The 41,477-nt window shown below is 49.4% G+C and carries 60 protein-coding genes and 1 pseudogene; 43 read left to right on the forward strand and 18 right to left on the reverse strand.

What is annotated here, in order from left to right; genetic code table 11:
• The 4 genes and pseudogenes from tuf to bfr all read left to right on the forward strand — a co-directional run.
• Positions 1-130 (forward strand): annotated as a pseudogene (tuf, locus tag ACJHXB_RS22610) (elongation factor Tu); the annotation flags it as partial.
• A 291-nt stretch (positions 131-421) separates the two neighbouring features.
• Complete coding sequence (gene chiA / locus ACJHXB_RS22615; RefSeq protein WP_000773171.1) at positions 422-3,124, forward strand: bifunctional chitinase/lysozyme; 2,703 nt, start codon at positions 422-424, stop codon at positions 3,122-3,124.
• A gap of 168 nt (positions 3,125-3,292) precedes the next feature.
• Positions 3,293-3,487: a bacterioferritin-associated ferredoxin gene (bfd, locus tag ACJHXB_RS22620; RefSeq protein ID WP_000289085.1), complete on the forward strand. Its 195-nt coding sequence runs from the start codon at positions 3,293-3,295 to the stop codon at positions 3,485-3,487.
• Between the two features lie 71 nt (positions 3,488-3,558).
• Positions 3,559-4,035: a bacterioferritin gene (gene bfr, locus ACJHXB_RS22625; protein WP_000675504.1), complete on the forward strand. Its 477-nt coding sequence runs from the start codon at positions 3,559-3,561 to the stop codon at positions 4,033-4,035.
• A 28-nt stretch (positions 4,036-4,063) separates the two neighbouring features.
• Here bfr and gspO read toward each other — a convergent pair whose 3' ends face one another.
• From gspO to gspC, 12 genes are read right to left on the reverse strand one after another with little or no spacing between them, the layout of a single operon-like run.
• Positions 4,064-4,741 carry a prepilin peptidase GspO gene (gene gspO, locus ACJHXB_RS22630; RefSeq protein WP_001241107.1) on the reverse strand — a complete coding sequence of 226 codons (678 nt, stop codon included), beginning with the start codon at positions 4,739-4,741 and terminating at the stop codon, positions 4,064-4,066.
• Positions 4,741-5,202 (reverse strand): type II secretion system protein GspM, encoded by a 462-nt coding sequence (gene gspM / locus ACJHXB_RS22635; RefSeq protein WP_001389811.1) that lies wholly within the window; start codon positions 5,200-5,202, stop codon positions 4,741-4,743. Before gspM ends, gspO begins: the two co-directional genes overlap by 1 nt.
• Positions 5,199-6,362 (reverse strand): type II secretion system protein GspL, encoded by a 1,164-nt coding sequence (gspL, locus tag ACJHXB_RS22640; protein WP_001115232.1) that lies wholly within the window; start codon positions 6,360-6,362, stop codon positions 5,199-5,201. Before gspL ends, gspM begins: the two co-directional genes overlap by 4 nt.
• A 14-nt stretch (positions 6,363-6,376) precedes the next feature.
• Positions 6,377-7,360, reverse strand: a complete 984-nt coding sequence (gene gspK, locus ACJHXB_RS22645) for a type II secretion system minor pseudopilin GspK (protein ID WP_001058526.1) — start codon at positions 7,358-7,360, stop codon at positions 6,377-6,379.
• Positions 7,353-7,940 (reverse strand): type II secretion system minor pseudopilin GspJ, encoded by a 588-nt coding sequence (gene gspJ, locus ACJHXB_RS22650; protein WP_000610627.1) that lies wholly within the window; start codon positions 7,938-7,940, stop codon positions 7,353-7,355. Before gspJ ends, gspK begins: the two co-directional genes overlap by 8 nt.
• The gene (gene gspI, locus ACJHXB_RS22655; protein ID WP_001041753.1) at positions 7,933-8,310 is read right to left on the reverse strand and encodes a type II secretion system minor pseudopilin GspI; all 378 of its coding nucleotides are present in this window, start codon (positions 8,308-8,310) and stop codon (positions 7,933-7,935) included. Before gspI ends, gspJ begins: the two co-directional genes overlap by 8 nt.
• On the reverse strand, positions 8,307-8,816 hold the full coding sequence (gspH, locus tag ACJHXB_RS22660; RefSeq protein ID WP_001076042.1) for a type II secretion system minor pseudopilin GspH: 510 nt from the start codon (positions 8,814-8,816) through the stop codon (positions 8,307-8,309). The genes gspI and gspH overlap by 4 nt, the downstream gene beginning before the upstream one ends.
• Positions 8,817-8,823: 7 nt before the next feature.
• Complete coding sequence (gene gspG, locus ACJHXB_RS22665; protein WP_001202877.1) at positions 8,824-9,261, reverse strand: type II secretion system major pseudopilin GspG; 438 nt, start codon at positions 9,259-9,261, stop codon at positions 8,824-8,826.
• 9 nt (positions 9,262-9,270) lie between these two features.
• Entirely contained in the window at positions 9,271-10,467 is a 1,197-nt protein-coding gene (gspF, locus tag ACJHXB_RS22670) for a type II secretion system inner membrane protein GspF (protein ID WP_001109559.1), read from the reverse strand.
• Positions 10,464-11,945, reverse strand: a complete 1,482-nt coding sequence (gene gspE, locus ACJHXB_RS22675; RefSeq protein ID WP_001219899.1) for a type II secretion system ATPase GspE — start codon at positions 11,943-11,945, stop codon at positions 10,464-10,466. The genes gspF and gspE overlap by 4 nt, the downstream gene beginning before the upstream one ends.
• Before the next feature lie 9 nt (positions 11,946-11,954).
• Complete coding sequence (gene gspD, locus ACJHXB_RS22680; protein ID WP_001604902.1) at positions 11,955-13,907, reverse strand: type II secretion system secretin GspD; 1,953 nt, start codon at positions 13,905-13,907, stop codon at positions 11,955-11,957.
• Positions 13,891-14,706: a type II secretion system protein GspC gene (gene gspC / locus ACJHXB_RS22685; RefSeq protein ID WP_001469472.1), complete on the reverse strand. Its 816-nt coding sequence runs from the start codon at positions 14,704-14,706 to the stop codon at positions 13,891-13,893. Before gspC ends, gspD begins: the two co-directional genes overlap by 17 nt.
• A 179-nt stretch (positions 14,707-14,885) precedes the next feature.
• Here gspC and gspA point away from each other — a divergent pair, with 179 nt between their 5' ends.
• The 33 genes from gspA to arfA all read left to right on the forward strand — a co-directional run bounded on the left by gspA (position 14,886) and on the right by arfA (position 31,853).
• Positions 14,886-16,355 (forward strand): type II secretion system protein GspA, encoded by a 1,470-nt coding sequence (gene gspA / locus ACJHXB_RS22690; RefSeq protein ID WP_000107582.1) that lies wholly within the window; start codon positions 14,886-14,888, stop codon positions 16,353-16,355.
• Position 16,356: 1 nt separating this feature from the next.
• Complete coding sequence (gene gspB, locus ACJHXB_RS22695; protein WP_000461440.1) at positions 16,357-16,776, forward strand: putative general secretion pathway protein GspB; 420 nt, start codon at positions 16,357-16,359, stop codon at positions 16,774-16,776.
• Positions 16,777-17,013: 237 nt separating this feature from the next.
• Positions 17,014-17,325, forward strand: coding sequence for a 30S ribosomal protein S10 (gene rpsJ, locus ACJHXB_RS22700; protein ID WP_001181004.1), 312 nt, complete (start codon positions 17,014-17,016; stop codon positions 17,323-17,325).
• Between the two features lie 32 nt (positions 17,326-17,357).
• Positions 17,358-17,987, forward strand: a complete 630-nt coding sequence (rplC, locus tag ACJHXB_RS22705; protein WP_000579833.1) for a 50S ribosomal protein L3 — start codon at positions 17,358-17,360, stop codon at positions 17,985-17,987.
• A gap of 10 nt (positions 17,988-17,997) precedes the next feature.
• Complete coding sequence (rplD, locus tag ACJHXB_RS22710; protein WP_000424395.1) at positions 17,998-18,603, forward strand: 50S ribosomal protein L4; 606 nt, start codon at positions 17,998-18,000, stop codon at positions 18,601-18,603.
• Entirely contained in the window at positions 18,600-18,902 is a 303-nt protein-coding gene (gene rplW / locus ACJHXB_RS22715; RefSeq protein WP_000617544.1) for a 50S ribosomal protein L23, read from the forward strand. The genes rplD and rplW overlap by 4 nt, the downstream gene beginning before the upstream one ends.
• A 17-nt stretch (positions 18,903-18,919) precedes the next feature.
• Positions 18,920-19,741 carry a 50S ribosomal protein L2 gene (rplB, locus tag ACJHXB_RS22720; protein ID WP_000301864.1) on the forward strand — a complete coding sequence of 274 codons (822 nt, stop codon included), beginning with the start codon at positions 18,920-18,922 and terminating at the stop codon, positions 19,739-19,741.
• A gap of 16 nt (positions 19,742-19,757) precedes the next feature.
• Positions 19,758-20,036: a 30S ribosomal protein S19 gene (gene rpsS, locus ACJHXB_RS22725; protein ID WP_001138117.1), complete on the forward strand. Its 279-nt coding sequence runs from the start codon at positions 19,758-19,760 to the stop codon at positions 20,034-20,036.
• Positions 20,037-20,050: 14 nt separating this feature from the next.
• Positions 20,051-20,383: a 50S ribosomal protein L22 gene (gene rplV, locus ACJHXB_RS22730; protein WP_000447529.1), complete on the forward strand. Its 333-nt coding sequence runs from the start codon at positions 20,051-20,053 to the stop codon at positions 20,381-20,383.
• 17 nt (positions 20,384-20,400) lie between these two features.
• Positions 20,401-21,102 (forward strand): 30S ribosomal protein S3, encoded by a 702-nt coding sequence (gene rpsC, locus ACJHXB_RS22735; RefSeq protein ID WP_000529945.1) that lies wholly within the window; start codon positions 20,401-20,403, stop codon positions 21,100-21,102.
• A 12-nt stretch (positions 21,103-21,114) separates the two neighbouring features.
• Positions 21,115-21,525: a 50S ribosomal protein L16 gene (gene rplP, locus ACJHXB_RS22740; protein WP_000941212.1), complete on the forward strand. Its 411-nt coding sequence runs from the start codon at positions 21,115-21,117 to the stop codon at positions 21,523-21,525.
• On the forward strand, positions 21,525-21,716 hold the full coding sequence (gene rpmC / locus ACJHXB_RS22745; RefSeq protein WP_000644741.1) for a 50S ribosomal protein L29: 192 nt from the start codon (positions 21,525-21,527) through the stop codon (positions 21,714-21,716). Before rplP ends, rpmC begins: the two co-directional genes overlap by 1 nt.
• Positions 21,716-21,970 carry a 30S ribosomal protein S17 gene (gene rpsQ / locus ACJHXB_RS22750; RefSeq protein WP_000130100.1) on the forward strand — a complete coding sequence of 85 codons (255 nt, stop codon included), beginning with the start codon at positions 21,716-21,718 and terminating at the stop codon, positions 21,968-21,970. Before rpmC ends, rpsQ begins: the two co-directional genes overlap by 1 nt.
• A 164-nt stretch (positions 21,971-22,134) precedes the next feature.
• Complete coding sequence (gene rplN / locus ACJHXB_RS22755; RefSeq protein ID WP_000613955.1) at positions 22,135-22,506, forward strand: 50S ribosomal protein L14; 372 nt, start codon at positions 22,135-22,137, stop codon at positions 22,504-22,506.
• Positions 22,507-22,516: 10 nt separating this feature from the next.
• Complete coding sequence (rplX, locus tag ACJHXB_RS22760) at positions 22,517-22,831, forward strand: 50S ribosomal protein L24 (RefSeq protein ID WP_000729185.1); 315 nt, start codon at positions 22,517-22,519, stop codon at positions 22,829-22,831.
• A 14-nt stretch (positions 22,832-22,845) separates the two neighbouring features.
• Positions 22,846-23,385, forward strand: coding sequence for a 50S ribosomal protein L5 (gene rplE, locus ACJHXB_RS22765; RefSeq protein ID WP_001096200.1), 540 nt, complete (start codon positions 22,846-22,848; stop codon positions 23,383-23,385).
• A 14-nt stretch (positions 23,386-23,399) separates the two neighbouring features.
• On the forward strand, positions 23,400-23,705 hold the full coding sequence (gene rpsN, locus ACJHXB_RS22770; protein ID WP_001118930.1) for a 30S ribosomal protein S14: 306 nt from the start codon (positions 23,400-23,402) through the stop codon (positions 23,703-23,705).
• Positions 23,706-23,738: 33 nt separating this feature from the next.
• On the forward strand, positions 23,739-24,131 hold the full coding sequence (gene rpsH, locus ACJHXB_RS22775) for a 30S ribosomal protein S8 (RefSeq protein WP_000062611.1): 393 nt from the start codon (positions 23,739-23,741) through the stop codon (positions 24,129-24,131).
• 12 nt (positions 24,132-24,143) lie between these two features.
• Positions 24,144-24,677, forward strand: coding sequence for a 50S ribosomal protein L6 (gene rplF / locus ACJHXB_RS22780; RefSeq protein ID WP_000091945.1), 534 nt, complete (start codon positions 24,144-24,146; stop codon positions 24,675-24,677).
• A gap of 9 nt (positions 24,678-24,686) precedes the next feature.
• A complete protein-coding gene (gene rplR / locus ACJHXB_RS22785) occupies positions 24,687-25,040 on the forward strand; it encodes a 50S ribosomal protein L18 (protein WP_000358960.1) in 354 nt (117 codons plus the stop codon).
• 14 nt (positions 25,041-25,054) lie between these two features.
• Positions 25,055-25,558, forward strand: a complete 504-nt coding sequence (gene rpsE, locus ACJHXB_RS22790; protein WP_000940121.1) for a 30S ribosomal protein S5 — start codon at positions 25,055-25,057, stop codon at positions 25,556-25,558.
• 3 nt (positions 25,559-25,561) lie between these two features.
• Positions 25,562-25,741, forward strand: a complete 180-nt coding sequence (gene rpmD / locus ACJHXB_RS22795; RefSeq protein WP_001140433.1) for a 50S ribosomal protein L30 — start codon at positions 25,562-25,564, stop codon at positions 25,739-25,741.
• Positions 25,742-25,744: 3 nt separating this feature from the next.
• Positions 25,745-26,179, forward strand: coding sequence for a 50S ribosomal protein L15 (gene rplO, locus ACJHXB_RS22800; RefSeq protein ID WP_001238917.1), 435 nt, complete (start codon positions 25,745-25,747; stop codon positions 26,177-26,179).
• Positions 26,180-26,186: 7 nt separating this feature from the next.
• Positions 26,187-27,518 carry a preprotein translocase subunit SecY gene (gene secY / locus ACJHXB_RS22805; protein WP_001118861.1) on the forward strand — a complete coding sequence of 444 codons (1,332 nt, stop codon included), beginning with the start codon at positions 26,187-26,189 and terminating at the stop codon, positions 27,516-27,518.
• Positions 27,519-27,549: 31 nt separating this feature from the next.
• Positions 27,550-27,666: a 50S ribosomal protein L36 gene (gene rpmJ, locus ACJHXB_RS22810; protein ID WP_000868187.1), complete on the forward strand. Its 117-nt coding sequence runs from the start codon at positions 27,550-27,552 to the stop codon at positions 27,664-27,666.
• Between the two features lie 146 nt (positions 27,667-27,812).
• A complete protein-coding gene (gene rpsM, locus ACJHXB_RS22815) occupies positions 27,813-28,169 on the forward strand; it encodes a 30S ribosomal protein S13 (protein WP_000090775.1) in 357 nt (118 codons plus the stop codon).
• A gap of 16 nt (positions 28,170-28,185) precedes the next feature.
• On the forward strand, positions 28,186-28,575 hold the full coding sequence (rpsK, locus tag ACJHXB_RS22820; RefSeq protein ID WP_001029684.1) for a 30S ribosomal protein S11: 390 nt from the start codon (positions 28,186-28,188) through the stop codon (positions 28,573-28,575).
• Positions 28,576-28,608: 33 nt separating this feature from the next.
• A complete protein-coding gene (rpsD, locus tag ACJHXB_RS22825) occupies positions 28,609-29,229 on the forward strand; it encodes a 30S ribosomal protein S4 (RefSeq protein ID WP_000135224.1) in 621 nt (206 codons plus the stop codon).
• A gap of 25 nt (positions 29,230-29,254) precedes the next feature.
• A complete protein-coding gene (locus ACJHXB_RS22830) occupies positions 29,255-30,244 on the forward strand; it encodes a DNA-directed RNA polymerase subunit alpha (RefSeq protein WP_001162094.1) in 990 nt (329 codons plus the stop codon).
• Between the two features lie 40 nt (positions 30,245-30,284).
• Positions 30,285-30,668, forward strand: coding sequence for a 50S ribosomal protein L17 (gene rplQ / locus ACJHXB_RS22835; RefSeq protein ID WP_001216368.1), 384 nt, complete (start codon positions 30,285-30,287; stop codon positions 30,666-30,668).
• Between the two features lie 106 nt (positions 30,669-30,774).
• A complete protein-coding gene (locus ACJHXB_RS22840) occupies positions 30,775-31,143 on the forward strand; it encodes a DUF1992 domain-containing protein (RefSeq protein WP_000266533.1) in 369 nt (122 codons plus the stop codon).
• Positions 31,144-31,153: 10 nt separating this feature from the next.
• Complete coding sequence (gene zntR / locus ACJHXB_RS22845) at positions 31,154-31,579, forward strand: Zn(2+)-responsive transcriptional regulator (protein WP_000285607.1); 426 nt, start codon at positions 31,154-31,156, stop codon at positions 31,577-31,579.
• Between the two features lie 55 nt (positions 31,580-31,634).
• Entirely contained in the window at positions 31,635-31,853 is a 219-nt protein-coding gene (gene arfA, locus ACJHXB_RS22850; RefSeq protein ID WP_000092699.1) for an alternative ribosome-rescue factor ArfA, read from the forward strand.
• On the opposite strand, the gene mscL is transcribed toward arfA, so the two are convergent.
• From mscL to def, 5 genes are all read right to left on the reverse strand, one after another.
• A complete protein-coding gene (mscL, locus tag ACJHXB_RS22855) occupies positions 31,850-32,260 on the reverse strand; it encodes a large-conductance mechanosensitive channel protein MscL (protein WP_000022442.1) in 411 nt (136 codons plus the stop codon). The two genes, arfA and mscL, sit on opposite strands and share 4 nt — an antisense overlap.
• 129 nt (positions 32,261-32,389) lie before the next feature.
• Positions 32,390-33,766, reverse strand: a complete 1,377-nt coding sequence (trkA, locus tag ACJHXB_RS22860) for a Trk system potassium transporter TrkA (protein WP_000691382.1) — start codon at positions 33,764-33,766, stop codon at positions 32,390-32,392.
• Between the two features lie 21 nt (positions 33,767-33,787).
• Entirely contained in the window at positions 33,788-35,077 is a 1,290-nt protein-coding gene (gene rsmB / locus ACJHXB_RS22865) for a 16S rRNA (cytosine(967)-C(5))-methyltransferase RsmB (RefSeq protein ID WP_001469469.1), read from the reverse strand.
• Between the two features lie 45 nt (positions 35,078-35,122).
• Complete coding sequence (gene fmt, locus ACJHXB_RS22870) at positions 35,123-36,070, reverse strand: methionyl-tRNA formyltransferase (protein WP_000004443.1); 948 nt, start codon at positions 36,068-36,070, stop codon at positions 35,123-35,125.
• A 14-nt stretch (positions 36,071-36,084) separates the two neighbouring features.
• A complete protein-coding gene (gene def / locus ACJHXB_RS22875) occupies positions 36,085-36,594 on the reverse strand; it encodes a peptide deformylase (protein WP_000114984.1) in 510 nt (169 codons plus the stop codon).
• Positions 36,595-36,723: 129 nt separating this feature from the next.
• Here def and dprA point away from each other — a divergent pair, with 129 nt between their 5' ends.
• Genes dprA through ACJHXB_RS22905 form a run of 6 tightly spaced genes read left to right on the forward strand, consistent with a single transcriptional unit; the run spans position 36,724 to position 40,518 of the window.
• A complete protein-coding gene (gene dprA, locus ACJHXB_RS22880) occupies positions 36,724-37,848 on the forward strand; it encodes a DNA-protecting protein DprA (RefSeq protein ID WP_000228562.1) in 1,125 nt (374 codons plus the stop codon).
• Positions 37,820-38,293 carry a DUF494 family protein Smg gene (gene smg, locus ACJHXB_RS22885; RefSeq protein ID WP_000460672.1) on the forward strand — a complete coding sequence of 158 codons (474 nt, stop codon included), beginning with the start codon at positions 37,820-37,822 and terminating at the stop codon, positions 38,291-38,293. Before dprA ends, smg begins: the two co-directional genes overlap by 29 nt.
• A gap of 28 nt (positions 38,294-38,321) precedes the next feature.
• Positions 38,322-38,864, forward strand: coding sequence for a type I DNA topoisomerase (locus ACJHXB_RS22890; RefSeq protein WP_001129723.1), 543 nt, complete (start codon positions 38,322-38,324; stop codon positions 38,862-38,864).
• Positions 38,865-38,868: 4 nt separating this feature from the next.
• Positions 38,869-39,441, forward strand: a complete 573-nt coding sequence (gene tsaC / locus ACJHXB_RS22895; protein ID WP_001366671.1) for an L-threonylcarbamoyladenylate synthase type 1 TsaC — start codon at positions 38,869-38,871, stop codon at positions 39,439-39,441.
• A 4-nt stretch (positions 39,442-39,445) separates the two neighbouring features.
• Positions 39,446-40,264 (forward strand): shikimate dehydrogenase, encoded by an 819-nt coding sequence (aroE, locus tag ACJHXB_RS22900; RefSeq protein WP_000451231.1) that lies wholly within the window; start codon positions 39,446-39,448, stop codon positions 40,262-40,264.
• Positions 40,261-40,518 carry a DUF1488 domain-containing protein gene (locus ACJHXB_RS22905; RefSeq protein ID WP_001070567.1) on the forward strand — a complete coding sequence of 86 codons (258 nt, stop codon included), beginning with the start codon at positions 40,261-40,263 and terminating at the stop codon, positions 40,516-40,518. The genes aroE and ACJHXB_RS22905 overlap by 4 nt, the downstream gene beginning before the upstream one ends.
• On the opposite strand, the gene ACJHXB_RS22910 is transcribed toward ACJHXB_RS22905, so the two are convergent.
• Positions 40,494-41,048, reverse strand: coding sequence for a gamma carbonic anhydrase family protein (locus ACJHXB_RS22910; protein ID WP_001286216.1), 555 nt, complete (start codon positions 41,046-41,048; stop codon positions 40,494-40,496). The genes ACJHXB_RS22905 and ACJHXB_RS22910 overlap by 25 nt on opposite strands.
• Positions 41,049-41,477 lie beyond the last annotated feature (429 nt).

Below are 41,477 nucleotides of genomic sequence, written 5' to 3' on the forward strand. Positions count from 1 at the left end.
GCCGGGCGACAACATCAAAATGGTTGTTACCCTGATCCACCCGATCGCGATGGACGACGGTCTGCGTTTCGCAATCCGTGAAGGCGGCCGTACCGTTGGCGCGGGCGTTGTTGCTAAAGTTCTGGGCTAATTACACGTTAATTAGTTTCGAATTAAAAAGGGCGCTTCGGCGCCCTTTTTGCATTTGTTGACTGCATATCTTATTCGTACTGTCAGAACGAATAAATTATTCATATTTAAAATATCAATTCAATTTAATATTTTAAATATGAATATTTCTGTTTTTAAAATGCTTCATTTGTCAGGCTTTTTTCTTATTTTTAATGCCGTGCTTTAATTCATATTGAAGGGTTCTCGTAAAACGTAAATAATTCCTGCGTAGGACTTTTGTTTTGCAGTTTTTACGTCACAAGGGATTATAATGAAATTAAATATATTTACCAAATCTATGATTGGTATGGGGCTGGTGTGTTCCGCTCTGCCAGCATTGGCAATGGAAGCATGGAATAACCAACAAGGTGGCAATAAATATCAGGTTATTTTCGATGGCAAAATTTATGAAAATGCCTGGTGGGTTTCTTCTACAAATTGCCCGGGAAAAGCGAAAGCAAATGATGCAACTAACCCGTGGCGTTTAAAGCGTACCGCGACAGCTGCTGAAATTAGTCAGTTTGGCAATACACTTTCCTGCGAAAAGAGCGGTAGCTCATCTTCTTCAACTTCGAATACGCCTGCATCCAATACGCCGGCTAATGGCGGTTCGGCTACACCAGCACAGGGCACTGTTCCGTCTAATTCTTCTGTAGTTGCCTGGAATAAACAGCAGGGCGGTCAGACCTGGTATGTCGTCTTTAATGGTGCGGTATATAAAAATGCCTGGTGGGTAGCCTCTTCTAACTGCCCGGGTGATGCGAAAGGCAATGATGCCAGCAACCCATGGCGTTATGTTCGTGCCGCTACGGCAACGGAAATCTCAGAAACCAGTAATCCACAGTCCTGTACTTCAGCACCACAGCCTGCACCGGATGTGAAACCGGCACCGGACGTTAAACCGGCTCCTGATGTTCAGCCAGCCCCAGCTGATAAGTCAAACGACAACTATGCTGTCGTAGCCTGGAAAGGTCAGGAAGGTTCTTCTACATTGTACGTTATCTACAACGGCAGCATTTATAAGAACGCCTGGTGGGTAGGCGCGGCAAATTGCCCAGGCGATGCGAAAGAAAACGATGCCAGCAACCCATGGCGTTATGTTCGCGCGGCAACAGCAACAGAAATCAGCCAGTATGGTAACCCAGGCTCCTGTTCCGTTAAGCCGGATAATAATGGCGATGCTGTGACTCCGGTTGATCCAACTCCGGAAACACCGGAAACTCCGGTGACCCCAACCCCGGATAACAACGAGCCATCAACACCAGCGGATAGCGGTAACGATTACTCATTGCAAGCGTGGAGCGGCCAGGAAGGTAGCGAAATTTACCATGTTATCTTCAATGGTAATATCTATCAGAATGCCTGGTGGGTTGGTTCTGAAGATTGCCCACGGGGTACCAGCGCTGAAAACTCCAATAACCCATGGCGTCTCGTGCGTACAGCTACCGCTGCGGAATTGAGTCAGTACGGTAACCCGACTACCTGTGAAATTGATAACGGCGGCGTCATTGTTGCGGATGGTTTCCAGGCCAGCAAAGCGTACAGCGCGGACAGCATCGTAGATTATAACGATGCACATTATAAAACTTCTGTCGATCAAGACGCATGGGGCTTTGTCCCAGGCGGTGATAACCCGTGGAAGAAATACGAACCGGCGAAAGCATGGTCCGCATCCACTGTGTACGTGAAAGGTGATCGCGTTGTTGTTGATGGGCAGGCTTATGAAGCGCTGTTCTGGACGCAAAGTGACAACCCTGCTCTGGTTGCGAACCAAAACGCCACCGGTAGCAATAGCCGCCCGTGGAAGCCGTTAGGTAAGGCTCAGAGCTATAGCAACGAAGAGCTGAATAATGCGCCGCAGTTTAATCCAGAAACGCTTTATACCAGCGATACGCTGATTCGCTTTAACGGTGCGAACTACATTTCTCAGAGTAAAGTGCAGAAAGTTTCTCCTTCTGACAGCAACCCGTGGCGTGTTTTTGTTGACTGGACCGGAACCAAAGAACGTGTAGGTACTCCGAAGAAAGCGTGGCCGAAACACGTTTATGCACCGTATGTTGACTTTACGCTGAATACGATCCCGGATCTGGCTGCGCTGGCTAAGAATCATAACGTCAACCACTTCACGCTGGCGTTTGTGGTGAGTAAAGATGCGAACACCTGTCTGCCGACATGGGGTACCGCTTACGGTATGCAGAATTACGCTCAGTACAGCAAAATCAAAGCTCTGCGTGAGGCTGGCGGCGATGTGATGCTGTCTATCGGTGGTGCTAATAACGCTCCGCTGGCTGCTTCCTGTAAGAACGTAGACGATCTGATGCAGCATTATTATGACATCGTTGATAACCTGAACCTCAGAGTCCTGGACTTCGATATCGAAGGCACCTGGGTTGCGGATCAGGCATCTATTGAACGCCGTAACCTTGCTGTGAAGAAAGTGCAGGATAAATGGAAGTCAGAAGGCAAAGATATTGCTATCTGGTACACCTTGCCAATTCTACCGACTGGCCTGACGCCGGAAGGGATGAATGTCCTGAGCGATGCCAAAGCGAAAGGTGTTGAGCTGGCGGGTGTGAACGTGATGACAATGGACTACGGTAACGCGATTTGTCAGTCTGCAAATACCGAAGGCCAGAACATTCACGGTAAGTGTGCAACGTCTGCGATTGCCAACCTGCATTCACAATTGAAAGGCCTCCATCCCAACAAGAGCGATGCAGAAATTGACGCTATGATGGGTACTACGCCGATGGTTGGCGTGAACGACGTTCAGGGCGAGGTGTTCTATCTCTCTGATGCTCGTCTGGTCATGCAGGATGCGCAGAAGCGTAATCTCGGTATGGTTGGTATCTGGTCAATCGCGCGCGACCTGCCGGGCGGCACTAACCTGTCTCCGGAATTCCACGGCTTGACTAAAGAACAGGCACCGAAGTACGCATTTAGCGAAATCTTCGCGCCGTTTACTAAGCAATAAATGTGTTGGCGATACCTTCCGGTATCGCCGCATTTTTTGTCAATGGGCTACTTTTGGTAGCCCATTATTTTTATTCATATTTCTATTCTTTGCTTAAAAAAGAGTCTTTTCGTAATTGAAATAAGAACTATTTTCATTTATTTTTGAAGAAAGTATACGGGAGTCTCTATGTACGTTTGTCTTTGTAATGGTATCAGCGATAAAAAAATTCGTCAGGCTGTGCGCCAGTTTTCCCCTCACTCGTTCCAGCAATTAAAAAAATTTATTCCGGTCGGCAATCAGTGCGGTAAATGTGTCCGGGCCGCGCGTGAAGTGATGGAGGACGAATTAATGCAGCTGCCGGAGTTTAAGGAGTCCGCATAAACGGAGTGTGTTTTTTGACTTACTCGTAAGCCGTTCTACGCTTCAAAGAGTGGAAGCGAAGGAGTCAAAAAATGAAAGGTGATACTAAAGTTATAAATTATCTCAACAAACTGTTGGGAAATGAGCTTGTCGCAATCAATCAGTACTTTCTCCATGCCCGGATGTTTAAAAACTGGGGTCTCAAACGTCTCAATGATGTGGAGTATCATGAATCCATTGATGAGATGAAACACGCCGATCGTTATATTGAGCGCATTCTTTTTCTGGAAGGTCTTCCAAACTTACAGGACCTGGGCAAACTGAACATTGGTGAAGATGTTGAGGAAATGCTGCGTTCTGATCTGGCACTTGAGCTGGATGGCGCGAAGAATTTGCGTGAGGCAATTGGTTATGCCGATAGCGTTCATGATTACGTCAGCCGCGATATGATGATAGAAATTTTGCGTGATGAAGAAGGCCATATCGACTGGCTGGAAACGGAACTTGATCTGATTCAGAAGATGGGCCTGCAAAATTATCTGCAAGCACAGATCCGCGAAGAAGGTTGAGCCGTGTCGGGAGGGAGAACCCTCCCGGTTAATAAGAGATCCAGGCCAGATACCCCAGGTTTATCATGCTGCCGAGCGCAAGCCACGGGCCGAATGCGATAGTGGTTATAGTCCGGCGTTGCAGCAGTTGTGAAACGATGGCGTAACCAATGCCACCCAGCGAGGCAATCAGCAGTATCATTGGCAACGTTTGCCAGCCACACCATGCGCCTGCAGCGGCCAGTAGCTTGAAATCACCGTAGCCCAATCCCTCTTTGTGACAAACTAACCAGACGCCCCAGTAAACACACCACAGCACCCCATAGCCCGCTACCGCGCCGTAAACCGCATCATGTAAATCAATTAATCCATACTGCGCATTAAATACCAAGCCAAGCCAGAGCAGCGGTAAGGTGAGTTTGTCGGGCAGGAGCTGAGTGCGAAAATCAATAACACTGAGCGTGAGTACGAAACAGAAATAGAGAAAGAGTGCGCCAGTCACGATGGGCGTGAAAGGTGCCAGGACGCAGGCGATAGCAGCAGCAACGCAAAGTATCAGGGGCACTGTATCATGCCAGGCATATTTTTTTTGCCTGAAATGAACCAATACCTGGCGAAACGTTAACGCCGTTTTATCCTCCAACGGCGAGAGGTGATAGGCCATGGCATTAACAAAATAACCTGCAATAAAACCAACCAGAATGAAGAGCGGCAGTAGCATTGCCATTATTGTTGCTCCCTGAAGGACAAATGCTTGAGGGTGATCTCTTCGTTTCCGGCAAGAGTAAACTGAAGATCTTCAATAACAATACCGTGTGTTATCTGTGCCGTAGTGAGCCAGCGGGAGACGTTTTCGAGGGGAGCTGTGACAGGATGAATTGTCAGAGTATTGTCCGGACCGTTTTCCAGCGTGATAGTCAAATTCTCACGTTTTGCTTCCTCGAGAAGGATATTTTTGATGGGCTGCGTAAGCGCAGGATGACCAAGTAAACCATGGGTGCTCGCTTGATCCTGCATCCATTTGATGTCCTTCTTAATTTTTTGCGCGTGGGACTGATGCTCTGCAATGTAGGTATCTATCGGTTTTATCACCCCAAGCCAACAAAAAACGCCGAGCGAGAGAACCGCCAGTGCCGCAACGATCTGTTTTTCCGATGTGGATTTTTCTGCCCACCATGATTTAATCATTTCCCTGAGTTCCTTACTGTCCATACACCACTGACCGGATCTTTTTCTGTTTTTTCCATCGGAAGCCAGGACTGTGTTAACTCACAGAAACGATCGATATTGGCTTCACTCTTAGCACTCATTTTTAAGGTCAGCGACTTTTGCTTCTGGCTATAGTTCGCCTCCATTAACTGCAGTTCAGGGTGTTCCAGCAGAAGTGTTTGTAAATGATAGAGCAACGGCACAGCTTCAGGATATTGCTGAGCGAGTTGCTGCTTAAAGTAAAAACGAAAGTTGTGGGTGCGTTTGATCTGCGGGAAATAACGTTGCCAGGTTTCTTGCTGTTGTTGCTGAAGTTGATCTTCAATCTTAAGCGTTTGCCAGAGCGCGATGCCCCGGCTGCCAACAAAAGAAAGAATGGCGAGAACGAGACAGCTTACTGCCAGGCGGGCGAGCCATTTTCCCGATTTGCTTACAGTTTTCTGTTTACGAAAAACACCATGCAGCATGTCATAGCGCTGGAATGCAATATCGGCAGAATACAAACTCAGTGATGGTATTTCAGGATGCTGGATAAGTGGATTGGCCGCTGCAACGCCGTGAGGTGCTACACCATAACAAAGCATATTCTCAGGCGGAAACTGGGCAGCAAGATGCTGTAACCAGTGTTCATCCAGTTCGTTGAAGGCATGTGCGGCACTGCGAATAAGCCAGCTTGTTTGCTGGTTAACCAGAGTCCAGCTATCTACTTCCCAGGGAAGATAGCAGCCATCTGGCAAAACCCGCGTCACGTTGAGTCCGGCAGTATGTAAACGCTCAAGATAGCGACTGAGTTTCTCCGACTGAATGCCTATCACCTCGACACTTTCGTTTTGTTTATCGACAACCGTCCAGTGCCAGTCCTGGGTGTTGTCGGGTAACGTCTCCTCTGCCAGCCATTGCAATGTTTGTGCGGTGAGTTTGTATTTGGCGTTGGGCAGCGTGAGGGAACGATATAAAAGGCCCTCTGGTGGGATCAAAAGATGAACATTTCCGGCACCGGGCTGATCCGCCAGCGACTCCAGCGGAAGATCGTCTGTGAGCGTATGTACCGAAGATACGCTATCTGCGGAGAACGTCATCCATTCCCAATGCTTACGCAGCGTCGAGGAAGAACGTATGACCATCAACGATTCAGGCATCACGATCCTTATGATTAGTAGAGTTGCAGCGTACGCCGATAGATTTGGGCGCTCTGCTGTTTACGGTTGAAAAAAATATGGCTTTGCCATCCTTGGGATTGTTCGTCGCTGATACTTTCCGTACTCAGCGTAAAATAGCGGCTATAGGGAAAAAGATGCCCTTTCACTTGAGCTACCAGAGGCTTCACGCCGGAGAAATCCTGCTGCGCCCAGTAAAGAAATGCATCCGTGGTTAGCCAGCCTTCCCTCGGCCTTTTTTGCAATAAGACCCGAGCGTCAGCATCCGTGATGTTATTGAGGAATAACGCTCTGAAGAGCGGAATATCGTTCTCCGTTAGCATATTAAGATTGATGCTAAGTTCCGTGGTCGGGAGAACGCAGACATACGGGATAAGCCGCTGATAGATGTTTTCGGTTATGCCTTTTATCTGACGCAATTCGCCGGTCAGAAAAAGCATCTGATTGGCACTATGCCGGGGCGGCGTCTGGCTTTGGTAAAAGTTATCTTCTGCGCCGTGAAAGCGTGGTGAGTCATCGACATCAATATAGTCAGCGATTGATTGCACGATCTCATCGGTGTTTCCGCGATCGATACCGGCGTTAATCAGCAGCGCACTGAATACCTGGGCGGGGAAATCAGGGGAAGCCAGCGGGTCGTCAGAGATTTTTGCTAACGCATTGAGATTAAAACAGTGCTGGGCATCGCGTAACTGCCACTTCACTGTATTGCCATTTTCCAGCTGCAACTGTTGCGGTTGTGCCCAGTACTGCTGCAACGTGGTTTGTCTGTCGTTATCTTTAACGTCCTGGGTGAGGCTGGCAAGCGCAAGTTTCTCCGCCAGTTCAATATCATATTGCCGTTGCAAATGATGGTTTACCTGGCGGGTTCGCTGAAGCTGGCTGTGAAAACTGAGCGTCATGTCTGCTGCCAGAGCAGCCATGAGCGCCAGTAACATGAGTACAATGAGCAGCGCGACGCCGCGTTGTTCATTATTCATGGTTATTATTCCCGGCCTGCGTCTGAGCTGGCGACTCTTCTCTCGCTAACTGCTCAGGTAATGCAAAACGGCGCTGTAACACCCCATATTGCTGAGTCTGCAGATGTAACGTGACTGAGAGAGGAAGTTCCTGGCTTTCCCCGCTGTTACTTTCCAGAAGAAAGCTCTCGACATGTTCCAGCATCGCCTGGGCGGGTTGATCCTTCCTGCCATCCACAGAAGTACGAACAGCACGGTAGAGCGTATGATTTCGTAGATACCAGTGAACTGTGAGTAAGGTTTGTGCTTCACTGAGAGGAGCCAGCGGATCACGACTTTGCGTGGTAAAAATAGCTTCTTCACCCAACACCATGATCTTGTCCGTACTCCGATTCCTCCGGGCGACCAATTGCAGGAGATCGTTATCAAGAATGGTGATGGTGCGCTGTAGCTGATTGAACTGCTGGATTTCTTTCTGTGAGCGTTGATGTAGCGTAGACGCTTGCGAAAAAACCATAAACGCCAGCACGCCAAGCATTGAGAAGATCGCCAGCGCCGCCATGACTTCCAGCAATGTGAAACCCTGTTGGCGATTAATCATCTTGCGCCTGCCCGGATCTATCATGGATGCTCTGATAACGAGTCAGAGCGGTTTTCTGACCGTTGGGTAACATCACCGTTATGGTGCGTTCCAGAAGCGTGCCGTCTTTGCTTGAATGGACATCGCTGCGCCAGTTCCACTCTTCGCCATTAATTATCTCTTTGCCTGAACTGGACGTGTTTTCATCGTTGAATGTATCTTGCGACTTAAGCTGGTTATCTGCGATCCACAGCGCCAGCGTCTCATTACGCATCCGCTCGATGGCATTTCGTTGCCCTTGCATACTGCTCATTAAAGTCAGAGCAACAGCGGTGAAAATACTCATCGCCAGTAAGACTTCAAGCAGTGTCACCCCTGATTGTTTGTTCATGGGTGGGTATCTCTGGCGAGCATTTGATCCAGGGGCCATGAGCCTGAACTGACTAACGTCAGGAGCGGCTCACCGGTCCCTGCGTTAGCCATCAACAAAGAGAAGGGCGTGATTTGTCCGTCGGCCAGAACCACCACCTGCGGTTGGTTGCTGTCATCAGGTTTAAATGGCTGAAGTTGAATTGAGAGTTCTTCACCCCAGTCATTTTTGCTCTCGTCTGCGGCATCTTCTTGTAATGGAACCCAGCGCCAGGCTGATGGTGTTTTGCCCGGTACCATAATGCGCCATGCTGAATCAGAGAAATGGATACCGACAGGCTGACCACTGAGCGTGGCGCGGTCGATGGCTAATTCAAGTGCAGCGGTAAACCGCGCCGCTGTTTCGCGCGCACGAGTGCTGGCGGTATCTTCCCGACCATATGTGAAGAGCACCACACTTGCCGTGATAGCGACCAGCGCCAGCACCAGCATCATCTCCAGCAGGGTAAACCCGCGTTGCTGATTCATCGCTGACTTACTTTTTCTTCTTGCTCAAACCCCAGTTGGTGATGTCGTCCTCGGTTCCCATTTCACCATCGGGCCCTGCTGAAAGCAGATCGTATGCACCATGTTCACCAGGATTAACGAGGACATAATCATTGCCCCAGGGATCGGCAGGCAGACGCTTGATATAACCTTCTTTGTTATAGTTTGCGGCCAGCGGTGGTAGTGTCGGTGCTTCGACTAAGGATTCAAGTCCCTGATTTGTGGTTGGATAGCGATGATTGTCGAGCTTGTACATATCCAGGGCGTTTTCCAGCGCCACAATATCGCTGACGGCTTTTTGCTTATCCGCCTTTTCTTTATTGCCCATCAGGTTGGGAACCACCAGGCTGGCAAGTACGCCGATAATGACGATCACCACCATAATTTCCAGTAATGTAAAACCGCGTTGCTTATCCGTTGCGCGCATATGATTTCCTTAATTAATCATTGAGTTAAGTTGAAGAAGAGGTTGGAGTACCGACACGACAATAAACAGGACGATCAGTGCCATCGTAATAATGAGTGCTGGCTCGAAGATGGAGAGCGTTAAGGCGATCCGATTTTGTTGGAGTGTCTCCTGGTTATCTGCGGCCCTGACCATCAATGTGCCGAGCTGCCCGCTTTTTTCGCCAGAGGCCACCATGTAGAGCATCATCGGCGGGAAGATTGCGGTTTGTTCCAGCGAAAGATGAATGCTGTTACCCTGCCGAACGTTTTCTGCCGCATTTGCCAGACGCTTGCGGATTTCGAGGTTGCTGAGACTTTCGGTGGACAAATTCATCCCATCCAGCAGAGGGACGCCGCTGGATTGCAAAATACTTAAAGTGCGGAGATAGCGTGCGCTGTTAATGGCGCAAATCAGCGGGCCGATGAGTGCAACGCGCAGCAACATGGCATGAAAACGGTGGCGGTTATTGCCGCGTTTTAACCAGAGCCAGAAACCTACAGCGACAATAAACACTGTCGCTAGTAATGTTGGGCCGGTATGTTGCAACGTGTCGCTCAGACCTAAAAGAATGCGTGTACTCAGCGGCAGTTGCTGCTTCATATGCACGAACTGTTCGGTAATTTTGGGCACGACAGCAGTGAGGAGAATAATCACGACCACAATCGCCACCGCAGTCAGCATGCAGGGGTAGATCAGCGACTGAATGAGTTTGCTGCGGATTTTCTGCCGATTTTCATTGTAATCAGCCAGTTTTTCCAACACCGGGGCCAGCAGCCCGCTCTTTTCGCCCGCTTTAACCAGGGTACGGTAGAGCGAATCGAAAAGCGTGGGAAAATGTTGTAACGCATCGGAAAGGGGATGCCCTTCAAGGATGGCGCTGCGTACCTGATTTAACACATCAGCCAGTCGTTTATTACTGCTTTGTTGACCGATTACGGCAAGGCTCTCTTCCAGAGGTAATGCCGCTGCGCTTAAGGTTGCCAACTGCCGGGTGAAAAGCGTCAGTTCACTATGGCTGATCCTCGGGCGACGTGTTTTTACTCCCGAACTTTTTTGGGGGCGAATATCCAGCAGGAAAAGCCCTTCTTCACGCAGCCGCAGTCGTGCCTGACGTTCATCGTTAGCATCAATGATCCCTTGCAATTTTTGACCATCCTGGGTCATGGCGCGATAGCGATAATTCATGCTTCGCTCTCCAGCGTGGCACTGGCGACGCGCATAACCTCATCCCAGGAGGTGTCACCGCTTATCACTTTTTGCAGGCCATTTTTGATTAAGGCATTGTGTTGTTGCCGGACCAGTCGCTCCAGTGCTTGTTCATCCACATTTTCATGAATAGCGGCCCGTAATTCCGGCGTCACCACCATCATTTCGTGGATCGCCATGCGCCCCTGATAGCCGGATTGATGGCAATAAGGGCAGCCTACGGGAGTGCCAATTGTTGTCACCGCGAGCTGATGATATTTAAACATCTGCGCTTGTTGGGGTGATACGGGCGTGAATTGTCGGCATTGCGGACACAGGCGACGAACCAGACGTTGCGCGATAATCCCTGCCAGGGAAGACGAAAGCAGGAATGATTCGACGCCCATGTCGCGGAGCCGGGTCACTGCGCCTGATGCGCTGTTAGTGTGGAGTGTTGAGAGTACCAGATGGCCGGTGAGCGAGGCCTGAACCGCAATCTGCGCAGTTTCTGTATCACGAATTTCCCCCACCATGACGACATCCGGGTCCTGGCGAAGTATGGCGCGCAGGCCGCGAGCGAAAGACATATCCACACGGGTATTCACCTGCGTTTGTCCTATGCCTTCCAGTTCATATTCCACGGGATCTTCTACCGTCAGAATATTGCGGCCGGGAGTATTCAGCGCCGAAAGAATGGCGTAGAGCGTGGTACTTTTACCGGAGCCTGTCGGTCCGGTCACCAGGATAATACCGTGTGGAAGCTGGATGAGATTTTCTAAATCCTGTTTATCCGCTGCCGTCATCCCCAGGTTGTTCAATGAAAGCTGGAGGCTGTTTTTATCCAGCAGACGGAGCACGGCGCGTTCACCATAGATGGACGGCAGTGTGGATACGCGGACATCTATGTTACGTCGCCCGATACGCAAACTAATACGTCCATCCTGTGGAATACGTTTTTCGGCGATATCAAGACGAGCCATGACCTTAATTCGGGAGATAAGCAGTGCCGCCAGTTTTTTGTTTGGCTGTAAAATTGTCCGCAAAACGCCGTCGATGCGAAAACGGATCGACATTGTTTTTTCATAGGTTTCAATGTGGATATCGGAGGCGGTTTCTTTGATGGCCTCACTCAAAATCGCATTGATCAAGCGGATAACCGGTGCCGCTGAATCTTCATTCAGGAGATCTTCATTTGCGGGCATCTCTTCCGAAAGCGAGAGAAGATCGACGGATTGATCGATATCCTGCGCAATCTGTTGCGACTCACCGGTATTCTGATGGAACACCGCTTCCAGCCGGGCTTCAAAATCAGCCTGTGACAAGCTGGTCATGGTCTGGCACTGGCCAACCTGACGTTGAATATCGAGTAACCGTTCGAATGGCGTATCGGCGAGATAAATAATCTCGCCCTCTGAATAGAGATAACCAATTCGTTGTGCCAGCGCCCAACTGGCGGGGTACGGTGAGTGAATTCTCATAAGAATGCCTTACCGTGCCGAGGGCGCAGGGGTATGGCTGTTGAACGTGTTCTCATCCAGCACCGGCAAATCTTCCGAGCCAACCAGCGCTTTTGATTTCCCGTCGATCCGCTGTTGCTGCTCCTGACGGTAACGGGTGTATTTCTCTTTCGATAGCGAGCGATAAACATCATCGTCACGAATAATCGTCGGGCGGATAAACACCATCAGGTTGCGTTTAGCGCGCTCGGTCGAGGTATAGCGGAAAAGTTGCCCCACTAAAGGAATATCGCCAAGCAGAGGAACCTTTGACACTTGTTCTTTAGAGAAATCGTCCAGCAATCCGCCCAGGACCACCGTTTCACCGGTTTTTACCAGCACGGCGTTTTGAATAGTACGGGTGTTAAATGTCGGGCCGAGCGTCGAATTAGACGAAGAGTCAACGCTGGAAACCTCCTGCTCTATTTCGAGCAGTACCGCGTCGCCTTCATTGACCTGCGGAGTGACTTTGAGTTTTGTGCCCACCGTTTTGCGTTCGACGGTATTAAAGACGTTATCGCCTGAAGTGGTCTGTGACCCGGATAGCACCGGCACATCCTGGCCAACGTTGAAGGACGCGAGTTTATTATCCAGCGTTACGATGCTTGGGGTGGCGAGGATGTCATTTTTATTGTTACTGGCCAGCGCAGTCAACAATACGCCCCAGTCGCCATTGAAGAAGCCTGCGGCCATGCCATTGTAGGCGCTAAACATATCCCAGGCAGGATTCGCGCTGGTGATCCCGCCATTCTTTTTATAATCAGCCACACCTTGCGCAGCGTTAAAAATCGGTAATCCCGTATTGGTAAATTGCTGTGCGCCAACGTTTTTATTCGCCCATTGCACGCCCAGATTAAGTCCATTTCCATCCTGAACTTCAACGATGATTGCCTCAACCAGCACCTGTGCACGGCGAATATCCAGACGTGCAATTACCGTGGCGAGTTTCTCCTGGACGGGCTGGTCAGCGGTAATGACCAACGAGTTGGTCTGTTCATCGGCGGTAATGGCCACATTATCCATCGCAGAAGTAGAAGAAGGCTTACGCGAATTCCCTTTTTCATCTTTCAGCTTTTCGGAAACACCGGTTAGCACTTCCACCAGATTCGTGGCTTTAGCATATTTCAGGTAATAGACCCGGGTATTTCCTTCCTCGCTCTCTTCTACATCAAGGCTTTCCAGTAATGAAGTGATGCGCTGGCGTGCTTTTTCCGGCCCGCTGATGATAAGAGAGTTGGTTCGCTTATCCGCCACAATCTTCGCGGAAAGGAGGGCAGGCATCTGGCTTTTACCATGGCTTTCGCTGATTAATTGATTAAGAATCTCTGCGAGATCTTCCGCTGACGCATATTCCAGATGAATAATTTGCTGCTTCTCTGTGCCGATGACATCAACGCGCTTTATGACTTCAATCAGTTTATTAATGGTGGAGGCACGACCGGTCAGAATAAGAACGTTGGAGGGTTCATAATGCACGACATTGCCGACGCTGCCGCCATCCATCATTTGGCGAAGCAGAGGGGCAAGATCACGAGCAGGAACGTTCTCAAGCGGTACGATACGAGTGACCAACTCATCACCAGCGCCAGGACGAGAACTGTCAGCAATCATCCCTGGTGATGTTTTTACATTAGCTGAGCGCACCACTTTCAGAAAACCATTGTCCAGCGTGATCACGGAATAACCGTAAAGATCAAGAATACTTAAAAAGAACTGGTAGTACTCCTGTTGGCTAAACGTATCATTACTGCGTACGGAAATGGTTCCCTGTACCGAAGGGTCGATCAGGATCGTTTTGCCAAGATGCTGACCCACTATTTCCACGAACTGGCGGATATCGGCGTTATTGAAGTTCGCGCCGTATTGTTCGTTCTCAGCGTGCCCTGCACAAGGCATGAGTAGTGCTGCCAGCAAGCAGCAGGTGATTTTATTGAGTCCTTTCATGACGCTGTCCATTCATTCCTGTAAGTTCCGCGACGGAAACATTTATCAAGCGGGGTACGCCGTTGCGACGAATTGTAAACTGAGCACTTTGTTGAGTTAGCAGTAAACTTAATGCCTGTGAAACCTCATCAGGGTGGGTCAGCGAAAGATTATTGATCCTGAGGGCGATATCCCCTGGTTGTAGCAAGCTGGTGGTAAATGCATTGAGGCCCTTACGAGGGTTCAATCGAAGCCCGTATATCTGTTCTCCATCACGTATAGGCGTGGCGATAATATAATCAGCGAGTACATTTTGACTTTCCGAATCAGGCTGCTTGATGATGTCAGGTAGCCCTGGATGGAGAGTTACTTTTTCGTAATGCCCGTGAGTTTCAAACACAACGCTGGTTTTATTTATTTTTCTAATAAACGTTCCCGGCGCTGACTCAAGGGCTTCGTTGAGGGAGTATCGCTTTTGTTCGCTCCCCTCATTAATTAAGACAAAAGAAGTCTCATCATTCGATGTGAGTACAATACCATTAAGCGCTATAGAGAGCTTCGGTGTTTCCTGATTAACTGCCACGGGATTTGCATCTTTTACCCCAGCATGATTATCGTTGCGCCATAAAGCGGCAAGGCTGAACTCAGACTGAAATGCATTTGTTGGTTGATTAATGATCTGTCCATTTTTAACTATAGTTGTATGGAAACAATTCACATTAAAAATAATCAGCCCTATACTTATAAATATAATCAATATATTGATGGCAGCATCTTTATTATGATTCGCCAGATGGAAGGGGAAGCGTAGTGTGGGCACGATGTATGTTCTAATAAAATAGATTGGGTGGGTTGTATATTGACGTTAGTATAAATAGTATTAATGCCGCTTGCATGAATCAAGCAAAATTTATTTATATTAGTAATATGTATTTAATTAATAAATACATACATTATTTTTATGATTAAGGATAATCAATAATTAAAACAGGAAGTTCTATGTCTACGAGAAGAGAAGTTATTCTTTCCTGGTTGCGTGAGAAACGTCAGACCTGGCGTCTGTGCTATTTGTTGGGTGAGGCTGGAAGTGGAAAAACCTGGCTGGCGCAGCAACTACAAAAAGATAAACATCGCCGTGTGATTACTTTAAGCCTCGTTGTTTCCTGGCAAGGTAAGGCCGCATGGATCGTTACCGACGATAACGCGGCTGAACAGGGCTGCCGTGACAGCGCCTGGACGCGAGATGAGATGGCGGGTCAATTACTGCATGCGCTTCATCGAACTGATAGTTGCTGCCCTCTTATTATTATTGAAAATGCTCACCTGAATCACCGCCGCATACTTGATGATCTCCAACGCGCGATATCTCTTATTCCTGACGGTCAATTTTTGCTGATCGGCAGACCCGATCGAAAAGTCGAACGTGATTTTAAAAAACAGGGCATTGAACTTGTCTCGACAGGACGTCTGACGGAGCACGAGCTTAAGGCAAGCATCCTTGAAGGTCAGAATATTGACCAGCCCGATCTCCTTTTAACCGCCAGAGTTCTGAAACGGATAGCTTTATTATGTCGGGGAGATCGCAGAAAGCTGGCGCTTGCCGGCGAAACAATTAGCTTATTACAGCAAGCCGAGCAGACCAGCGTTTTCACTGCAAAACATTGGCGAATGATTTACCGCGTATTAGGTGATAACCGCCCCCGGAAAATGCAGCTTGCCGTGGTGATGAGTGGAACCATTATCGCACTTACCTGTGGTTGGCTACTGCTGTCCTCTTTCACAGATCCGTTCCCCGTTCCTGCGTGGCTGGTACCCGTAACGCCAGTAGTTAAACAAGATATGACTAAGGATATTGCTCATGTAGTGATGCGCGATAGTGAGGCGCTAAGCGTGTTATACGGCGTATGGGGGTACGAGGTCCCAGCTGATTCGGCCTGGTGCGATCAGGCAGTAAGAGCGGGGCTGGCATGTAAAAGTGGGAATGCTTCTTTACAAACATTGGTAGATCAGAATTTGCCCTGGATCGCATCGCTTAAAGTCGGGGACAAAAAATTGCCTGTTGTGGTCGTTCGCGTCGGTGATGCTACCGTTGATGTCCTCGTAGGGCAGCAAACCTGGACGCTGACACATCAATGGTTTGAGTCGGTATGGACGGGTGATTATCTTCTGTTATGGAAAATGTCGCCGGAAGGGGAGAGTACCATTACGCGTGATAGCAGCGAGGAAGAGATTCTCTGGCTGGAAACGATGTTAAACCGCGCATTGCATATTTCGACAGAACCTTCGGCAGAGTGGCGTCCCTTGTTGGTAGAAAAAATAAAGCAATTTCAAAAAAGCCACCACTTGAAAACTGACGGTGTTGTTGGCTTTTCAACGTTAGTACATCTCTGGCAGGTGGCAGGGGAGAGTGCCTACTTATATCGGGATGAAGCAAATATTTCCCCGGAAACAACAGTGAAGGGGAAATGACATGTTTGAATTCTATATCGCCGCGCGTGAGCAGAAAGAAACAGGTCACCCTGGTATCTTCTCCCGACAAAAACACAGCACCATAATATATGTCATTTGTTTATTGCTGATTTGCCTGTGGTTTGCAGGAATGGTGTTGGTTGGTGGGTATGCCAGGCAGCTATGGGCGCTTTGGATAGTAAAAGCAGAAGTCACAGTAGATGCTGAAACGCCTGCTTTTAAACAATCAACACAACACTATTTCTTCAAAAAACAGCCACTCCCCGTCGTCGAATCCGTCGAGGAGGAAGATGACCCAGGCGTCGCGGTTGAGAATGCCCCCTCTTCTTCTGAAGACGAAGAAAATACTGTAGAAGAAAGCGACGAGAAAGCCGGTTTAAGAGAGCGTGTCAAAAATGCGCTGAACGAACTTGAGAGATAACCCGAAAGCTGTTTACTTTACTAGCAATACGCTTGCGTTCGGTGGTTAAGTATGTATAATGCGCGGGCTTGTCGTAGTTGACAGCAGGTTCAATCTGAACCTCAGTTAGCCGAATTTGGCTACCTAACAATGCTCCCAATCGGGGAGCTACGTAAGAACGGTTACACTCTCCCATCAATCGTAATGGGTCTGAGGAGTAATCATTTTCGTTTATAAAATAATTGGAGCTCTGGTCTCATGCAGAACCAAAGAATCCGTATCCGCCTGAAAGCGTTTGATCATCGTCTGATCGATCAAGCAACCGCGGAAATCGTCGAGACTGCCAAGCGCACTGGTGCGCAGGTCCGTGGTCCGATCCCGCTGCCGACACGCAAAGAGCGCTTCACTGTTCTGATCTCCCCGCACGTCAACAAAGACGCGCGCGATCAGTACGAAATCCGTACTCACTTGCGTCTGGTTGACATCGTTGAGCCAACCGAGAAAACCGTTGATGCTCTGATGCGTCTGGATCTGGCTGCCGGTGTAGACGTGCAGATCAGCCTGGGTTAATCAGGTCATTGAGCGATTGAGAGGTTGAAACAATGATTGGTTTAGTCGGTAAAAAAGTGGGTATGACCCGTATCTTCACAGAAGACGGCGTTTCTATCCCAGTAACCGTAATCGAAGTTGAAGCAAACCGCGTTACTCAGGTTAAAGACCTGGCTAACGATGGCTACCGTGCTATTCAGGTGACCACCGGTGCTAAAAAAGCTAACCGTGTGACCAAGCCTGAAGCTGGCCACTTCGCTAAAGCTGGCGTAGAAGCTGGCCGTGGTCTGTGGGAATTCCGCCTGGCTGAAGGCGAAGAGTTCACTGTAGGTCAGAGCATTAGCGTTGAACTGTTTGCTGACGTTAAAAAAGTTGACGTAACTGGCACCTCTAAAGGTAAAGGTTTCGCAGGTACCGTTAAGCGCTGGAACTTCCGTACCCAGGACGCTACTCACGGTAACTCCTTGTCTCACCGCGTTCCGGGTTCTATCGGTCAGAACCAGACTCCGGGCAAAGTGTTCAAAGGCAAGAAAATGGCAGGTCAGATGGGTAACGAACGTGTAACCGTTCAGAGCCTTGACGTAGTACGCGTTGACGCTGAGCGCAACCTGCTGCTGGTTAAAGGTGCTGTCCCGGGTGCAACCGGTAGCGACCTGATCGTTAAACCAGCTGTGAAGGCGTAAGGAGATAGCAATGGAATTAGTATTGAAAGACGCGCAGAGCGCGCTGACTGTTTCCGAAACTACCTTCGGTCGTGATTTCAACGAAGCGCTGGTTCACCAGGTTGTTGTTGCTTATGCAGCTGGTGCTCGTCAGGGTACTCGTGCTCAGAAGACTCGTGCTGAAGTAACTGGTTCCGGTAAAAAACCGTGGCGCCAGAAAGGCACCGGCCGTGCGCGTTCTGGTTCTATCAAGAGCCCGATCTGGCGTTCTGGTGGCGTGACCTTTGCTGCTCGTCCGCAGGACCACAGTCAAAAAGTTAACAAGAAGATGTACCGCGGCGCGCTGAAAAGCATCCTGTCCGAACTGGTACGTCAGGATCGTCTGATCGTTGTCGAGAAGTTCTCTGTAGAAGCGCCGAAAACTAAGCTGCTGGCACAGAAACTGAAAGACATGGCTCTGGAAGATGTGCTGATCATCACCGGTGAGCTGGACGAAAACCTGTTCCTGGCTGCGCGCAACCTGCACAAGGTTGACGTACGCGATGCAACTGGTATCGACCCGGTTAGCCTGATCGCCTTCGACAAAGTCGTAATGACTGCTGATGCTGTTAAGCAAGTTGAGGAGATGCTGGCATGATTCGTGAAGAACGTCTGCTGAAGGTGCTGCGTGCACCGCACGTTTCTGAAAAAGCGTCTACTGCGATGGAAAAATCCAACACCATCGTACTCAAAGTTGCTAAAGACGCGACCAAAGCAGAAATCAAAGCTGCTGTGCAGAAACTGTTTGAAGTCGAAGTCGAAGTCGTTAACACCCTGGTAGTTAAAGGGAAAGTTAAACGTCACGGACAGCGTATCGGTCGTCGTAGCGACTGGAAAAAAGCTTACGTCACCCTGAAAGAAGGCCAGAATCTGGACTTCGTTGGCGGCGCTGAGTAAGTCGGAGGAGTAATACAATGGCAGTTGTTAAATGTAAACCGACATCTCCGGGTCGTCGCCACGTTGTTAAAGTGGTTAACCCTGAGCTGCACAAGGGCAAACCTTTTGCTCCGTTGCTGGAAAAAAACAGCAAATCCGGTGGTCGTAACAACAATGGCCGTATCACCACTCGTCATATCGGTGGTGGCCACAAGCAGGCTTACCGTATTGTTGACTTCAAACGCAACAAAGACGGTATCCCGGCAGTTGTTGAACGTCTTGAGTACGATCCGAACCGTTCCGCGAACATCGCGCTGGTTCTGTACAAAGACGGTGAACGCCGTTACATCCTGGCCCCTAAAGGCCTGAAAGCTGGCGACCAGATTCAGTCTGGCGTTGATGCTGCAATCAAACCAGGTAACACCCTGCCGATGCGCAACATCCCGGTTGGTTCTACTGTTCATAACGTAGAAATGAAACCAGGTAAAGGCGGTCAGCTGGCACGTTCCGCTGGTACTTACGTTCAGATCGTTGCTCGTGATGGTGCTTATGTCACCCTGCGTCTGCGTTCTGGTGAAATGCGTAAAGTAGAAGCAGACTGCCGTGCAACTCTGGGCGAAGTTGGCAATGCTGAGCATATGCTGCGCGTTCTGGGTAAAGCAGGTGCTGCACGCTGGCGTGGTGTTCGTCCGACCGTTCGCGGTACCGCGATGAACCCGGTAGACCACCCACATGGTGGTGGTGAAGGTCGTAACTTTGGTAAGCACCCGGTAACTCCGTGGGGCGTTCAGACCAAAGGTAAGAAGACCCGCAGCAACAAGCGTACTGATAAATTCATCGTACGTCGCCGTAGCAAATAATTTTAGAGGATAAGCCATGCCACGTTCTCTCAAGAAAGGTCCTTTTATTGACCTGCACTTGCTGAAGAAGGTAGAGAAAGCGGTGGAAAGCGGAGACAAGAAGCCCCTGCGCACTTGGTCCCGTCGTTCAACGATCTTTCCTAACATGATCGGTTTGACCATCGCTGTCCATAATGGTCGTCAGCACGTTCCGGTATTTGTAACCGACGAAATGGTCGGTCACAAACTGGGTGAATTCGCACCGACTCGTACTTATCGCGGCCACGCTGCTGATAAAAAAGCGAAGAAGAAATAAGGTAGGAGGAAGAGATGGAAACTATCGCTAAACATCGCCATGCTCGTTCTTCTGCTCAGAAGGTTCGCCTTGTTGCTGACCTGATTCGCGGTAAGAAAGTGTCGCAGGCTCTGGATATTTTGACCTACACCAACAAGAAAGCGGCTGTACTGGTCAAGAAAGTTCTGGAATCTGCCATTGCTAACGCTGAACACAACGATGGCGCTGACATTGACGATCTGAAAGTTACGAAAATTTTCGTAGACGAAGGCCCGAGCATGAAGCGCATTATGCCGCGTGCAAAAGGTCGTGCAGATCGCATCCTGAAGCGCACCAGCCACATCACTGTGGTTGTGTCCGATCGCTGAGACTCTGGAGACTAGCAATGGGTCAGAAAGTACATCCTAATGGTATTCGCCTGGGTATTGTAAAACCATGGAACTCTACCTGGTTTGCGAACACCAAAGAATTCGCTGACAACCTGGACAGCGATTTTAAAGTACGTCAGTACCTGACTAAGGAACTGGCTAAAGCGTCCGTATCTCGTATCGTTATCGAGCGTCCGGCTAAGAGCATCCGTGTAACCATTCACACTGCTCGCCCGGGTATCGTTATCGGTAAAAAAGGTGAAGACGTAGAAAAACTGCGTAAGGTCGTAGCGGACATCGCTGGCGTTCCTGCACAGATCAACATCGCCGAAGTTCGTAAGCCTGAACTGGACGCAAAACTGGTTGCTGACAGCATCACTTCTCAGCTGGAACGTCGCGTTATGTTCCGTCGTGCTATGAAGCGTGCTGTACAGAACGCAATGCGTCTGGGCGCTAAAGGTATCAAAGTTGAAGTTAGCGGCCGTCTGGGCGGCGCGGAAATCGCACGTACCGAATGGTACCGCGAAGGTCGCGTACCGCTGCACACTCTGCGTGCTGACATCGACTACAACACCTCTGAAGCGCACACCACTTACGGTGTAATCGGCGTTAAAGTGTGGATCTTCAAAGGCGAGATCCTGGGTGGTATGGCTGCTGTTGAACAACCGGAAAAACCGGCTGCTCAGCCTAAAAAGCAGCAGCGTAAAGGCCGTAAATAAGGAGCGTCGCTGATGTTACAACCAAAGCGTACAAAATTCCGTAAAATGCACAAAGGCCGTAACCGCGGTCTGGCGCAGGGTACGGATGTTAGCTTCGGCAGCTTCGGTCTGAAAGCTGTTGGCCGTGGTCGTCTGACTGCACGTCAGATCGAAGCAGCACGTCGTGCTATGACCCGTGCAGTTAAGCGTCAAGGTAAGATCTGGATCCGTGTGTTCCCGGACAAACCGATCACTGAAAAGCCGCTGGCAGTGCGTATGGGTAAAGGTAAAGGTAACGTGGAGTATTGGGTTGCCTTGATTCAGCCGGGTAAAGTCCTGTATGAAATGGACGGTGTTCCGGAAGAGCTGGCCCGTGAAGCATTCAAGCTGGCAGCAGCGAAACTGCCGATTAAAACCACCTTTGTAACTAAGACGGTGATGTAATGAAAGCAAAAGAGCTGCGTGAGAAGAGCGTTGAAGAGCTGAACACCGAGCTGCTGAACCTGCTGCGTGAGCAGTTCAACCTGCGTATGCAGGCTGCAAGTGGCCAGCTGCAACAGTCTCACCTGTTGAAGCAAGTGCGTCGCGATGTCGCACGCGTTAAGACTTTACTGAACGAGAAGGCGGGTGCGTAATGACCGATAAAATCCGTACTCTGCAAGGTCGCGTTGTTAGCGACAAAATGGAGAAATCCATTGTTGTTGCTATCGAACGTTTTGTGAAACACCCGATCTACGGTAAATTCATCAAGCGTACGACCAAACTGCACGTACATGACGAGAACAACGAATGCGGTATCGGTGACGTGGTTGAAATCCGCGAATGCCGTCCGCTGTCCAAGACTAAATCCTGGACGCTGGTTCGCGTTGTAGAGAAAGCGGTTCTGTAATACAGTACACTCTCTCGATACGAATAAACGGCTCAGAAATGAGCCGTTTATTTTTTCTACCCATATCCTTGAAGCGGTGTTATAATGCCGCGCCCTCGATATGGGGATTTTTAACGACCTGATTTTCGGGTCTCAGTAGTAGTTGACATTAGCGGAGCACTAAAATGATCCAAGAACAGACTATGCTGAACGTCGCCGACAACTCCGGTGCACGTCGCGTAATGTGTATCAAGGTTCTGGGTGGCTCGCACCGTCGCTACGCAGGCGTAGGCGACATCATCAAGATCACCATCAAAGAAGCAATTCCGCGTGGTAAGGTCAAAAAAGGTGATGTGCTGAAGGCGGTAGTGGTGCGCACCAAGAAGGGTGTTCGTCGCCCGGACGGTTCTGTCATTCGCTTCGATGGTAATGCTTGTGTTCTTCTGAACAACAACAGCGAGCAGCCTATCGGTACGCGTATTTTTGGGCCGGTAACTCGTGAGCTTCGTAGTGAGAAGTTCATGAAAATTATCTCTCTGGCACCAGAAGTACTCTAAGGAGCGAATCATGGCAGCGAAAATCCGTCGTGATGACGAAGTTATCGTGTTAACCGGTAAAGATAAAGGTAAACGCGGTAAAGTTAAGAATGTCCTGTCTTCCGGCAAGGTCATTGTTGAAGGTATCAACCTGGTTAAGAAACATCAGAAGCCGGTTCCGGCCCTGAACCAACCGGGTGGCATCGTTGAAAAAGAAGCCGCTATTCAGGTTTCCAACGTAGCAATCTTCAATGCGGCAACCGGCAAGGCTGACCGTGTAGGCTTTAGATTCGAAGACGGTAAAAAAGTCCGTTTCTTCAAGTCTAACAGCGAAACTATCAAGTAATTTGGAGTAGTACGATGGCGAAACTGCATGATTACTACAAAGACGAAGTAGTTAAAAAACTCATGACTGAGTTTAACTACAATTCTGTCATGCAAGTCCCTCGGGTCGAGAAGATCACCCTGAACATGGGTGTTGGTGAAGCGATCGCTGACAAAAAACTGCTGGATAACGCAGCAGCAGACCTGGCAGCAATCTCCGGTCAAAAACCGCTGATCACCAAAGCACGCAAATCTGTTGCAGGCTTCAAAATCCGTCAGGGCTATCCGATCGGCTGTAAAGTAACTCTGCGTGGCGAACGCATGTGGGAGTTCTTTGAGCGCCTGATCACTATTGCTGTACCTCGTATCCGTGACTTCCGTGGCCTGTCCGCTAAGTCTTTCGACGGTCGTGGTAACTACAGCATGGGTGTCCGTGAGCAGATCATCTTCCCAGAAATCGACTACGATAAAGTCGACCGCGTTCGTGGTTTGGATATTACCATTACCACTACTGCGAAATCTGACGAAGAAGGCCGCGCTCTGCTGGCTGCCTTTGACTTCCCGTTCCGCAAGTAAGGTAGGGTTACTAAATGGCTAAGCAATCAATGAAAGCACGCGAAGTAAAACGCGTAGCTTTAGCTGATAAATACTTCGCGAAACGCGCTGAACTGAAAGCGATCATCTCTGATGTGAACGCTTCCGACGAAGATCGTTGGAACGCTGTTCTCAAGCTGCAGACTCTGCCGCGTGATTCCAGCCCGTCTCGTCAGCGTAACCGCTGCCGTCAAACAGGTCGTCCGCATGGTTTCCTGCGGAAGTTCGGGTTGAGCCGTATTAAGGTCCGTGAAGCCGCTATGCGCGGTGAAATCCCGGGTCTGAAAAAGGCTAGCTGGTAATTGTCACCAATTGAATCACGGGAGTAAAGACAGATGAGCATGCAAGATCCGATCGCGGATATGCTGACCCGTATCCGTAACGGTCAGGCCGCGAACAAAGCTGCGGTCACCATGCCTTCCTCCAAGCTGAAAGTGGCAATCGCCAACGTGCTGAAGGAAGAAGGTTTTATTGAAGATTTTAAAGTTGAAGGCGACACCAAGCCTGAACTGGAACTTACTCTGAAGTATTTCCAGGGCAAAGCTGTTGTAGAAAGCATTCAGCGTGTCAGCCGCCCAGGTCTGCGCATCTATAAACGTAAAGATGAGCTGCCGAAAGTTATGGCGGGTCTGGGTATCGCAGTTGTTTCTACCTCTAAAGGTGTTATGACTGATCGTGCAGCGCGCCAGGCTGGTCTTGGTGGCGAAATTATCTGCTACGTAGCCTAATCGGAGGAAAAAATGTCTCGTGTTGCTAAAGCACCGGTCGTTGTTCCTGCCGGCGTTGACGTAAAAATCAACGGTCAGGTTATTACGATCAAAGGTAAAAACGGCGAGCTGACTCGTACTCTCAACGATGCTGTTGAAGTTAAACATGCAGATAATACCCTGACCTTCGGTCCGCGTGATGGTTACGCAGACGGTTGGGCACAGGCTGGTACCGCGCGTGCCCTGCTGAACTCAATGGTTATCGGTGTTACCGAAGGCTTCACTAAGAAGCTGCAGCTGGTTGGTGTAGGTTACCGTGCAGCGGTTAAAGGCAATGTGATTAACCTGTCTCTGGGTTTCTCTCATCCTGTTGACCATCAGCTGCCTGCGGGTATCACTGCTGAATGTCCGACTCAGACTGAAATCGTGCTGAAAGGCGCTGATAAGCAGGTGATCGGCCAGGTTGCAGCGGATCTGCGCGCCTACCGTCGTCCTGAGCCTTACAAAGGCAAGGGTGTTCGTTACGCCGACGAAGTCGTGCGTACCAAAGAGGCTAAGAAGAAGTAAGGTAACACTATGGATAAGAAATCTGCTCGTATCCGTCGTGCGACCCGCGCACGCCGCAAGCTCCAGGAGCTGGGCGCAACTCGCCTGGTGGTACATCGTACCCCGCGTCACATTTACGCACAGGTAATTGCACCGAACGGTTCTGAAGTTCTGGTAGCTGCTTCTACTGTAGAAAAAGCTATCGCTGAACAACTGAAGTACACCGGTAACAAAGACGCGGCTGCAGCTGTGGGTAAAGCTGTCGCTGAACGCGCTCTGGAAAAAGGCATCAAAGATGTATCCTTTGACCGTTCCGGGTTCCAATATCATGGTCGTGTCCAGGCACTGGCAGATGCTGCCCGTGAAGCTGGCCTTCAGTTCTAAGGTAGAGGTGTAAGATGGCTCACATCGAAAAACAAGCTGGCGAACTGCAGGAAAAGCTGATCGCGGTAAACCGCGTATCTAAAACCGTTAAAGGTGGTCGTATTTTCTCCTTCACAGCTCTGACTGTAGTTGGCGATGGTAACGGTCGCGTTGGTTTTGGTTACGGTAAAGCGCGTGAAGTTCCAGCAGCGATCCAGAAAGCGATGGAAAAAGCCCGTCGCAATATGATTAACGTCGCGCTGAATAACGGCACTCTGCAACACCCTGTTAAAGGTGTTCATACGGGTTCTCGCGTATTCATGCAGCCGGCTTCCGAAGGTACCGGTATCATCGCCGGTGGTGCAATGCGCGCCGTTCTGGAAGTCGCTGGGGTTCATAACGTACTGGCTAAAGCGTATGGTTCCACCAACCCGATTAACGTGGTTCGTGCAACTATCGATGGCCTGGAAAATATGAATTCTCCAGAAATGGTCGCTGCCAAGCGTGGTAAATCCGTTGAAGAAATTCTGGGGAAATAAACCATGGCAAAGACTATTAAAATTACTCAAACCCGCAGTGCAATCGGTCGTCTGCCGAAACACAAGGCAACGCTGCTTGGCCTGGGTCTGCGTCGTATTGGTCACACCGTAGAGCGCGAGGATACTCCTGCTATTCGCGGTATGATCAACGCGGTTTCCTTCATGGTTAAAGTTGAGGAGTAAGAGATGCGTTTAAATACTCTGTCTCCGGCCGAAGGCTCCAAAAAGGCGGGTAAACGCCTGGGTCGTGGTATCGGTTCTGGCCTCGGTAAAACCGGTGGTCGTGGTCACAAAGGTCAGAAGTCTCGTTCTGGCGGTGGCGTACGTCGCGGTTTCGAGGGTGGTCAGATGCCTCTGTACCGTCGTCTGCCGAAATTCGGCTTCACTTCTCGTAAAGCAGCGATTACAGCCGAAGTTCGTCTGTCTGACCTGGCTAAAGTAGAAGGCGGTGTTGTAGACCTGAACACGCTGAAAGCGGCTAACATTATCGGTATCCAGATCGAGTTCGCGAAAGTGATCCTGGCTGGCGAAGTAACTACTCCGGTAACTGTTCGTGGCCTGCGTGTTACTAAAGGCGCTCGTGCTGCTATCGAAGCTGCTGGCGGTAAAATCGAGGAATAAGTAGCAGATGGCTAAACAACCGGGATTAGATTTTCAAAGTGCCAAAGGTGGCTTAGGCGAGCTGAAACGCAGACTGCTGTTTGTTATCGGTGCGCTGATTGTGTTCCGTATTGGCTCTTTTATTCCGATCCCTGGTATTGATGCCGCTGTACTTGCCAAACTGCTTGAGCAACAGCGGGGCACCATCATTGAAATGTTTAACATGTTCTCTGGTGGTGCTCTCAGCCGTGCTTCTATCTTTGCTCTGGGGATCATGCCGTATATTTCGGCGTCGATCATTATCCAGCTGCTGACGGTGGTTCACCCAACGTTGGCAGAAATTAAGAAAGAAGGGGAGTCTGGTCGTCGTAAGATCAGCCAGTACACCCGCTACGGTACTCTGGTGCTGGCAATATTCCAGTCGATCGGTATTGCTACCGGTCTGCCGAATATGCCTGGTATGCAAGGCCTGGTGATTAACCCGGGCTTTGCATTCTACTTCACCGCTGTTGTAAGTCTGGTCACAGGAACCATGTTCCTGATGTGGTTGGGCGAACAGATCACTGAACGAGGTATCGGCAACGGTATTTCAATCATTATCTTCGCCGGTATTGTCGCGGGACTCCCGCCAGCCATTGCCCATACTATCGAGCAAGCGCGTCAAGGCGACCTGCACTTCCTCGTGTTGCTGTTGGTTGCAGTATTAGTATTTGCAGTGACGTTCTTTGTTGTATTTGTTGAGCGTGGTCAACGCCGCATTGTGGTAAACTACGCGAAACGTCAGCAAGGTCGTCGTGTCTATGCTGCACAGAGCACACATTTACCGCTGAAAGTGAATATGGCGGGGGTAATCCCGGCAATCTTCGCTTCCAGTATTATTCTGTTCCCGGCGACCATCGCGTCATGGTTCGGGGGCGGTACTGGTTGGAACTGGCTGACAACAATTTCGCTGTATTTGCAGCCTGGGCAACCGCTTTATGTGTTACTCTATGCGTCTGCAATCATCTTCTTCTGTTTCTTCTACACGGCGTTGGTTTTCAACCCGCGTGAAACAGCAGATAACCTGAAGAAGTCCGGTGCATTTGTACCAGGAATTCGTCCGGGAGAGCAAACGGCGAAGTATATCGATAAAGTAATGACCCGCCTGACCCTGGTTGGTGCGCTGTATATTACCTTTATCTGCCTGATCCCGGAGTTCATGCGTGATGCAATGAAAGTACCGTTCTACTTCGGTGGGACCTCACTGCTTATCGTTGTTGTCGTGATTATGGACTTTATGGCTCAAGTGCAAACTCTGATGATGTCCAGTCAGTATGAGTCTGCATTGAAGAAGGCGAACCTGAAAGGCTACGGCCGATAATTGGTCGCCCGAGAAGTTACGGAGAGTAAAAATGAAAGTTCGTGCTTCCGTCAAGAAATTATGCCGTAACTGCAAAATCGTTAAGCGTGATGGTGTCATCCGTGTGATTTGCAGTGCCGAGCCGAAGCATAAACAGCGCCAAGGCTGATTTTTTCGCATATTTTTCTTGCAAAGTTGGGTTGAGCTGGCTAGATTAGCCAGCCAATCTTTTGTATGTCTGTGCGTTTCCATTTGAGTATCCTGAAAACGGGCTTTTCAGCATGGAACGTACATATTAAATAGTAGGAGTGCATAGTGGCCCGTATAGCAGGCATTAACATTCCTGATCATAAGCATGCCGTAATCGCATTAACTTCGATTTATGGCGTCGGCAAGACCCGTTCTAAAGCCATCCTGGCTGCAGCGGGTATCGCTGAAGATGTTAAGATCAGTGAGCTGTCTGAAGGACAAATCGACACGCTGCGTGACGAAGTTGCCAAATTTGTCGTTGAAGGTGATCTGCGCCGTGAAATCAGCATGAGCATCAAGCGCCTGATGGATCTTGGTTGCTATCGCGGTTTGCGTCATCGTCGTGGTCTCCCGGTTCGCGGTCAGCGTACCAAGACCAACGCACGTACCCGTAAGGGTCCGCGCAAACCGATCAAGAAATAATCGGGGTGATTGAATAATGGCAAAGGCACCAATTCGTGCACGTAAACGTGTAAGAAAACAAGTCTCTGACGGCGTGGCTCATATCCATGCTTCTTTCAACAACACCATCGTGACTATCACTGATCGTCAGGGTAACGCGTTGGGTTGGGCAACAGCCGGTGGTTCCGGTTTCCGTGGTTCTCGCAAATCCACTCCGTTTGCAGCTCAGGTTGCAGCAGAGCGTTGCGCTGACGCCGTGAAAGAATACGGCATCAAGAATCTGGAAGTTATGGTTAAAGGTCCGGGTCCAGGCCGCGAATCTACTATTCGTGCTCTGAACGCCGCAGGTTTCCGCATCACTAACATTACTGATGTGACTCCGATCCCTCATAACGGTTGTCGTCCGCCGAAAAAACGTCGCGTATAACGCCTCGTTTTCCAGGTTTGTTGGAGAAAGAAAATGGCAAGATATTTGGGTCCTAAGCTCAAGCTGAGCCGTCGTGAGGGCACCGACTTATTCCTTAAGTCTGGCGTTCGCGCGATCGATACCAAGTGTAAAATTGAACAAGCTCCTGGCCAGCACGGTGCGCGTAAACCGCGTCTGTCTGACTATGGTGTGCAGTTGCGTGAAAAGCAAAAAGTTCGCCGTATCTATGGTGTGCTGGAGCGTCAGTTCCGTAACTACTACAAAGAAGCAGCACGTCTGAAAGGCAACACCGGTGAAAACCTGTTGGCTCTGCTGGAAGGTCGTCTGGACAACGTTGTATACCGTATGGGCTTCGGTGCCACTCGTGCAGAAGCACGTCAGCTGGTTAGCCATAAAGCAATTATGGTAAACGGTCGTGTTGTTAACATCGCTTCTTATCAGGTTAGTCCGAATGACGTTGTAAGCATTCGTGAGAAAGCGAAGAAGCAGTCTCGCGTGAAAGCCGCTCTGGAGCTGGCTGAGCAGCGTGAAAAGCCAACCTGGCTGGAAGTTGATGCTGGCAAGATGGAAGGTACGTTTAAGCGTAAGCCGGAGCGTTCTGATCTGTCTGCGGACATTAACGAACACCTGATCGTCGAGCTTTACTCCAAGTAAAGCTTAGTACCAAAGAGAGGACACAATGCAGGGTTCTGTGACAGAGTTTCTAAAACCGCGCCTGGTTGATATCGAGCAAGTGAGTTCGACGCACGCCAAGGTGACCCTTGAGCCTTTAGAGCGTGGCTTTGGCCATACTCTGGGTAACGCACTGCGCCGTATTCTGCTCTCATCGATGCCGGGTTGCGCGGTGACCGAGGTTGAGATTGATGGTGTACTACATGAGTACAGCACCAAAGAAGGCGTTCAGGAAGATATCCTGGAAATCCTGCTCAACCTGAAAGGGCTGGCGGTGAGAGTTCAGGGCAAAGATGAAGTTATTCTTACCTTGAATAAATCTGGCATTGGCCCTGTGACTGCAGCCGATATCACCCACGACGGTGATGTCGAAATCGTCAAGCCGCAGCACGTGATCTGCCACCTGACCGATGAGAACGCGTCTATTAGCATGCGTATCAAAGTTCAGCGCGGTCGTGGTTATGTGCCGGCTTCTACCCGAATTCATTCGGAAGAAGATGAGCGCCCAATCGGCCGTCTGCTGGTCGACGCATGCTACAGCCCTGTGGAGCGTATTGCCTACAATGTTGAAGCAGCGCGTGTAGAACAGCGTACCGACCTGGACAAGCTGGTCATCGAAATGGAAACCAACGGCACAATCGATCCTGAAGAGGCGATTCGTCGTGCGGCAACCATTCTGGCTGAACAACTGGAAGCTTTCGTTGACTTACGTGATGTACGTCAGCCTGAAGTGAAAGAAGAGAAACCAGAGTTCGATCCGATCCTGCTGCGCCCTGTTGACGATCTGGAATTGACTGTCCGCTCTGCTAACTGCCTTAAAGCAGAAGCTATCCACTATATCGGTGATCTGGTACAGCGTACCGAGGTTGAGCTCCTTAAAACGCCTAACCTTGGTAAAAAATCTCTTACTGAGATTAAAGACGTGCTGGCTTCCCGTGGACTGTCTCTGGGCATGCGCCTGGAAAACTGGCCACCGGCAAGCATCGCTGACGAGTAACCGGATCACAGGTTAAGGTTTTACTGAGAAGGATAAGGTCATGCGCCATCGTAAGAGTGGTCGTCAACTGAACCGCAACAGCAGCCATCGCCAGGCTATGTTCCGCAATATGGCAGGTTCACTGGTTCGTCATGAAATCATCAAGACGACTCTGCCTAAAGCGAAAGAGCTGCGCCGCGTAGTTGAGCCGCTGATTACTCTTGCCAAGACTGATAGCGTTGCTAATCGTCGTCTGGCATTCGCCCGTACTCGTGATAACGAGATCGTGGCAAAACTGTTTAACGAACTGGGCCCGCGTTTCGCGAGCCGTGCCGGTGGTTACACTCGTATTCTGAAGTGTGGCTTCCGTGCAGGCGACAACGCGCCGATGGCTTACATCGAGCTGGTTGATCGTTCAGAGAAAGCAGAAGCTGCTGCAGAGTAATCTGAAGCAACGTAAAAAAACCCGCCCCGGCGGGTTTTTTTATACCCGTAGTATCCCCACTTATCTACAATAGCAGTACTCTTTTTGTTCATCCCCTGGAGTATTTATGTGGTTACTTGACCAGTGGGCAGAGCGTCATATTACTGAGGCACAATCCAAAGGTGAGTTTGATAATCTTCCGGGAAGTGGCGAGCCATTGATTCTGGATGATGATTCACACGTGCCACCAGAATTACGTGCGGGGTATCGCTTGCTGAAGAATGCTGGTTGCTTACCGCCAGAACTTGAGCAGCGGAGGGAAGCAATTCAGCTTCTGGATATCCTCAAAGGTATCCGTCACGATGATCCGCAATATCAAGAGGTTAGTCGTCGATTGTCATTACTGGAATTGAAGCTGCGACAAGCTGGACTGAGTACCGATTTTTTACGCGGCGATTATGCTGACAAGTTGTTGAATAAAATCAACGATAACTAGTGGAGTATGTATGTATCGCATTGGTGAGCTGGCAAAAATGGCGGAAGTAACACCCGACACGATTCGTTATTACGAAAAACAGCAGATGATGGAGCATGAAGTGCGTACTGAAGGTGGGTTTCGCCTGTATACCGAAAGCGATCTCCAGCGATTGAAATTTATCCGCCATGCCAGACAACTAGGTTTCAGTCTAGAGTCGATCCGCGAGTTGCTGTCGATCCGTATCGATCCTGAACACCATACCTGTCAGGAGTCAAAAGGCATTGTGCAGGAAAGATTGCAGGAAGTCGAAGCACGGATAGCCGAGTTGCAGAGTATGCAGCGTTCCTTGCAACGCCTTAACGATGCCTGTTGTGGGACCGCCCATAGCAGTGTTTATTGCTCGATTCTTGAAGCTCTTGAACAAGGGGCGAGTGGCGTTAAGAGTGGCTGTTGATTTTTTGCACTGACAGGATTACACTCGCGCCGTTAAATAACCAACTGGAGTTTTTATGAGCCGATATCAGCATACTAAAGGGCAGATAAAGGATAATGCGATAGAAGCATTACTACATGATCCCTTATTCCGACAGCGAGTAGAGAAAAATAAGAAAGGGAAAGGCAGTTACATGCGAAAAGGAAAACATGGCAATCGGGGGAACTGGGAGGCCAGTGGCAAGAAAGTAAATCACTTTTTTACCACTGGCCTTCTGCTTTCAGGCGTTTGTTAAGAGCGGTTATTCTGCTCTTTCAGCAAATCACGAATTTCTGTCAGTAATACTTCTTCTTTAGTTGGTGCTGGTGCGGCTGCTGGTTCTTCTTTTTTCCGATTCAGTTTGTTGATTAGCTTAATCGCCATAAAGATGGCAAAGGCCACAATCAGAAAATCAAAGACGTTTTGAATGAAGACACCGTAATGCATCACAACAGCAGGGATATCCCCCTGCGCATCGCGTAGCGTGACAGCAAACTGTTTGAAATCGATCCCGCCAATTAATAAGCCCAGAGGTGGCATAATGATATCGGCAACCAGTGAAGATACAATCTTCCCGAATGCCGCACCGATAATGACACCCACCGCCAAATCCACCACGTTCCCGCGCATCGCAAATTCGCGAAATTCTTTAATAATGCTCATGTTATTCTCCCTATGAAGCCGACAATCATAAGTCTAACAAATGTTAAGCTATTTTCCTGCCAGGAATGGATTTAATTAATCCTTGATAATCAAAGGGAAATGATAAGGCGTCATTAGACGCCTTATTAATTACAAGAAGAAAGGACTTGGCTGGAAGAGTCTTTCGACGTCGGTAATAAACTTTTTATCTGTGAGGAACATAATTACGTGATCGCCTTGCTCAATGCGCAGATTGTCATTGGCAATCATCACGTCGTTTCCACGTACCACCGCTCCAATAATCGTTCCTGGCGGTAGCTTGATTTCATCAATGACTCTGCCGACAACGCGTGAGGTGCTTTCATCACCGTGAGCAACGGCTTCAATAGCTTCTGCTACGCCGCGGCGCAGTGAGGAAACACCAACAATATCTGCTTTTCGCACATGGCTAAGCAACGCAGAAATAGTTGCTTGTTGCGGTGAAATCGCAATATCGATCACGCTCCCCTGAACCAGATCTACATAAGCGCGACGCTGGATCAATACCATCACCTTTTTCGCACCCATACGTTTGGCAAGCATGGCGGACATGATATTGGCTTCGTCATCGTTGGTGACAGCAATAAACAGATCAACTTGATCGATATGTTCTTCGGCCAGCAGTTCTTGATCCGACGCATCACCAAAAAAGACGATCGTATTCTGCAATTTTTCCGCCAGTTCGGCAGCGCGCTGCTGATTACGTTCGATGAGTTTGACGCTGTAATCTTTTTCCAGACGACGCGCCAGCCCTGCACCGATATTACCACCACCAACCAGCATGATCCGCTTATACGGTTTTTCCAGTCGCTGTAATTCACTCATCACCGCGCGGATATGCTGTGAAGCGGCAATAAAGAACACTTCATCACCCGCTTCAACAATGGTCGAACCTTGCGGACGAATGGGGCGATCATGGCGGAAAATTGCTGCCACACGAGTATCGATATGTGGCATATGCTCGCGCATGGTCGAAAGTGCATTACCAATCAGCGGGCCGCCATAATAGGCTTTAACCACAGCCAGGCTGACTTTACCCTCAGCGAAGTTCACCACCTGCAATGCGCCGGGATATTCAATCAGTCGGTAAATATTATCGATAACCAACTGCTCTGGTGCGATCAGATGATCAATCGGTACAGCATCTGAATGAAATAGCTTATCGGCATCGCGCACGTAGTCTGGTGAGCGGATGCGAGCGATGCGATTAGGGGTGTTGAAAAGTGAGTAGGCTACCTGGCAGGCAACCATATTGGTTTCATCTGAACTGGTTACAGCAACCAGCATATCGGCGTCGTCGGCACCTGCCTCCCGCAATACACGTGGATGAGAGCCATGCCCCTGCACGACTCGCAGGTCAAATTTATCCTGTAAGGTCCGCAGACGCTCACCGTTGGTATCGACAACAGTAATATCGTTGTTCTCGCCAACCAGGTTTTCCGCCAGTGTGCCGCCAACCTGGCCGGCACCCAGAATGATAATTTTCATCAGTCGCGACCCGTTATCTCATCACTTTTTGATTAGCTTAGCGTAAAAGAAGCCGTCGCCCTCTTCGGCACCAGGCAGATTTTGTTTACCCGGTTGCTCTGGTGTTCCTGTTTCGCAAAGTTCGGCATCAGCGGTACGTTGCAAAAAGGCTTTAATCTGCAGGCTATTCTCTTCCGGTAACACCGAACAGGTGGCATAGACCAGGGTTCCACCGGATTTTAAATGCGGCCAAATGGCGTCGAGAATTTCAGACTGCAATTGCGCGAGTTCCGGGATATCGCGATCGCGACGTAACCATTTAATATCCGGATGGCGACGAATCACCCCCGTTGCTGAACAAGGCGCATCTAATAAAATGCGATCAAACTGTTGCTCGCCACACCAGTGGGAAGGGTAGCGGCCATCACCTTGTTTCACGGTCGCTTTCATACCAAGGCGTTTTAAATTGTCGTAAACGCGAGAGAGGCGCTGTTCGTCAATATCAACCGCAACAACCTGCGCTTCTGGTGCCACCTCAAGGATATGCGTTGTTTTACCGCCGGGGGCGGCACAAAGATCCAAAATGTGTTCACCGTTTTGTGGCGCAAGCCAGGTCATGCAACCTTGTGCTGAGGCATCCTGAACGGTAACCCATCCGTCTTCAAAACCAGGTAGCGCATGAACAGGTGCAGGTGTTTCCAGACGTACAGCATCAGGGTAATCCGCATGCGGGAAACCTTTCATTCCTGCTTCATCCAGCAATGCAAGCCAGCTGTCGCGGGAATGATGCGTACGATTAACGCGCAGCCACATTGGCGGACGCTGGTTATTGGCTTCGACGATGGATTGCCACTGCTCTGGATACGCTTTTTGCAGACGCTTCAGCAACCAGGAAGGATGCAGATAACGTGCATCACTGGCATTAAACTCGGCTAATAACTCTTCTTGCTGACGCTGGAACTGGCGTAATACACCGTTTATCAACCCTTTAAGTTGCGGGCGCTTAATTGCGATAGCGCCTTCAACCGTTTCAGCCAGCGCAGCATGAGGTGGTATGCGGGTATAAAGCAGTTGATACAAACCAACCATAATCAGGTAATGCACAGTGCGCTGTTTGCCGGTCATCGGACGGGCCATTAACTTATTAATCAGCCAGTCTAACTGTGAAAGCGTACGCAGTACGCCAAAGCACAACTCTTGAAGAAGTGCTTTGTCTTTATCGGAAACTTTTTGCTGGAGCGGTGGCAGAATGTTGCTTAATGATTGCCCTTGCTCGACGACTTGTTCAACGGCCTGTGCCGCCATGCTACGTAAATTACGTTGTTTTTTCATAAGTATAAAAATGCCCGGCAAGACCGGGCTTAGAAGAGTGGACTATCAGACCAGACGGTTGCCCGGAACAAACCATTCCCGACGAGAATTCAGGAGGTCTTGCGCGCTCATCGCTTTCTTACCCGCAGGTTGTAACGAGAGCAGGTTCAGGATGCCATCACCAGTCGCAACCTGAATGCCTTGTTTATTGGCTTCAAGGATCGTTCCTGGTGCAGCGTTGGTTGCCGTATCAATGACCGACGCTTTCCAGACTTTAACCGGCTGTCCTTCAATTTCCAGCCAGCTCATTGGCCATGGATTGAAAGCGCGAATGCAGCGTTCAAGCTGCGCTGCCGAAAGCGACCAGTCAATACGCGCTTCTTCTTTACTCAACTTTTCGGCGTAAGTGACAAGAGTTTCGTCCTGAACTTCTGGTTTCGCCGTGCCGTCTGCCAGTTGTTTCAATGTGGTGATAAGCCCTTGTGGGCCAAGCTCTGCCAGCTTGTCGTACAGAGTACCACTGGTATCTTCTGCAGTAATCGGGCAGGAGAGCTTATAGAGCATGTCACCGGTGTCTAAACCAACATCCATTTGCATAATGGTCACACCAGTTTCTGCATCACCCGCCCATAGTGAGCGTTGGATTGGTGCAGCACCGCGCCAGCGTGGCAGCAGTGAACCATGAACGTTGATACAGCCAAGACGCGGCATCTCCAGCACTGCTTTAGGCAGAATTAAGCCATAGGCGACGACAACCATAACATCAGCCTGTAGATCGGCGACCAGTTGCTGGTTTTCTTGTGGACGCAGGGAAACCGGTTGAAAAACGGGCAGAGCTTTTTCCTCAGCCAGAACTTTAACCGGGCTGGGCATCAGTTTTTTACCGCGTCCTGCCGGTCGGTCTGGCTGGGTGAACACGCCAACGACGTTATGACCAGAAGACAACAGCGCGTCGAGATGACGCGCTGCAAAGTCAGGTGTACCCGCAAAAATAATACGTAGTGATTCTGACACGTTAGTTCTTATCCTTAAGCCCGGGCTTTCAGACGATCCAGTTTTTCAACTTTCTGACGAATACGTTGTTGTTTCAGCGGTGACAAATAATCCATAAACAGTTTGCCGACCAGGTGATCCATCTCATGCTGAATACAGATGGCTAACAGACCGTCTGCTTCCAGTTCAAATGGTTTACCGTCGCGGTCCAGGGCGCGAATTTTAACTTTCTCTGCGCGTGGCACTAAAGCACGTTGTTCAGGGATCGACAGGCAACCTTCTTCAATGCCTGTTTCGCCGCTTTTTTCTAAAAGCTCCGGATTGATTAACACCAGCCGTTCGTCACGGTTTTCCGAAACATCAATAACAATGATACGTTGATGGATATCAACCTGGGTTGCCGCCAGGCCAATACCTTCTTCTGCGTACATCGTCTCGAACATATCATCGACGATACGCTGAATTTCTGCATTCACTTCTTCTACCGGTTTAGCAACTTTGCGAAGCCGCTCGTCCGGAATATGTAACACTTGCAAAACTGACATAAATCTCCAGAGATGTGTTCAGGAGTTAGAAAGATTATTTCTTCTATTCTAGACAAATCCCCCTCTGATTGACAGCATCACTGACCAATCGCAAAGATTGCTAAGGCTGCTTATGGCAGGGAGATAAGGATGGTCGATACAGAAATTTGGCTGCGTTTAATGAGCATCAGCAGCTTGTACGGCGATAATATGGTCCGTATAGCTCACTGGCTGGCAAAACAGTCGTATATTGATGCGGTTGTATTGCAGCAAACAGGGCTTACATTGCGGCAGGCACAACGCTTTCTTTCATTTCCGCGAAAGAGTATCGAAAGCTCACTTTGTTGGTTGGAGCAACCCAACCATCATTTAATCCCTGCGGACAGCGAATTTTATCCTCCTCAACTTCTGGCGACGACAGATTACCCCGGCGCACTGTTTGTTGCAGGAGAACTGCACGCGTTGCATTCATTTCAGCTTGCCGTAGTGGGGAGTCGGGCGCATTCATGGTATGGCGAGCGATGGGGACGATTATTTTGCGAAACTCTGGCGACGCGTGGAGTGACAATTACGAGTGGACTGGCGCGTGGAATCGATGGTGTGGCGCATAAAGCGGCCTTACAGGTAAATGGCGTCAGCATTGCTGTATTGGGGAATGGACTTAATACCATTCATCCGCGTCGCCATGCCCGACTGGCTACCAGTTTGCTTGAACATGGTGGGGCTCTTGTCTCGGAATTTCCCCTCGATGTTCCACCCCTTGCTTACAATTTCCCACGAAGAAATCGCATTATCAGTGGTTTAAGTAAAGGTGTACTAGTGGTGGAAGCGGCTTTGCGCAGTGGTTCGCTGGTGACAGCACGTTGTGCGCTTGAGCAGGGGCGTGAAGTTTTTGCCTTGCCAGGACCAATAGGGAATCCGGGAAGCGAAGGGCCTCACTGGTTAATAAAACAAGGTGCGATTCTTGTGACGGAACCGGAAGAAATTCTGGAAAACTTGCAATTTGGATTGCACTGGTTGCCAGACGCCCCTGAAAATTCATTTTATTCACCAGATCAGGAAGACGTGGCATTGCCATTTCCTGAGCTCCTGGCTAACGTAGGAGATGAGGTAACACCTGTTGACGTCGTCGCTGAACGTGCCGGCCAACCTGTGCCAGAGGTAGTTACTCAACTACTCGAACTGGAGTTAGCAGGATGGATCGCAGCTGTACCCGGCGGCTATGTCCGATTGAGGAGGGCATGCCATGTTCGACGTACTAATGTATTTGTTTGAAACCTATATTCACACAGAAGCTGAGTTGCGTGTGGATCAAGACAAACTTGAACAGGATCTTACCGACGCAGGATTTGATCGAGAAGATATCTACAATGCCCTGCTTTGGCTGGAAAAGCTTGCGGATTATCAGGAAGGACTGGCAGAACCGATGCAACTGGCCTCTGATCCACTCTCCATGCGTATTTATACCCCTGAAGAGTGTGAAAGACTGGATGCCAGCTGTCGTGGTTTTTTGCTTTTCCTTGAGCAAATTCAGGTGCTTAACCTTGAAACCCGTGAAATGGTGATAGAGCGAGTGCTCGCGCTGGATACCGCAGAGTTCGACCTGGAAGACCTGAAATGGGTAATCCTGATGGTGTTGTTCAATATTCCGGGCTGCGAAAATGCGTACCAGCAAATGGAAGAATTACTCTTTGAAGTGAATGAAGGTATGCTGCATTAATCATTTCTTTAATTCAGCATAAGTTGTTATGGCGAAATCAGCACTGTTCACGGTGCGTAATAATGAGTCCTGCCCAAAGTGCGGGGCTGAACTGGTTATTCGATCCGGGAAACACGGTCCGTTTCTTGGATGCTCACAGTATCCGGCGTGTGACTACGTCCGTCCTCTGAAATCTTCAGCGGATGGACATATTGTCAAAGTTCTGGAGGGGCAGGTTTGCCCTGCATGTGGCGCAAATCTGGTATTACGCCAGGGACGCTTTGGTATGTTTATTGGTTGCAGTAACTACCCTGAATGCGAACATACCGAACTTATCGATAAACCGGACGAAACAGCAATTACATGCCCCCAATGCCGGACGGGCCATCTGGTCCAGCGCCGCTCCCGTTATGGCAAAACGTTTCACTCCTGTGATCGCTACCCGGAGTGTCAATTTGCCATTAACTTCAAACCCATAGCTGGAGAATGCCCTGAGTGTCATTATCCGCTACTCATCGAAAAGAAAACCGCGCAGGGTGTAAAACACTTTTGTGCCAGTAAACAATGTGGAAAGCCGGTTTCGGCGGAATAATAACGTGAATAATAACCTGCAAGGAGACACTATCGCAGCTGCGATAGATGTCCTCAATGAAGAACGTGTCATCGCCTATCCAACGGAAGCCGTTTTCGGTGTCGGGTGCGATCCTGATAGCGAAACAGCAGTGATGCGACTGTTGGAGTTAAAACAGCGTCCGGTTGATAAGGGGCTGATTCTAATCGCCGCAAATTACGAGCAGCTTAAACCCTATATTGATGACACCATGCTGACTGACGCGCAGCGTGAAACTATATTTTCTCGCTGGCCAGGTCCTGTCACCTTTGTTTTTCCCGCGCCTGCGACAACACCGCGCTGGTTGACGGGCCGCTTTGATTCGCTTGCTGTACGAGTCACCGACCATCCGTTGGTGGTTGCTTTGTGCAAGGCTTATGGTAAACCGCTGGTTTCTACCAGTGCCAACTTGAGTGGATTGCCACCTTGTCGAACAGTAGACGAAGTTCGCGCACAATTTGGCGCGGCGTTCCCGGTTGTGCCTGGTGAAACGGGGGGGCGTTTAAATCCTTCAGAAATCCGCGATGCCCTGACGGGTGAACTGTTTCGACAGGGGTAACATAATGGAAACCTATGCTGTTTTTGGTAATCCGATAGCCCACAGCAAATCGCCATTCATTCATCAGCAGTTTGCTCAGCAACTGAATATTGAACATCCCTATGGGCGCGTGTTGGCACCCATCAATGATTTCATCAACACACTGAACGCTTTCTTTAGTGCTGGTGGTAAAGGTGCGAATGTGACGGTACCTTTTAAAGAAGAGGCTTTTGCCAGAGCGGATGAGCTTACTGAACGGGCAGCGTTGGCTGGTGCTGTTAATACCCTCAAGCGGTTAGAAGATGGACGCCTGCTGGGTGACAATACCGATGGTATAGGTTTGTTAAGCGATCTGGAACGTCTGTCTTTTATCCGTCCTGGTTTACGTATTCTGCTCATTGGCGCTGGTGGAGCATCTCGCGGCGTACTACTGCCACTCCTTTCCCTGGACTGTGCGGTGACAATCACTAATCGGACGGTATCTCGCGCGGAAGAGTTGACTAAATTGTTTGCGCACACTGGCAGTATTCAGGCGTTGGGTATGGACAAACTGGAAGGTCATGAGTTTGATCTCATTATTAATGCAACATCCAGTGGCATCAGTGGTGATATTCCGGCGATCCCGTCATCGCTCATTCACCCAGGCATTTATTGCTATGACATGTTCTATCAGAAAGGAAAAACTCCTTTTCTGGCATGGTGTGAGCAGCGAGGCTCAAAGCGTAATGCTGATGGTTTAGGAATGCTGGTGGCACAGGCGGCTCATGCCTTCCTTCTTTGGCATGGCGTTCTGCCTGATGTAGAACCGGTCATCAAACTATTGCAACAGGAATTGTCAGCGTGAATCAGGCCATCCAGTTTCCGGATAGGGAAGAGTGGGACGAGAATAAAAGATGTGTATGTTTTCCCGCTCTCGTGAATGGTATGCAACTGACATGTGCGATCTCTGGCGAGAGTCTGGCGTATCGCTTTACTGGAGATACGCCAGAACAGTGGTTAGCGAGTTTTCGTCAGCATCGCTGGGACCTGGAAGAAGAAGCGGAAAACTTAATTCAGGAACAAAGTGAAGATGATCAAGGTTGGGTCTGGTTACCTTGATCCAGATATTCGTCCTTCCATTTCACGTAGTTATTTGCGGAATAGCGTAACCCAGCCTTCTCTTCATCACTTAACGGGCGGATCTGTTTGACGGGGCTACCGAGATACAGATATCCGCTCTCCAGCCGTTTATTTTGTGGGACCAGGCTACCCGCACCAATCATCACATCATCTTCTACTATTGCGCCATCAAGTAAAATTGAGCCCATCCCAACCAAAACTCGATTGCCAATGGTGCAGCCGTGGAGCATCACCTTGTGACCAACAGTGACATCTTCGCCAATGGTTAATGGGTTGCCATCTGGGTTGTACGAGGATTTATGAGTGACATGCAACATACTGCCATCCTGGATATTGGTGCGTGCTCCGATCTGTACATAATGTACATCTCCACGAATCACAACGAGCGGCCAGATCCCCACATCATCAGCCAGACGAACGTCACCAATCACGACGCTGCTATCGTCGATCATTACGCGCTGACCGATTTGTGGAAAAAGATCGCGGTATGGGCGTAAAACATCAGACATAATTACCTCAACAATAAATGATTTACTAATGACTTTGGGTGCATTATTGGCCTTGTGCAAGTCTTTTAGCATGCAAAAAAGCACCGTTTTGTGTGCGAATGCAGCAAAAAGGGTGAAAAAGCAACAAACAGAAAAAAAGATCAAAAAAGTACTTGTGCAAAAAATTGGGATCCCTATAATGCGCCTCCGTTGAGACGACAACGTGAAACACTTCATAAGATGGTCGTAACAACAAAGAGAAAAAATCCTGAAATTCAGGGTTGACTCTGAAAGAGGAAAGCGTAATATACGCCACCTCGCGACAGTGAGCTGAAAGCCGCGTCGCAACTGCTCTTTAACAATTTATCAGACAATCTGTGTGGGCACTCGAAGATACGGATTCTTAACGTCGCAAGACGAAAAATGAATACCAAGTCTCAAGAGTGAACA

It is taken from the genome of Escherichia sp. WS3227_2, from assembly GCF_046486495.1.
GTDB classification, from domain to species: domain Bacteria; phylum Pseudomonadota; class Gammaproteobacteria; order Enterobacterales; family Enterobacteriaceae; genus Escherichia; species Escherichia coli.

Bases quoted from the DNA above. Each gene is read 5' to 3' on its own strand.
- chiA (WP_000773171.1), top strand. From the start codon at position 422: ATGAAATTAAATATATTTACCAAATCTATGATTGGTATGGGGCTGGTG.
- bfd (WP_000289085.1), top strand. From the start codon at position 3,293: ATGTACGTTTGTCTTTGTAATGGTATCAGCGATAAAAAAATTCGTCAG.
- bfr (WP_000675504.1), top strand. From the start codon at position 3,559: ATGAAAGGTGATACTAAAGTTATAAATTATCTCAACAAACTGTTGGGA.
- gspO (WP_001241107.1), bottom strand. From the start codon at position 4,741: ATGGCAATGCTACTGCCGCTCTTCATTCTGGTTGGTTTTATTGCAGGT.
- gspM (WP_001389811.1), bottom strand. From the start codon at position 5,202: ATGATTAAATCATGGTGGGCAGAAAAATCCACATCGGAAAAACAGATC.
- gspL (WP_001115232.1), bottom strand. From the start codon at position 6,362: ATGCCTGAATCGTTGATGGTCATACGTTCTTCCTCGACGCTGCGTAAG.
- gspK (WP_001058526.1), bottom strand. From the start codon at position 7,360: ATGAATAATGAACAACGCGGCGTCGCGCTGCTCATTGTACTCATGTTA.
- gspJ (WP_000610627.1), bottom strand. From the start codon at position 7,940: ATGATTAATCGCCAACAGGGTTTCACATTGCTGGAAGTCATGGCGGCG.
- gspI (WP_001041753.1), bottom strand. From the start codon at position 8,310: ATGAACAAACAATCAGGGGTGACACTGCTTGAAGTCTTACTGGCGATG.
- gspH (WP_001076042.1), bottom strand. From the start codon at position 8,816: ATGAATCAGCAACGCGGGTTTACCCTGCTGGAGATGATGCTGGTGCTG.
- gspG (WP_001202877.1), bottom strand. From the start codon at position 9,261: ATGCGCGCAACGGATAAGCAACGCGGTTTTACATTACTGGAAATTATG.
- gspF (WP_001109559.1), bottom strand. From the start codon at position 10,467: ATGAATTATCGCTATCGCGCCATGACCCAGGATGGTCAAAAATTGCAA.
- gspE (WP_001219899.1), bottom strand. From the start codon at position 11,945: ATGAGAATTCACTCACCGTACCCCGCCAGTTGGGCGCTGGCACAACGA.
- gspD (WP_001604902.1), bottom strand. From the start codon at position 13,907: ATGAAAGGACTCAATAAAATCACCTGCTGCTTGCTGGCAGCACTACTC.
- gspA (WP_000107582.1), top strand. From the start codon at position 14,886: ATGTCTACGAGAAGAGAAGTTATTCTTTCCTGGTTGCGTGAGAAACGT.
- gspB (WP_000461440.1), top strand. From the start codon at position 16,357: ATGTTTGAATTCTATATCGCCGCGCGTGAGCAGAAAGAAACAGGTCAC.
- rpsJ (WP_001181004.1), top strand. From the start codon at position 17,014: ATGCAGAACCAAAGAATCCGTATCCGCCTGAAAGCGTTTGATCATCGT.
- rplC (WP_000579833.1), top strand. From the start codon at position 17,358: ATGATTGGTTTAGTCGGTAAAAAAGTGGGTATGACCCGTATCTTCACA.
- rplD (WP_000424395.1), top strand. From the start codon at position 17,998: ATGGAATTAGTATTGAAAGACGCGCAGAGCGCGCTGACTGTTTCCGAA.
- rplW (WP_000617544.1), top strand. From the start codon at position 18,600: ATGATTCGTGAAGAACGTCTGCTGAAGGTGCTGCGTGCACCGCACGTT.
- rplB (WP_000301864.1), top strand. From the start codon at position 18,920: ATGGCAGTTGTTAAATGTAAACCGACATCTCCGGGTCGTCGCCACGTT.
- rpsS (WP_001138117.1), top strand. From the start codon at position 19,758: ATGCCACGTTCTCTCAAGAAAGGTCCTTTTATTGACCTGCACTTGCTG.
- rplV (WP_000447529.1), top strand. From the start codon at position 20,051: ATGGAAACTATCGCTAAACATCGCCATGCTCGTTCTTCTGCTCAGAAG.
- rpsC (WP_000529945.1), top strand. From the start codon at position 20,401: ATGGGTCAGAAAGTACATCCTAATGGTATTCGCCTGGGTATTGTAAAA.
- rplP (WP_000941212.1), top strand. From the start codon at position 21,115: ATGTTACAACCAAAGCGTACAAAATTCCGTAAAATGCACAAAGGCCGT.
- rpmC (WP_000644741.1), top strand. From the start codon at position 21,525: ATGAAAGCAAAAGAGCTGCGTGAGAAGAGCGTTGAAGAGCTGAACACC.
- rpsQ (WP_000130100.1), top strand. From the start codon at position 21,716: ATGACCGATAAAATCCGTACTCTGCAAGGTCGCGTTGTTAGCGACAAA.
- rplN (WP_000613955.1), top strand. From the start codon at position 22,135: ATGATCCAAGAACAGACTATGCTGAACGTCGCCGACAACTCCGGTGCA.
- rplX (WP_000729185.1), top strand. From the start codon at position 22,517: ATGGCAGCGAAAATCCGTCGTGATGACGAAGTTATCGTGTTAACCGGT.
- rplE (WP_001096200.1), top strand. From the start codon at position 22,846: ATGGCGAAACTGCATGATTACTACAAAGACGAAGTAGTTAAAAAACTC.
- rpsN (WP_001118930.1), top strand. From the start codon at position 23,400: ATGGCTAAGCAATCAATGAAAGCACGCGAAGTAAAACGCGTAGCTTTA.
- rpsH (WP_000062611.1), top strand. From the start codon at position 23,739: ATGAGCATGCAAGATCCGATCGCGGATATGCTGACCCGTATCCGTAAC.
- rplF (WP_000091945.1), top strand. From the start codon at position 24,144: ATGTCTCGTGTTGCTAAAGCACCGGTCGTTGTTCCTGCCGGCGTTGAC.
- rplR (WP_000358960.1), top strand. From the start codon at position 24,687: ATGGATAAGAAATCTGCTCGTATCCGTCGTGCGACCCGCGCACGCCGC.
- rpsE (WP_000940121.1), top strand. From the start codon at position 25,055: ATGGCTCACATCGAAAAACAAGCTGGCGAACTGCAGGAAAAGCTGATC.
- rpmD (WP_001140433.1), top strand. From the start codon at position 25,562: ATGGCAAAGACTATTAAAATTACTCAAACCCGCAGTGCAATCGGTCGT.
- rplO (WP_001238917.1), top strand. From the start codon at position 25,745: ATGCGTTTAAATACTCTGTCTCCGGCCGAAGGCTCCAAAAAGGCGGGT.
- secY (WP_001118861.1), top strand. From the start codon at position 26,187: ATGGCTAAACAACCGGGATTAGATTTTCAAAGTGCCAAAGGTGGCTTA.
- rpmJ (WP_000868187.1), top strand. From the start codon at position 27,550: ATGAAAGTTCGTGCTTCCGTCAAGAAATTATGCCGTAACTGCAAAATC.
- rpsK (WP_001029684.1), top strand. From the start codon at position 28,186: ATGGCAAAGGCACCAATTCGTGCACGTAAACGTGTAAGAAAACAAGTC.
- rpsD (WP_000135224.1), top strand. From the start codon at position 28,609: ATGGCAAGATATTTGGGTCCTAAGCTCAAGCTGAGCCGTCGTGAGGGC.
- ACJHXB_RS22830 (WP_001162094.1), top strand. From the start codon at position 29,255: ATGCAGGGTTCTGTGACAGAGTTTCTAAAACCGCGCCTGGTTGATATC.
- rplQ (WP_001216368.1), top strand. From the start codon at position 30,285: ATGCGCCATCGTAAGAGTGGTCGTCAACTGAACCGCAACAGCAGCCAT.
- ACJHXB_RS22840 (WP_000266533.1), top strand. From the start codon at position 30,775: ATGTGGTTACTTGACCAGTGGGCAGAGCGTCATATTACTGAGGCACAA.
- zntR (WP_000285607.1), top strand. From the start codon at position 31,154: ATGTATCGCATTGGTGAGCTGGCAAAAATGGCGGAAGTAACACCCGAC.
- arfA (WP_000092699.1), top strand. From the start codon at position 31,635: ATGAGCCGATATCAGCATACTAAAGGGCAGATAAAGGATAATGCGATA.
- mscL (WP_000022442.1), bottom strand. From the start codon at position 32,260: ATGAGCATTATTAAAGAATTTCGCGAATTTGCGATGCGCGGGAACGTG.
- trkA (WP_000691382.1), bottom strand. From the start codon at position 33,766: ATGAAAATTATCATTCTGGGTGCCGGCCAGGTTGGCGGCACACTGGCG.
- rsmB (WP_001469469.1), bottom strand. From the start codon at position 35,077: ATGAAAAAACAACGTAATTTACGTAGCATGGCGGCACAGGCCGTTGAA.
- def (WP_000114984.1), bottom strand. From the start codon at position 36,594: ATGTCAGTTTTGCAAGTGTTACATATTCCGGACGAGCGGCTTCGCAAA.
- dprA (WP_000228562.1), top strand. From the start codon at position 36,724: ATGGTCGATACAGAAATTTGGCTGCGTTTAATGAGCATCAGCAGCTTG.
- smg (WP_000460672.1), top strand. From the start codon at position 37,820: ATGTTCGACGTACTAATGTATTTGTTTGAAACCTATATTCACACAGAA.
- ACJHXB_RS22890 (WP_001129723.1), top strand. From the start codon at position 38,322: ATGGCGAAATCAGCACTGTTCACGGTGCGTAATAATGAGTCCTGCCCA.
- aroE (WP_000451231.1), top strand. From the start codon at position 39,446: ATGGAAACCTATGCTGTTTTTGGTAATCCGATAGCCCACAGCAAATCG.
- ACJHXB_RS22910 (WP_001286216.1), bottom strand. From the start codon at position 41,048: ATGTCTGATGTTTTACGCCCATACCGCGATCTTTTTCCACAAATCGGT.